General features: G+C 59.7%; 59 protein-coding genes and 1 pseudogene (2 of these 60 only partly in view). 32 read left to right on the top strand and 28 right to left on the bottom strand.

Annotation, left to right across the window (positions count from 1 at the left end; translation table 11 throughout):
- Positions 1–548, top strand: partial view of an ATP-binding protein gene (locus Q1A06_RS17700; protein WP_299566721.1) — the 3' portion only. It extends 1,459 nt beyond the left edge of the window; the window shows 548 of its 2,007 coding nt (coding positions 1,460–2,007); the start codon falls outside the window, past its left edge; its stop codon occupies positions 546–548.
- Positions 549–557: 9 nt separating this feature from the next.
- Here the strand turns inward: Q1A06_RS17700 and Q1A06_RS17695 are convergent, their stop codons facing one another.
- From Q1A06_RS17695 to Q1A06_RS17680, 4 genes are all read right to left on the bottom strand, one after another.
- Entirely contained in the window at positions 558–830 is a 273-nt protein-coding gene (locus Q1A06_RS17695) for a WGR domain-containing protein (protein ID WP_299566747.1), read from the bottom strand.
- A gap of 83 nt (positions 831–913) precedes the next feature.
- Positions 914–1,846, bottom strand: a complete 933-nt coding sequence (locus Q1A06_RS17690; protein ID WP_299566719.1) for a DUF2493 domain-containing protein — start codon at positions 1,844–1,846, stop codon at positions 914–916.
- A 365-nt stretch (positions 1,847–2,211) separates the two neighbouring features.
- A complete protein-coding gene (locus Q1A06_RS17685; RefSeq protein ID WP_299566717.1) occupies positions 2,212–3,243 on the bottom strand; it encodes a toprim domain-containing protein in 1,032 nt (343 codons plus the stop codon).
- Positions 3,244–3,246: 3 nt separating this feature from the next.
- On the bottom strand, positions 3,247–7,626 hold the full coding sequence (locus Q1A06_RS17680) for a strawberry notch family protein (protein WP_299566715.1): 4,380 nt from the start codon (positions 7,624–7,626) through the stop codon (positions 3,247–3,249).
- 176 nt (positions 7,627–7,802) lie between these two features.
- On the opposite strand from Q1A06_RS17680, the gene Q1A06_RS17675 reads away from it, so the two are divergent.
- Positions 7,803–8,096, top strand: coding sequence for a hypothetical protein (locus Q1A06_RS17675; protein WP_299566713.1), 294 nt, complete (start codon positions 7,803–7,805; stop codon positions 8,094–8,096).
- A 262-nt stretch (positions 8,097–8,358) separates the two neighbouring features.
- On the opposite strand, the gene Q1A06_RS17670 is transcribed toward Q1A06_RS17675, so the two are convergent.
- Positions 8,359–8,838 (bottom strand): hypothetical protein, encoded by a 480-nt coding sequence (locus tag Q1A06_RS17670; RefSeq protein ID WP_299566711.1) that lies wholly within the window; start codon positions 8,836–8,838, stop codon positions 8,359–8,361.
- Positions 8,839–9,169: 331 nt separating this feature from the next.
- On the opposite strand from Q1A06_RS17670, the gene Q1A06_RS17665 reads away from it, so the two are divergent.
- Positions 9,170–9,631: a hypothetical protein gene (locus Q1A06_RS17665; protein ID WP_299566709.1), complete on the top strand. Its 462-nt coding sequence runs from the start codon at positions 9,170–9,172 to the stop codon at positions 9,629–9,631.
- Entirely contained in the window at positions 9,628–10,233 is a 606-nt protein-coding gene (locus Q1A06_RS17660; protein ID WP_299566707.1) for a mobile mystery protein B, read from the top strand. Before Q1A06_RS17665 ends, Q1A06_RS17660 begins: the two co-directional genes overlap by 4 nt.
- A 3-nt stretch (positions 10,234–10,236) precedes the next feature.
- Here the strand turns inward: Q1A06_RS17660 and Q1A06_RS17655 are convergent, their stop codons facing one another.
- The 9 genes from Q1A06_RS17655 to Q1A06_RS17615 all read right to left on the bottom strand — a co-directional run bounded on the left by Q1A06_RS17655 (position 10,237) and on the right by Q1A06_RS17615 (position 16,351).
- A complete protein-coding gene (locus tag Q1A06_RS17655; protein WP_299566706.1) occupies positions 10,237–10,881 on the bottom strand; it encodes an antitoxin of toxin-antitoxin stability system in 645 nt (214 codons plus the stop codon).
- Positions 10,874–11,293 (bottom strand): hypothetical protein, encoded by a 420-nt coding sequence (locus Q1A06_RS17650; RefSeq protein WP_299566704.1) that lies wholly within the window; start codon positions 11,291–11,293, stop codon positions 10,874–10,876. The genes Q1A06_RS17655 and Q1A06_RS17650 overlap by 8 nt, the downstream gene beginning before the upstream one ends.
- A gap of 75 nt (positions 11,294–11,368) precedes the next feature.
- Positions 11,369–11,566, bottom strand: coding sequence for a hypothetical protein (locus Q1A06_RS17645; RefSeq protein ID WP_299566702.1), 198 nt, complete (start codon positions 11,564–11,566; stop codon positions 11,369–11,371).
- 1 nt (position 11,567) lies between these two features.
- Positions 11,568–11,945, bottom strand: a complete 378-nt coding sequence (locus Q1A06_RS17640) for a hypothetical protein (RefSeq protein ID WP_299566700.1) — start codon at positions 11,943–11,945, stop codon at positions 11,568–11,570.
- 10 nt (positions 11,946–11,955) lie between these two features.
- Positions 11,956–12,447 (bottom strand): DUF6878 family protein, encoded by a 492-nt coding sequence (locus Q1A06_RS17635; protein WP_299566698.1) that lies wholly within the window; start codon positions 12,445–12,447, stop codon positions 11,956–11,958.
- A gap of 67 nt (positions 12,448–12,514) precedes the next feature.
- Positions 12,515–13,069: a DNA repair protein RadC gene (locus Q1A06_RS17630; RefSeq protein WP_299566696.1), complete on the bottom strand. Its 555-nt coding sequence runs from the start codon at positions 13,067–13,069 to the stop codon at positions 12,515–12,517.
- 343 nt (positions 13,070–13,412) lie between these two features.
- On the bottom strand, positions 13,413–14,612 hold the full coding sequence (locus tag Q1A06_RS17625; protein WP_299566694.1) for a DUF932 domain-containing protein: 1,200 nt from the start codon (positions 14,610–14,612) through the stop codon (positions 13,413–13,415).
- 123 nt (positions 14,613–14,735) lie between these two features.
- On the bottom strand, positions 14,736–15,773 hold the full coding sequence (locus Q1A06_RS17620; protein ID WP_299566692.1) for a PD-(D/E)XK nuclease family protein: 1,038 nt from the start codon (positions 15,771–15,773) through the stop codon (positions 14,736–14,738).
- Positions 15,774–15,946: 173 nt separating this feature from the next.
- Positions 15,947–16,351 (bottom strand): single-stranded DNA-binding protein, encoded by a 405-nt coding sequence (locus Q1A06_RS17615; protein WP_092891860.1) that lies wholly within the window; start codon positions 16,349–16,351, stop codon positions 15,947–15,949.
- Between the two features lie 529 nt (positions 16,352–16,880).
- Here Q1A06_RS17615 and Q1A06_RS17610 point away from each other — a divergent pair.
- From Q1A06_RS17610 to Q1A06_RS17600, 3 genes and pseudogenes are all read left to right on the top strand, one after another.
- Positions 16,881–17,102, top strand: a pseudogene (locus tag Q1A06_RS17610) (H-NS histone family protein); the annotation flags it as partial.
- A 285-nt stretch (positions 17,103–17,387) separates the two neighbouring features.
- Complete coding sequence (locus Q1A06_RS17605; RefSeq protein ID WP_299566688.1) at positions 17,388–17,978, top strand: hypothetical protein; 591 nt, start codon at positions 17,388–17,390, stop codon at positions 17,976–17,978.
- Positions 17,978–19,048: an ImmA/IrrE family metallo-endopeptidase gene (locus tag Q1A06_RS17600; RefSeq protein WP_299566686.1), complete on the top strand. Its 1,071-nt coding sequence runs from the start codon at positions 17,978–17,980 to the stop codon at positions 19,046–19,048. The genes Q1A06_RS17605 and Q1A06_RS17600 overlap by 1 nt, the downstream gene beginning before the upstream one ends.
- Before the next feature lie 445 nt (positions 19,049–19,493).
- Here Q1A06_RS17600 and Q1A06_RS17595 read toward each other — a convergent pair whose 3' ends face one another.
- From Q1A06_RS17595 to Q1A06_RS17565, 7 genes are all read right to left on the bottom strand, one after another.
- Positions 19,494–19,658 (bottom strand): hypothetical protein, encoded by a 165-nt coding sequence (locus tag Q1A06_RS17595; protein ID WP_165595903.1) that lies wholly within the window; start codon positions 19,656–19,658, stop codon positions 19,494–19,496.
- Positions 19,659–20,042: 384 nt separating this feature from the next.
- Complete coding sequence (locus Q1A06_RS17590; protein WP_299566680.1) at positions 20,043–20,516, bottom strand: hypothetical protein; 474 nt, start codon at positions 20,514–20,516, stop codon at positions 20,043–20,045.
- 99 nt (positions 20,517–20,615) lie between these two features.
- Positions 20,616–22,793: a ParB/RepB/Spo0J family partition protein gene (locus tag Q1A06_RS17585; RefSeq protein WP_299566678.1), complete on the bottom strand. Its 2,178-nt coding sequence runs from the start codon at positions 22,791–22,793 to the stop codon at positions 20,616–20,618.
- Positions 22,794–22,906: 113 nt separating this feature from the next.
- Complete coding sequence (locus tag Q1A06_RS17580; protein ID WP_299566676.1) at positions 22,907–24,040, bottom strand: helix-turn-helix domain-containing protein; 1,134 nt, start codon at positions 24,038–24,040, stop codon at positions 22,907–22,909.
- Positions 24,041–24,243: 203 nt separating this feature from the next.
- Positions 24,244–25,167 carry a plasmid partitioning protein RepB gene (gene repB, locus Q1A06_RS17575; RefSeq protein WP_299566674.1) on the bottom strand — a complete coding sequence of 308 codons (924 nt, stop codon included), beginning with the start codon at positions 25,165–25,167 and terminating at the stop codon, positions 24,244–24,246.
- Positions 25,157–26,302, bottom strand: a complete 1,146-nt coding sequence (repA, locus tag Q1A06_RS17570; protein WP_161489483.1) for a plasmid partitioning protein RepA — start codon at positions 26,300–26,302, stop codon at positions 25,157–25,159. Before repA ends, repB begins: the two co-directional genes overlap by 11 nt.
- Positions 26,303–26,595: 293 nt before the next feature.
- A complete protein-coding gene (locus tag Q1A06_RS17565) occupies positions 26,596–27,480 on the bottom strand; it encodes a recombinase family protein (RefSeq protein ID WP_299566672.1) in 885 nt (294 codons plus the stop codon).
- Between the two features lie 224 nt (positions 27,481–27,704).
- Between Q1A06_RS17565 and Q1A06_RS17560 the strand changes: the two genes are divergently transcribed.
- Positions 27,705–28,772 (top strand): hypothetical protein, encoded by a 1,068-nt coding sequence (locus Q1A06_RS17560; protein WP_299566670.1) that lies wholly within the window; start codon positions 27,705–27,707, stop codon positions 28,770–28,772.
- A gap of 169 nt (positions 28,773–28,941) precedes the next feature.
- Here Q1A06_RS17560 and Q1A06_RS17555 read toward each other — a convergent pair whose 3' ends face one another.
- Positions 28,942–30,261 carry an MFS transporter gene (locus Q1A06_RS17555; RefSeq protein ID WP_299566669.1) on the bottom strand — a complete coding sequence of 440 codons (1,320 nt, stop codon included), beginning with the start codon at positions 30,259–30,261 and terminating at the stop codon, positions 28,942–28,944.
- A gap of 8 nt (positions 30,262–30,269) precedes the next feature.
- The gene (locus Q1A06_RS17550; RefSeq protein WP_299566667.1) at positions 30,270–30,530 is read right to left on the bottom strand and encodes a metal-sensing transcriptional repressor; all 261 of its coding nucleotides are present in this window, start codon (positions 30,528–30,530) and stop codon (positions 30,270–30,272) included.
- Between the two features lie 503 nt (positions 30,531–31,033).
- Here Q1A06_RS17550 and Q1A06_RS17545 point away from each other — a divergent pair.
- From Q1A06_RS17545 to Q1A06_RS17480, 14 genes are all read left to right on the top strand, one after another.
- The gene (locus Q1A06_RS17545) at positions 31,034–31,762 is read left to right on the top strand and encodes a HupE/UreJ family protein (protein WP_299566665.1); all 729 of its coding nucleotides are present in this window, start codon (positions 31,034–31,036) and stop codon (positions 31,760–31,762) included.
- A gap of 17 nt (positions 31,763–31,779) precedes the next feature.
- The gene (locus Q1A06_RS17540; RefSeq protein WP_299566663.1) at positions 31,780–32,403 is read left to right on the top strand and encodes a transmembrane anchor protein; all 624 of its coding nucleotides are present in this window, start codon (positions 31,780–31,782) and stop codon (positions 32,401–32,403) included.
- A gap of 261 nt (positions 32,404–32,664) precedes the next feature.
- The gene (locus tag Q1A06_RS17535; RefSeq protein WP_299566661.1) at positions 32,665–33,018 is read left to right on the top strand and encodes a hypothetical protein; all 354 of its coding nucleotides are present in this window, start codon (positions 32,665–32,667) and stop codon (positions 33,016–33,018) included.
- Positions 33,019–33,108: 90 nt separating this feature from the next.
- The gene (locus tag Q1A06_RS17530; protein WP_299566659.1) at positions 33,109–34,548 is read left to right on the top strand and encodes a multicopper oxidase family protein; all 1,440 of its coding nucleotides are present in this window, start codon (positions 33,109–33,111) and stop codon (positions 34,546–34,548) included.
- Between the two features lie 40 nt (positions 34,549–34,588).
- On the top strand, positions 34,589–35,044 hold the full coding sequence (locus Q1A06_RS17525) for a DUF411 domain-containing protein (RefSeq protein WP_299566657.1): 456 nt from the start codon (positions 34,589–34,591) through the stop codon (positions 35,042–35,044).
- A gap of 66 nt (positions 35,045–35,110) precedes the next feature.
- A complete protein-coding gene (locus tag Q1A06_RS17520) occupies positions 35,111–35,245 on the top strand; it encodes a hypothetical protein (RefSeq protein WP_281200965.1) in 135 nt (44 codons plus the stop codon).
- A 178-nt stretch (positions 35,246–35,423) separates the two neighbouring features.
- The gene (locus Q1A06_RS17515) at positions 35,424–35,825 is read left to right on the top strand and encodes a cytochrome c (RefSeq protein WP_299566745.1); all 402 of its coding nucleotides are present in this window, start codon (positions 35,424–35,426) and stop codon (positions 35,823–35,825) included.
- An 86-nt stretch (positions 35,826–35,911) separates the two neighbouring features.
- Positions 35,912–36,418, top strand: a complete 507-nt coding sequence (locus Q1A06_RS17510; protein ID WP_299566743.1) for a DsbE family thiol:disulfide interchange protein — start codon at positions 35,912–35,914, stop codon at positions 36,416–36,418.
- On the top strand, positions 36,415–36,927 hold the full coding sequence (locus tag Q1A06_RS17505; protein ID WP_299566655.1) for a TlpA disulfide reductase family protein: 513 nt from the start codon (positions 36,415–36,417) through the stop codon (positions 36,925–36,927). Before Q1A06_RS17510 ends, Q1A06_RS17505 begins: the two co-directional genes overlap by 4 nt.
- 82 nt (positions 36,928–37,009) lie before the next feature.
- Positions 37,010–37,291, top strand: a complete 282-nt coding sequence (locus Q1A06_RS17500; RefSeq protein WP_299566653.1) for a hypothetical protein — start codon at positions 37,010–37,012, stop codon at positions 37,289–37,291.
- Positions 37,292–37,331: 40 nt separating this feature from the next.
- Complete coding sequence (locus Q1A06_RS17495) at positions 37,332–37,604, top strand: hypothetical protein (RefSeq protein WP_299566651.1); 273 nt, start codon at positions 37,332–37,334, stop codon at positions 37,602–37,604.
- A gap of 61 nt (positions 37,605–37,665) precedes the next feature.
- Complete coding sequence (locus Q1A06_RS17490) at positions 37,666–38,361, top strand: SCO family protein (protein ID WP_299566649.1); 696 nt, start codon at positions 37,666–37,668, stop codon at positions 38,359–38,361.
- Positions 38,358–38,849 carry a hypothetical protein gene (locus Q1A06_RS17485; protein WP_299566647.1) on the top strand — a complete coding sequence of 164 codons (492 nt, stop codon included), beginning with the start codon at positions 38,358–38,360 and terminating at the stop codon, positions 38,847–38,849. Before Q1A06_RS17490 ends, Q1A06_RS17485 begins: the two co-directional genes overlap by 4 nt.
- On the top strand, positions 38,846–39,586 hold the full coding sequence (locus Q1A06_RS17480) for a cytochrome c biogenesis protein CcdA (RefSeq protein ID WP_299566741.1): 741 nt from the start codon (positions 38,846–38,848) through the stop codon (positions 39,584–39,586). The genes Q1A06_RS17485 and Q1A06_RS17480 overlap by 4 nt, the downstream gene beginning before the upstream one ends.
- Positions 39,587–39,689: 103 nt before the next feature.
- Here the strand turns inward: Q1A06_RS17480 and Q1A06_RS17475 are convergent, their stop codons facing one another.
- The 4 genes from Q1A06_RS17475 to Q1A06_RS17460 all read right to left on the bottom strand — a co-directional run bounded on the left by Q1A06_RS17475 (position 39,690) and on the right by Q1A06_RS17460 (position 44,398).
- Positions 39,690–40,454, bottom strand: a complete 765-nt coding sequence (locus Q1A06_RS17475) for a glutaredoxin (protein WP_299566739.1) — start codon at positions 40,452–40,454, stop codon at positions 39,690–39,692.
- A 23-nt stretch (positions 40,455–40,477) separates the two neighbouring features.
- On the bottom strand, positions 40,478–41,347 hold the full coding sequence (locus tag Q1A06_RS17470) for a DUF305 domain-containing protein (RefSeq protein ID WP_299566645.1): 870 nt from the start codon (positions 41,345–41,347) through the stop codon (positions 40,478–40,480).
- A gap of 110 nt (positions 41,348–41,457) precedes the next feature.
- Entirely contained in the window at positions 41,458–41,877 is a 420-nt protein-coding gene (gene cueR / locus Q1A06_RS17465) for a Cu(I)-responsive transcriptional regulator (protein ID WP_299566643.1), read from the bottom strand.
- 13 nt (positions 41,878–41,890) lie between these two features.
- Positions 41,891–44,398, bottom strand: a complete 2,508-nt coding sequence (locus tag Q1A06_RS17460) for a heavy metal translocating P-type ATPase (protein ID WP_299566641.1) — start codon at positions 44,396–44,398, stop codon at positions 41,891–41,893.
- 137 nt (positions 44,399–44,535) lie between these two features.
- On the opposite strand from Q1A06_RS17460, the gene Q1A06_RS17455 reads away from it, so the two are divergent.
- The 10 genes from Q1A06_RS17455 to Q1A06_RS17410 all read left to right on the top strand — a co-directional run bounded on the left by Q1A06_RS17455 (position 44,536) and on the right by Q1A06_RS17410 (position 52,968).
- Positions 44,536–44,745 (top strand): heavy-metal-associated domain-containing protein, encoded by a 210-nt coding sequence (locus tag Q1A06_RS17455; protein ID WP_299566639.1) that lies wholly within the window; start codon positions 44,536–44,538, stop codon positions 44,743–44,745.
- A 177-nt stretch (positions 44,746–44,922) separates the two neighbouring features.
- Positions 44,923–45,336 (top strand): hypothetical protein, encoded by a 414-nt coding sequence (locus tag Q1A06_RS17450; RefSeq protein ID WP_299566637.1) that lies wholly within the window; start codon positions 44,923–44,925, stop codon positions 45,334–45,336.
- A gap of 73 nt (positions 45,337–45,409) precedes the next feature.
- Positions 45,410–45,631, top strand: a complete 222-nt coding sequence (locus Q1A06_RS17445; protein ID WP_299566635.1) for a hypothetical protein — start codon at positions 45,410–45,412, stop codon at positions 45,629–45,631.
- On the top strand, positions 45,631–47,094 hold the full coding sequence (locus tag Q1A06_RS17440; protein WP_299566633.1) for a TolC family protein: 1,464 nt from the start codon (positions 45,631–45,633) through the stop codon (positions 47,092–47,094). Before Q1A06_RS17445 ends, Q1A06_RS17440 begins: the two co-directional genes overlap by 1 nt.
- A gap of 11 nt (positions 47,095–47,105) precedes the next feature.
- Positions 47,106–48,464: a copper oxidase gene (locus Q1A06_RS17435; protein WP_299566632.1), complete on the top strand. Its 1,359-nt coding sequence runs from the start codon at positions 47,106–47,108 to the stop codon at positions 48,462–48,464.
- A 46-nt stretch (positions 48,465–48,510) separates the two neighbouring features.
- Positions 48,511–49,227 (top strand): copper-binding protein, encoded by a 717-nt coding sequence (locus tag Q1A06_RS17430; RefSeq protein WP_299566630.1) that lies wholly within the window; start codon positions 48,511–48,513, stop codon positions 49,225–49,227.
- 101 nt (positions 49,228–49,328) lie between these two features.
- A complete protein-coding gene (locus Q1A06_RS17425) occupies positions 49,329–49,862 on the top strand; it encodes a plastocyanin/azurin family copper-binding protein (protein WP_299566628.1) in 534 nt (177 codons plus the stop codon).
- A gap of 8 nt (positions 49,863–49,870) precedes the next feature.
- A complete protein-coding gene (locus tag Q1A06_RS17420) occupies positions 49,871–51,175 on the top strand; it encodes an ABC transporter transmembrane domain-containing protein (protein WP_299566625.1) in 1,305 nt (434 codons plus the stop codon).
- Positions 51,172–51,630, top strand: coding sequence for a cytochrome c (locus Q1A06_RS17415; protein WP_299566623.1), 459 nt, complete (start codon positions 51,172–51,174; stop codon positions 51,628–51,630). Before Q1A06_RS17420 ends, Q1A06_RS17415 begins: the two co-directional genes overlap by 4 nt.
- Before the next feature lie 138 nt (positions 51,631–51,768).
- Positions 51,769–52,968, top strand: coding sequence for a sialidase family protein (locus Q1A06_RS17410; protein ID WP_299566622.1), 1,200 nt, complete (start codon positions 51,769–51,771; stop codon positions 52,966–52,968).
- A gap of 50 nt (positions 52,969–53,018) precedes the next feature.
- On the opposite strand, the gene Q1A06_RS17405 is transcribed toward Q1A06_RS17410, so the two are convergent.
- On the bottom strand, positions 53,019–56,151 hold the 3' portion of the coding sequence (locus Q1A06_RS17405; protein ID WP_299566620.1) for a CusA/CzcA family heavy metal efflux RND transporter. The gene runs 17 nt beyond the window's last position; 3,133 of the gene's 3,150 nt are visible here — the last part of the coding sequence; its start codon lies beyond the right edge, outside the window; it ends in the stop codon at positions 53,019–53,021.

The following is a 56,151-nucleotide window of genomic DNA, read 5'->3' as shown; positions in this document are numbered from 1 at the left end:
ATTCAATTTCAACAGCACTCGAAGATCATAATCTGTGGATTATTGACGAGCGGTTGAACTTCACGAATTTTGTCAATTCTGACAAGCCTCTTGATGGTGGAACATCTGAGCGGCCTGACGTGCTTGTCTTTGACACGCCAGTTCTTTTCAGAGGGGATAACGTAGCAAGCAATCCCATATCCGTATTCGAATTTAAGAAGCCGGGTCGCGATGATTTTGTGAACCCTTCGTCTAAGGAGGACCCGGTACAACAGATCATCCGATATGTGAACAGCGTGCGAGAGGGGCGGTACAGAACTCCAAAGGGACGGCCTATTCAAGTTGCTGATAACACGCCTTTTTATGGGTACGTGATGTGCGAGACGACCGAGAAGGTCAAGAAATGGCTCGAAAAAGAAAAGCAGTTCACGCCGATGCCTGACGGCATGGGTTGGTTCCAATGGTTTGGAAATATCAGGTTGTACATGGAGGTTTTGAGCTGGGACAAAGTGCTCCGCGATGCCGAAATGCGGAACCGGGTATTTTTCCACAAGCTGGGCATTGATTGAAGGCTAATCTCAACTGTTCAAATGCGTTTCGTACCCGCGCCGTCGCTTCACCGCCGCGAGCCTCATCAGCGCGGTCACCGCGCGCCCCTCATCCGGATGCTGCTCGACCATCATCTGTCCACGGAATCCGATACGCCCCCACTCACGCACAAGCGTGGCGCCACCGAACAGGTCCGGCTGCACGCTCAGGCGATAGAAACGCCGCATATTGAGAGCGGGATCGACCCGACGCATCTGCAGGTCGGTCGGGAACACCTCAAGTTGAGCGACGGTATCGAACATATCGTGATCCAGCAGGCTTTCTTCCATGATATCAGGTGGAAGCACGCCGTTCCACCTTGATTTCCCGTGACGGGAAAGGGGGCTCACGCCCCCTTCTCGAACTTCATGACCGGGATACCCAGCTTCTTGGCCTTGTCGGCGAGGTTTTCTTGGATCCCCGTGCCCGGGAAGACGAGGACACCCACGGGCAGCACATCCAACATTGCGTCGTTGCGCTTGAAGGGGGCTGCTTTGGCGTGCTTGGTCCAGTCAGGCTTGAACGCGACCTGCGTGACGCCCCGGGCTTCGGCCCATTTGGCGGCGATGAGCTCGGCGCCCTTGGGGCTTCCACCGTGAAGCAGGACCATGTCGGAATATTTGGTCTGGACCTGATCGAGCTTGCCCCAGATCAGGCGGTGATCGTTAAAATCAGTCCCGCCGGTGAGGGCGACCTTGGGGCCTGCGGGCAGCATCACCTCGGTTTCCGCGCGGCGCTTGGCAGCCAGGAAGTCACGGCTGTCTATCAGCGCTGCGGTCATGTGTTGACGGTTCACCATCGAGCCAGTGCGGGGCCGCCAGGCCGAGCCCGTGTGATGGACGAACTCCGTGGCGGCGTGATCGCGCATCATGTCCATGCAGTTGCGCCGTTCGATAAGCGTCAGGCCTTCGGCCGTCAGGCGCTCAAGCTCGACAGATTTCACCTCGGAGCCGTCCTGCTCCCGCTGGAGCCGGCGCTGCGCCTGTTCGTTGCCATCCAGCGACCGCTCGATACGAGCTGTGGCACGGTGGAAGAGGTTGACCTGGCCCCAGAGCACCTCTTCAAGGTCGGGTTCCATGCGAGTGTCTTCCAAGCTTGCGACGAGGGCATCGAAAATGTCAGCGACGGCAACTGCAAGGCGCTGCCCATCAGGCATCGGGCGCGGATCGGGCTCATCAAAAGGGCGGAAGCCATAAAGCTGCAACTCGTCGAGCGCATGGGCGGTCTGGGATGCGGTGTGGGCGGGTTCATAAGCATCGTCGTGGGTCTGGATCGTCATTTGTTTTTGCCTCCGGGCCTGTCTCGTCCGCGCGTCATCCCGCGCGGCCTTCATGGGCTGCGAAAGCTGTCACTGGGGACGCCCCTTCACCCCCTCTTCGGGGCCGGAACGCATGTGGAGGAGGGCGGCAGGCAAGCTATTTGCTTCGCGATGCAAAGCGGGGCTCGTCCCCGCGGCGGAAATAGCTTGCCTGCCGCCCTTGAGGGGGCGTCCCCTTTGACGGCCGCCTGCCCATCTCTTGAAGGCCGCTCGGGTGACGGGTGGATGAGATTTACCCGGGAAGAGGCAAAGCGACGGTCCAGAGCCACGACCAGAATGCAGGGACCCTGCCCCGCAGCCTTGAACCGCCCCTTGCGCGACGTTGCTCAGAGCTTAAGGCGATGCCGATCCTCAAGCTCGATCTGCTCTGCCAGATGCTGGCGCAGCGCCTCATTGCCGTTCGCCCGGAGATCATCGTTGAAATCCTCGAGCTGCGGTTCCAGCACCCGCACGGAAACACCTACCTCTGTGGCTCTGGCGCTCAACCTCTCCCCCGCGCGCTGCCCGGCCGGATCACGGTCAATGGCGATGTAGAGGCGCTGCAGCCCCTCCGGCAGCAGGACCGCCCCGAGGTGACCGGACGATAGCGCCGCCCAGACGGGAAGGCCGGGAGCCGCCTCGGACAGCGACAGCATGGTCTCGATGCCCTCGCCGACCACAAGGATGTCCTCATGTGGGCTCAGCTTGACGGCATTACCTAGAAGATGGCCCATAGCTCGCCGCTGCGTCTCGACCTCCGCCTTCCCCTGTCCGTCAGGTGACAGCCAGGTGCGATGCACACCCTGCAAGGCCCCTGCCCCATCGGTGACAGCCGCGATCAGCGCCGGTCTGGGGACGGGCTTGGTCTGGCCCTCATCCCGATGCCAGCACTTCGGGTGGAAGCGCAGGGCGCGGCTAGCGCCGCCTTGGGTGATGTTCCGGGAACGGAGATAGGTGTCGGCAAGCGTGCCTGCGACCGGCACCGACGCCGCGAACAGGCGTGCGGCGGCGGCTGGTGTGCCACCGGGGGCCTTGGCCTTCTTCGGCAAAGGCGTATCCGGGAAGACCGGCAGCGGACGGCCCAGATGCGCGCGGGCCTCGGCCAGAAGATCGGGAAAGCGTGAGATCCCTGTCCTCTCGCGGATGATGTCCAGGAGATCGCCATGCTCGCCTGTTGCGCCATCGGTGAACTTTCCAGCCGCGCCCGGCCCGGATGCCGGACCTGCCAGGCGCACGAAAAGCGACCGGCCGGGATTGTTCTGCAGATCGCCTACGATCCAGTAGGACCCTTCCCGCCGCCCGGCGGGAAGGTATGCACGACAAACGCTTTCGGCATTTGCTGCCAGATCGCGAACAAGGTCTTCAGTCTCAGAATACATGAATCAGCTCCCTTCGCGATTATGTAGTCCTGTGACAGAACAACGTGCAAGTAGACGATCAAGCACCGCGATGCCGGCCTGATCAACCGGACAGAAGAGGCGCAGTTTCCAGCTGATGATCTCTGAGAAGAAGCCATCGGCCTTGAGCCGGTCCTTGCCGGCCTCCGAGAAGCCCGACAGTTCGATCCGGTTCACCCCGATCACGCGGGACCGGTGGAGTTCCATCCCCTCAGCCAAGCGCACCACTGTCTTGCCTTCGAGAACGAGGGCATGGACCTGCGCGCTCGTAAGCTTTGGCGCATCAGTGGCGAGCGTTGTCGCGACCCAAGTCGGCGAGACACGACGACCGATGATCCGCTGGCCGTCATCGGTCTGGAGCCGATATACCCGGGTTTCATCTTGGGGAAGCTGTTTCCAGATCGGCAGCAGCAAACCCGCCACGATATGCAGCGTGGATTCCGTGAACTCAGGGACTTCGGCCAGTTCGGCGGTCCAGGCGGCGGTGAAGGCCGCGCGTTCGGCCTCGAGCCAATGCGTGTCGTCCATCAGCTTTGCAGGCACGGTGCTGGCTTCGGTTGGGCGGATCAGCCGCAGGCGAGGCTCAATCGTGCCGTCGTCCAACATCAAGCTGGTGGCGTGCACCTGCACTGCGGCGCGACCTGAGCGGCTGTTAACCAGAAGCCGCGCGTTAGGGTCTTCCAGCCAATCCAGCGCATCCGCGAGTGACGTCGGCATGTTGCGGCGCTTTTCCGCGATGCTCAGCAGCTGGGTTTCTGCCCCAGAACCGGGATGGGTGTAGATCACCCGGGCGTCGGTGACGCGGAAGCTCTCGGCGCGCAGGGTCTCGAGCCCGAGGTCATAGACCCCGGCGGCAATGGCACCTTCGATCCGCTGGTCGAGAAGCTCTTCGAAGGCTGCAAACAGCACGGCTTGCATGTCGATTGTCAGCGCCAGCAGGCGATTGAGGAAGGTTGTGATCGGCGGCAGATCGTCCTTCAATCCGGTGTCATCGGTCAGGCTGAGGCCGGTCGCATCTTCGAACGCTGCCAACGAGCAACCCGACACATCGCCGCGATAGATGCGGCGGTAGAGCTGACGCATCGCATCGCGGGCGTAAGGCGACTCGAGATTGTCCTCGGGCCGGAACAGCCCCTGCCCGCCGGTCTGGCGCTGGCCGCGCGTGATGGCGCCGAGCGTGTCGAGGCGCCGGGCGATAGTCGACAGGAATCGCTTCTCCGCCTTCACATCTGTAGCCACAGGCCGAAACAAGGGCGGTTGCGCCTGATTGGTGCGGTTGGTACGGCCAAGGCCTTGGATGGCGGCATCGGCCTTCCAGCCCGGCTCGAGGAGATAATGGACACGCAGGCGATGGTTCTTTGCCCCGAGATCAGCGTGATAGCTGCGACCCGTGCCGCCTGCTTCGGAGAAGATCAGGATACGCTTCTGGTCATCCATGAAGGCTGCAGACTCGGACAGATTGGCGGACCCGGCGCGGGACTCGACCACAAGCCGGGCCGCAGCCCCCTCGCCCTTGCGCACGATGCGACGCGAGCGGCCGGTGACTTCCGCCACAATATCAGTGCCGAAACGCTGAACGATCTGGTCAAGTGCCCCCGGCACGGGTGGCAGCGAGGCCAGCTTTTCGATCAGCGCATCGCGGCGATTGACGGCGTCGCGGCATTCCACGGGGTGGCCGTCCCGCATCACAGGGCGGGAAGAGAGGTTGCCTTCGCTGTCGGTGAAGGGCTCGAAGAGCTGCACCGGGAAGGAATGAGCGAGATAATCCAGGACGTATTCGCGCGGCGTGATGTCGACCCGGATGTCGTTCCACTCGTCGGTCGGGATCTCCGACAGGCGGCGTTCCATCAGTGCCTCACCGGTCGAAACAATCTGGATGACGGCAGAATGTCCTGCCGCCAGATCAGAGTCGATTGCGGAGATCAGGGTGGGGGTTTTCATCGAGGTGAGGAGGTGGCCGAAGAAACGCTGCTTGGCGCTCTCGAAGGCCGAGCGCGCTGCCGATTTCGCTTGCCGGTTCAGCGTACTGCTTTCGCCCGTTATGTTTGCGGCCTCCATGGCGGCGGTCAAGTTGTTGTGGATGATAGCGAAAGCCCCGGCATAATCGTTATAGATGCCGCACTGCTCGGGGGTGAGGGCATGGACCAGCATCTCGTATTCGACGCCGTCATAGGAGAGCGACCGGGCCGTATAGAGGCCGAGGGACCGCAGATCGCGGGCAAGCACTTCCATCGCGGCGACGCCACCGGCCTCAATCGCTTCGACAAATTCGGCGCGGGTTGCGAAGGGGAAATCTTCTCCACCCCAGAGGCCGAGGCGTTGCGCGTAGGCCAGATTGTGGACCGAAGTTGCCCCGGTGGCCGATACATAAACCACGCGGGCATTCGGCAACCTGTGCTGCAGGCGCAGACCCGCCCTGCCCTGCTGGGAGGCGGTGACATCGCCGCGATCCCCCTTCGACCCGGCGGCGTTGGCCATAGCATGGCTTTCGTCAAACAGGATCACGCCATCAAAATCAGCCCCCAGCCAGTCGACGATCTGATCGACGCGGGATTTCTTGGCCCCGCGTTCTTCCGTGCGCAGCGTGGCATAGGTGGTGAACAGGATGCCTTCCGAAAGGGGAATGCTACGGCCTTGGGCGAAGCGCGATAGCGGCGTGACAAGCAGGCGTTCTTGGCCAAGGGCCGACCAGTCGCGCTGCGCGTCTTCCAGAAGCTTGTCGCTTTTGGAAATCCACAGCGCTTTGCGCCGGCCCTGCGCCCAGTTGTCCAGAACAATTCCGGCCGACTGGCGGCCCTTGCCCGCACCGGTGCCGTCGCCGAGGAAGAAGCCACGGCGGAAGCGGATGGCGTCAGGGGCATCACCGGGCGCGGCAGATACCATATCGCCGGTCTCATCCACGCACCAAGACCCGGCGAGATGCGCGGAATGCGCCTCGCCCGCGTAGATCACGGTCTCAAGCTGCGCGTCGGACAGGAGGCCGTCGCGCAGGACGGCGGCCGGCAGCTTCGGGAGATAGCTGGGTTTCGGGGGCGCGACCGAAGCCATGGCCGCCGATTGCACCAGCTTGGTCGGATGCGGTTCCGCCCCGGGGATGTCGATGGCCTGCAAGCGGAAGGTTTCATAAATGGCATCCGACAGACGCGCGCTAGCATCGTCTTCAGTCGCAGCGCGCAGCGTGTAGGCCAGATCTTCAGCTTGGATTTGTGCGGCGACTCGCGCGGGTTGAGCCGCAGGGGTCGCACGCGATGGGCTGATGGCAGTGCGCGTGGTGCGGGCAGGATTTTCCGGGAAGAGGGAAGAAGGGCCCTGCCCTGCTGGTGCGACCTGATCCAGTTCGAGGCGGGGCGGGACATGGCTGGTGATCAGCGACATCAGGCTGGCGACATCAGGCGAAATCGGGCGCGCCAGATCGGCTGTGATGCCGCCCGGCTCACTGCCCCGGCATTTGTCGAAGACCGACAAGCGGGTTTCAAAGCTGGTGCCGTGCTTAGCGAAGGCCGCTCCCGACACAGCACCTGTGAACACCAGATGCGCGGTCTCGGTCAGGCGGGTGAAGGTCTCTGCCCAGGCGGGGGCGTCGGGCGCGAATCCCGCCCCTGTGATCGCAATCAGACGACCACCAGGGGCCAGCCGAGCAAGTGCCGATCGCAGATGCCGGGCCGTGGCTTCGGTCGTCCGGCCATCGACATTGGCCACAGCCGAGAACGGCGGGTTCATCAGGATGACGCTCGGGCGCAAGCCCGCGTCGAGATGATCGTCGATCTGCGCCGCGTCAAACTGCGTGACGGGGCGACCCGGAAACAGGCGACGCAGAAGATCGGCGCGGGTGTCGGCCAGTTCATTGAGCATCAAGCTGCCGCCTGCGATTTCCGCGAGGATCGCCAGAAGCCCGGTCCCGGCCGAAGGCTCGAGGACCAGATCGCGCGGTGTGATCTGTGCGGCAGCAAGTGCCGCCAGCCCCATGGGCAGGGGTGTGCTGAATTGCTGGAACCGCTCCATCTCCTCCGACCGCCGCGTATGCGTAGGCAAGAGGTCCGCCACCTTGGCAAGGATCGGCAGCAACGCGGCGGGCGAGCCAGCCCGAGCGAGCAGCGCGCGACCGAATTTCCGCAGAAACAGGACCAGCGCAGCCTCGCCCGCCTCATAGGCCAGCTTCCAGTCCCAGGCGCCCTCCGCATCGGAGCCGCCAAAGGCGCGCTCCATCTCGACGCGCAAGCGCAGCGCGTCGATCTGGAAGCCCTGCGCCAAATCAGGCTGCAGCGCTTCGGCCACGCTCAAGATAGCAGCGACCGTATCAGGGGACGGGATGGGGACAACAGGCGCAAGCGCGCGCTCGGACGCAAAAGGGGCGAGATGGGTCATCGGGAAACTCCGGAATGAGGGACAGGGTCAGGCCAGGACACCCTCTTTAGGGCACCTTCAGGCCTGACCCTCCCCGGCCCTCCTCTTCCTCTCAAAACCCATGATTTCCGAAGGCGGCTTGCTTTTGTTCCTGTTATGTTCTATAATCAAAGCCAAGCTATGAAGGTGGATCCCCGATGGAAAGCATCACTTACGCCCTGCCCGCGACGCCAAAGCAGATTGCCTATGCGCGATCGCTGGCCCTGCGCAACCAGACGCTTCTGCCTTGGGAGGTTCAACAAGATCGGCGCTCCTTGAGCGCCTGGATCGACGCACAAGCCAAGATGAACCCTGGCGCGCAGGACAGCCGCCCGACATCAAAGCAGGTCGCCTTCGCGGAACGCCTCGCCCGCATCAAACGCCGCGCCGTGCCGGATGAGTGTTTCCGCGATAAGGGGCTGATGTCGAAGTGGATAGACGGGAACAAGTGATCCCGGAACAGCGAAACCGCGTTCCTTCAGAAGTCGATCCAGATTGTCTCGGTGCGCTTGCCTGCCGTGCCATCCTTCCGAAACCGCGTTCCTTCAACGGTGAAGAATGACCGCTTATCGGTGATCTTCATGCTTGTCCGACAGACCTGTATGCGTGTGATCTGGCCCTTGTGCGAGTAAACCAGGATGTCACCTAAGGCGATGCCGAGAATGGAGCAGCACAAATCGGCTCGTTCAGCCTCGATCTCTTCACCCCAACGCTCTATCTCGTCAGACAGTCGGTCCCATGGCTCAACGCGACATCGACATCTCCAGTCTTGACCCAGGCGAGGTAGCGGTTCTGGATGAGGAGCAGCAGCTGTGTGGCGATTTCGGGAGGCAAGTCCCTGATCTGGTTGGACACGACCTTTTTGGTACCAAGGTCGCCCCCCTTTGCCACGAACTCCAGAAGCGCCTGATCGACGAACTTTCGCTGAGTTGGCGACAGGCCGACGGCTCCCGGACGCGGTCGCACGAGGACTTTCCGGCGCTCCTCGATTTCATCGCGAAATGCACGAAGCGGAGGACGTGGTGTCGCTTGGCCTGCTTCTACGCGCGCCCAGTATCCTCGGGGAGGCTTCGGCACTTGAAGGCGCGCGCAAAGCTTGGCAACGGCAACGTCCGAGATGCCCATGTCACGCGCGACCTCCACGGTCGGGTTCTCCCCAATGAGCGCAAAAAGCTCCTCGCGCGATATGTCCATGCCAAGTATCCAGCACCCACAGGCTCTTGTTCCAATAGAGCTTTTAAAATTCACAGGCCATGACTTCGCCCTGCCCACGGCAAGGCGCCGGACAATGCGGATGACGACGTCGACAGGAACACGTGAGAGGGCCGATCAGCGCGGACAGTGCTGGGAACATGTCATGGAGCAAGCTTGCGGCCACACCACAGATTGGCAGAACCACTGCGTCTGCCAATCTGTGATAATGCGAACCAAGAATTTATGCGCAACTATGATATTGCTTAAGTAGACACTTTGCCATACGATTGCATTGCAATACACATGCGAATGCAAACTCCTAGGTTGGCAAATGTCCGTCTCCCGCGCGAAGCAACGTCAGGCCCAAGACCGGATCAACCAGGCTGCCAGCTTGGCAAAGTCGCTTGCAAAGCCGTTCGGCGGCTGGATCGCCACGTTTCAGGAAGCGATCGGGATGAACGCGCCCGCCCTTGCCGAACGTCTCGATGTGTCGCGCAACACGATTTACGCATCGATCAAGAATGAGCAGGCGGGAACGATCTCGCTGAACCAGCTCGACAAGATCGCCGAAGCCATGGGCGGACGTGTCGTCTATGCCATCGTCCCACGCGAGGGCCCGGTTGAGGAGATCGTCCTGACGCAAGCGCGCGCAAAAGCCCGCCGCATCATTCAGCGCACGCGCGCGCACATGGCGCTCGAAGAGCAAAGCGAGGGGCTGCGCAGCGAGGCCGAGATGGTCGAGGAACTGGCGGCCGACATCATCCGCGAAGGCCGCCGGGATTTCTGGCAATGACGCTGGAGTTTCATGAACCCGCTGGAGCGACGCCCCTGACACCGGACGAATTGCTTGGCCTCAAGGCCAAGCACATCGCGACCCGCGGCGAGTTGAACGAGCTCGAAGGCGAGAACATCATCGCCGGTCTGACTTGGCTCGACCGACGATCCAAGTCGTTCGATCTGCTGACCGATGCTGCCGTCCGCGACATCCACAAGCGCCTCTTCGGCGAGGTCTGGGATTGGGCGGGCGTCTATCGCTTGACCGAGAAGAACATCGGCGTGCCGGTCTGGCACATTTCGACCGAGCTACGCACCTGCCTCGATGACGCTCGCTACTGGAGTGACCACAAGAGCTTTGATCGGCTGGAAGCAACTGCGCGCCTTCATCATCGCTTGGTCTGGATCCATCCCTTCGCAAACGGGAACGGACGTTGGGCCCGAATCGTGGCAGACGCCTACTTGGCGAAGATCGATCCGGATATCTTCCTCGACTGGTCCGGCGGCGGAACGCTGAACGCCGACAGTGCACACCGCTCGGCTTATATCGAGGCGCTGAGATCGGCCGATCAGCACGACTTTGATCCCCTGGTGACGCTCGTCAGGTCAATCGCCCGATAGTCCTCACCCGAACCGCCGCCCTTCTTCGGTGAAGCTGTATTCGTTCACGATGATGCCGTCCTCGATGGCCTCGTCCGAGGTGAGGTGTTCGTATTCGGCCTCAAGCTGGCGGTAGAGCCAGCAGGCCAGATCGCGCAGCGCCTCAGTCACGGCTTCCTCTGCGTCCTCGGTTGGCGGCTGCCAGGTCGGGCTGTCGCGCGTGACGTCGATCGACATGGTGTATTCGTGGCAGTAGCGGCCACGGTGGCTGACCTCGGCGGCGAGCTGGTAGAAGTTGCGCCGCTGGATCGCCTGCAGCCGGTCAGCGATACCGTGTAAGGTTGTGTCTTGGGGCGCATAGTCCTGGATGCGCGCGGTAGCGCCCTTGGCGTGACTGAGGTATGCTTCAAAACAGGCGCCATCCCCCTGGCTCCAGAACCCTGAAAACCAGATGCAGGGCTTTTGCCGCGTGCCGCCGCCCATTGGGCGGACGGGCGTGGTCTTCAGGCGGATGCCAAGGATTTCGCAGACCCGCGCGAAATCCTCATAGACCGCATCCCACCAGTCGTCGTGGAGGCCAAGTTCGCGATACCAACTGCGGGCCTTGTCCTTGGCCGCGTCGGAAAGCTCGGGGAACTGGTAGACGGTTGTGCAGATGATCTCAGGCATCGACGTCCTCCCCGTTCAGCGCGGCGGCAAGCCACTCGTTGGTGTTGGTCCAACCAATCGTGGTGCGCTTGCCGAGGTCGATGACATGCGCGCCGCCGCCAAAAGCTCCAAGCCGGGCACGAGAGCAGGTGTTGGCATATTCAAACCCCCAGAGGCCGGAGAGATCGAAATCTTCCGCAAGGCACAGCACGAAGTGGATGACGGCTTCGACATCGCCGTTCTCGTCATCATGGATCCAAAGGGTGCTGCCCTCGGGCGCGTCCTGATGCACGAGGGTGAAACCCGCGACCTCTAGGTCGTCTGCGTCCTGATCCGCAACGCGCAGTTCCTGGAACAGCGCAAGCGCGCGGGCAGCCTTGTCGGCACTGCCAACGTCGATCAGGCATGAGAAATGAGTGAAGTAATCCGCCATTGGGACCTCCTGAGATTGAGAAACCCGGCCAAGGGGCCGGGCGCTGGATTGAGATAAGGGGATGAGGCAAAGCGATCAGCCGGATGGCGGATCGCCTGCGGCCTGACGCGCGGCGTGTGCGCAGAGCATCTGCCGGTAGAAGCGTTTGCGCGCCGTACGGAAGCTACGTACGGCGCGCGTGTCGGGGTGCAGCGCCCGGACCGCCGCGCGCAGAACTGTCTGGGGCGAGGCCGTCGGCGACAGATCTAGGCGCAAGTATGCTGGATCAGTCATGTCAGCCGACCTCGACCACGGGCGAGCCGAGATGTGGATCGACCAGCGCCTCAATACGCGCGCTCCGGCCCATCCAGGGCTCAGGGCGGATCGCCTTCACCCACTCGGCAAAGCTCGGGATGAAGCCGAGGTCTTCCTTCACATGCTGCTCGCCGACCCAGCGGGTCGGGATGATGCGCCCGGTCGAGAGTGTGAGGGTCTGCCCAAAAATCGTCGCGGCCATGAAGATGCCCTCCGCATGGTGGCGCAGCGCCCGGTGACGGAAATCGGCGGTGATTTCCTTGCTCTGGTCGAACCAGGCATGCACGGCGAGGTAATCCTCGACCGTGCCGCCCCATTTCTTCACCGAGGACAGCGCGTGGTGATAAGGATGTGCCATCGCCACCCCCTCAGAAATTGTGGGTGGTGAGTTCGGACGACGTGAAACGTTCGTTGAACTCGAGGTGGATGCAGCGGGCGGAAGCGTCGAAGCAGAACTCGCCGTAGGCGCCGTCGTTGTTCTCCCAGCCGCCATGCGTGTCGGAGAGGAAGTCGTAGGCGAGTTGTTCGACGACATCCTCCAGCGAGAGCTGCCGCATCTCTACCTCGGGGTCATCCCAGGTCAGCGCGGCATAGGGGATTTCGGTAGCGGGGAAATCGACAGCCGTATCGCCCGCCCAAGCGCCGATGCTTTCGATCTGACCGCTGTCTCCGGCGCCGTCGAAGGTCACGGTGACATGGGTGATGCCGGCGGCCGTGAGGCCATCGAAGAGGCGATCCTTGTTGCCGGGGCGCAAGGCTTCGATCCGGGCGGTGCGTTCGGCATGTGCGGCAAGGATCGCCCCGAAATCGACGGTGGAAGGCCGCAGCGTTGCGGCCAGAGTGGGTTCAGTCTGGGTCATGGATATCTCCGTTCGGTAAGGACAGGTCAGACCCCCCGGGTGGCGCACTCTTCTGCCCCCCGAAGGCTCAAACCTCTCCCAGACCTCCTCTGTCTCTCGGCCGTAACGCCGCGAGTTGCAGCGCGCGGGCGGCAAAGGCGCGCCAGAGCGGATCGACAAGGCGGGCATCCAGAAGATCGGCACGGTAACGCAGCCGCTGCGCCAGTTCAGGCTCGTGCCAGTCAGTGGCGCGAACAGCCTGGGCGCGAAGTTGAACCGCCCCGGTCACGACGGCCCGCGCCTCAAGAGCATTGGCGACAGGGTGGCACCAAGCCACAGCGCCATGGCTCGCGGCCCCGGCAAGAACCAGACGCTGGTCGCAATCAAGGATCACCAGAAGCTGCGGCGCTGCATCGGGGCCGTTATCCGCTGCATGCTCAAGCGCCCCCTGCATGGCCTCGGCCAGCGTCGTGAAACGCTCAACGACCACGGGGGCAGCGGTACCCGACATCAGGGCCGCGGGCGTCCGGTTCATCCGCGTCAGCGCGAAAGGCAGGCTGGGATCAGGGGTAACGGTCAGGGCACCTGGAACAGGACCCATCGGGCGTGTGCTCGGCTGAATCGGCAGGGGAAGGTCAAACATGGCAGTATCTCCAACGGCGCGGGAAGCCGCTCTCCCCGCTTCATCCGTCAAAGACCAAACCGCCGCCCTCTTCCTCGAAGGGGCGGCGGCGATAGATTTGGCCAGAGCGTCAGAGTTTGCCGAGACCACGCAGGCTCAGCTCTGTCCCGGCACCCACGATGATAGCGACCAAGGATGTCACGGGCTTCGAGGATGACGGTTTCTTCCTGGGGGGTCATGGGGGTCTCGCTGAATTGCACGCACCGAAGCCCCTGCCCTCTCGGGGCAAAGCCAACGGCGTGCATGTTGAGAAAAAGGTGCAGCGACCGCCTCGGGATCAGGCGATCGCTGCATGGGCGCTTTGTCAGCCGACCCGGTCGAGGAGCTTCTTGGCACGCCCTTCCATGTCGAGCCGGGCGTCCTGCTGGCTCTTATCGCGCGCAAGCCGCGTGATACCCTGCACGAAGTCGAAAATGCTTTCCGGCGGGCGGCCCTCCTCCATCAGCACTTTCTCGATGATCTTGCCAGACTCGGCCTTTGAGAACCCCCGCTTGCGCAGGAAATCCGCGCGATCCTCGTCGCTGCGCGCCACGACCTGCTGCCGCGCGGCCTTGATGCCGTTCACGAACCCCTGCGGCGAGGAATTGGCAAACCGCGTCAGCGCCGGGGCCGCCTCATGGGCAAAGCGCGAGGCGGCGTATTTCGAATGCCGAATCCGGATCTCCTGAAAATCCTCGACGCCCCAGAGGTTGCGGTTCTGGCAAACCGCCCGCAGGTAAAAACTCGCCATGCCGAGGGTCTTCGCCCCAACCTCGGAATTCCAGCAGTAAAAGCCCCGGAAGTAGATATCGGGGGAGCCATCGGGCAACTTGCCCGCCTCGATCGGATTGCGATCATCGACCAGGAACAGGAAGACATCGCGGTCCGACGCATACAGCGTGGTCGTGTCGCGGCTGATTTCGACATCGGGGTTGTAGACCCCGGTCGACCAGTCGAGCACGCCCGGCACCTTCCAGCGCGTGTCGCCGGTGCCATTGCCCGCGATGCGCTGCACCGCTTCGACCAGCTCGAAATCGTGGATGCGGCCATAGTCGGGTCCGGTCACGGCGCGCAGTTCGGTGCGGCCATCTTCCGTCTCGAAGGTTTTGACTTGCTCAGCGCGGTGGTTGGTCAGACCATACTGCAGGTTGATCCCCGCCAGCGGCGCGGGCAACTGCCGCAGATAGGACGCCGGAGCGCCAACAATGCTGGCAAGCTGACCAAACGCCCAATGCGTTGGCGCAACAGGCTCTTGCGCTTTCGGCAGCATCAGATGCAACCGTTCGGGGTTGTCGCGCGCCGCCTCGACCCGGATGTCCGCAGTCTGCACCACCCGGCTCCGGCTGCGCTCGGAGCGACCCTTCACATTGGCCCAGAGATCGTCGAGCGAGAGATACCGCTCGTCATCAGGCCGGTTGAACCATTCGGACGACACCCGCCCGTTCCGCTCACCCCGGCTCACGTCCACTTTCCAGCCACCAGCACGCGTCGGCGCGACCGGATCCAAAACTTCTACAACACTCATCGGATATCTCCTGCAACGGTCGCCGGGAGCCACTCTCCCAGCCTTCAACCCGTCACCGGAAACCCGGCACTCCTCGGACTCTAAAAATGCGGATACCCACCATCAGTCTGAGAGCAAGGCCAATCAGGGGAGCTTTTTGTCGGGTACCAGTGCAGCCCAGCCACGCACAGCGTCTTGGTGTGAGATTAACCATTCGCGCAAGGAACGGGTTGCGACAATCCCTGTGCGCACAGACTCAATCTGCTCATCAAAGGGCGTGAAATGGTCCAACGCCGGAGTTGGCACGACCAGCATGAGACCGGCGCGCCCTGAGTTACGCTTGTTTACCGTTGGGATAGCACGGATGCCCGTTCCGGCCAAATCTGCCGAGATTTGGGCAGCAAGTTCATTAAAATGATCGCCCCACGTGTAGAAGTTGATATTGGCATTTGCCTCGCGAAGCTGATGGACGATCCGCATCTGCGGCAAGAATGTCCATTTCGGTAGGGTTTCTGGAGCGAAGATCATGGTCACACTGTCGGCGGCGCTTTCGCGCAGCATCGAGGGTCCAGGGACGAGCTCAGGTGCGGTTTCGCGCAACAGCGCGACATAACGTTCCGTAAATTGCCGCTTGGCTGGATGGACAACCTGAGTATAGCCGCGCCGCTGTTTTTCGATAGCCTGCCGCATCATGCTAGCGCGATGCGCAAGCCGACCACCCAATTCGCCTGTCTCACGAGCGGCGCGGGTTTCAAAAAACTTGGCGAGACTTTCGTAGCTGATTGCATGGTCGAAACCCGCGGCGAAGACCGCATTTGCAGCGCGATATTCCTGCGGACAAACAAGGATCGTGCGTACCAGATGATAACCAGCCGCCTGTTCGACAGCTTCAGCACGATAGGATTCGGCCTGACGTGGCTGTTCAGATGTGTCGAGTTTGTTCTCGATCAACAACAGGACATCCCCGGCATTCGTCTGCACCCGAACCGAAATATCGATCTCGCGTCGACTGTGGATGCGGCGCACGGAGTGCATGACCGACGCGTGCTCAACTACCAATTCACTTAGGCTGATAGATCTTAGTATGGCCAAAATGAACAAAGGTGAGGCAGCAAATTCCTCGACTAGCAGTAGGTCTATATCACGCTCAGTGGCGTGGGTCAGGACAAGCATTTCGTTCATACACAGCACCTCAGTCAGCAAGTTGTGCAACAACGACATGCGAATGTGGCATTGCTCGGGCGGGACGGTGACCAGTCTACTATTCGGTCCACTTCGTGACTAAAATGAAGGCAGGTCGCGTAAGCCGAACCCGGCGGGTAACCCCGCCGGGCTCGAGGGGGAGACCCCGTTCCTCAGAACGGGATCTCGTCGTCGCGGTCGACCAGCTCGGGGTTTTCGTTCTCGGTCGACTTCGGGCGGCTCAGGAAGTCGACCTTCTCGGCGATGATCTCGCAGCCGTAGCGGTCGTTCCCCATGCTGTCGATCCACTTGCTGTAGTGGATACGGCCGTGGACGAGGACCTTCATGCCCTTTTCGCAATGCTCCGCGACAGTCTTGCCGAGACCGTTGAAGCAGGTGATGCGGTGCCATTCGGTATCCATGACCCGGTAGCCGTTGTCGTCGCGCAGCACGCGACCTTCCGAGAGGCGGGGGCGCGAGGTAGCGAGGCTGAAGTTGGTGATGTTGGTGCCGCCCTGAGTGGTGCGGGTTTCGGGTTTCTGACCGATGTTGCCGGCGAGGATGACGATGTTCTGCATGATAAGCTCCTGTGTTTCCTGTCTTCGGGACCGTCCCTTCGACAAAACCCTGAAAAAGCCCGTCGGGTGACGCGTGCACGGTGGACAGCATGGACGCCGGAAACCCCCAAAGGACCGGGGTGGAGCGGGCAGGACGCCACAGGCGGCCAACTCGGCCCGGGCTGACGCGGGGTTGCCCGCAGGAGGCCGAACGGGATTAGGGGATTGTCAGTCGAAGGGATGGAACAGAAGTCAGAGTGGCGCGGGGAGCCCATGCCAGACCCTGTCATCTTGCCAATCGGGACTGCCTGAACCGAAGCCCAGCACCCACACAGGCGGCAGAGAAAATGGATCAACCAAACCCTTGTCTCCTGCCACCTGTATACGGGAGTTGCGGGCCCATGCCGCGGCGGGCTATCGATACCGGAACATTCAGTACACAAGGCATAATACGGCTGATTACGATCTCGAGGCGCTGTCGCTTAGCGAGCTGAACAAAATGCAGAAGGACGTCGCCAAGGCGATCTCCACCTAACAGGATCGACAAAAGGCGGAAGCCCGCGCCAAGGTAGAAGCTGTGGTCAGAGAAATGGGCTACTGCCTGGCGGAACTGGTCGGGAAAGATAGCAAACCCAAGCGCGCCCCAGTCGCACCAAAGTACCAGCAATCTGACAACCCGGCCATCACCTGGTCCGGTCGTGGGCGTAAACCGCAGTGGTCCGTGGACGCGATGGCTGCTGGCACAACCGTCGGTGATCCGGAAATCAGCTGAAAGATCACCAACCCTGCGGCCAGAGAGCCCGAGGCTGCGCTTTGCCTGATCCGGTCATTCGGGCCTAGCGCCCGCGCAGAACAGTAGCGGCCTCATCTGGGCGCTCGGTGTGACTGACCTGCCCCTTCGAGCGCCCATCAGAGATGGCGAAAAGCGGTCATTGATGTAGATAAGAAGTGGGTCCTACCTCATGAGGACCACCCTCAGAATTGAATTGTGAATAATTTGTCGTTGCTTTTGTAAATTGCATGCCGTATCTTAACGACAAAATCATAGGGGCCGAGCATGCCGATTCCAAATCAGGCTGTCGTCAAGCCGATCATTGACGAAATCCGCGACTCGATTGTCGCCATAATCCACGAATCTTGGGATGATTGGATGGCCAGCGATTTCGTTGGCGTGTGGCGTTGCAAACGTAGCCGTGCGAATTTCGTTTGGGAACAGATCATCGGCAAAGCGCATACCGAACTCACGGACCTTGATGGTGTTCACATCATCGAGGGCACCGAAACACTTAAATTCATGATGCAGGATCAAGTTCTTTTCCGGTTCAAAAAGGCGGACGATGCAGGACGCACTGCAAACGTTGCCACGCAGATGGCACTCGCCTTTCACAATCACGAGCAAGATCTGCTTGGCTTGCCGGAAGTTCAGCGCGTCGAGGTCGTCTACAAACTGAATAAGTTGGAAACAGCTGTGAGCGACATTTGTGTGGTTGCTCGTGATGGCAACCGTGTTGCTTGGGAGTATAGTTTGCTGGATGCCGCTGATGTGGTAATTCCCCTGCCGATGCCCGAGCCGGAACCAGCGCGTCCCGCCGCGAAGATTGTCAAACTTAAAGGCGCATCCGACGAGCGCAAACAGCGCGATAAGTGATGCATACCAGTTTCAATCAAGACCTGCTGCGTATAGCGCGGCAGGCTCGCGGATGGAGTCAATCCGAGTTATCTCGCCGTTCGGGAGTATCGCAAGCGAACCTCTCTAAACTTGAAAACGGACTTATTGGGCCAACTGAGGACGTGCTTGGAACCGTAAGTGCTACTCTCGGCTTCCCCCAAAGCTTCTTCTTCCAGAACGACCGTGTCATCGGCTTGCCGATGAGTGTCCAATACCGGAAGCGTGCAAGTGTTGGTCAGAAAGCTATTGAGCAACTCGAAGCGGAGTTGAATATCAGAATTCTTCACATCAGGCGGTTATTGGATGCAGCCGACCTTGAGCCAGAGTTGGCGTTGCCCCGTTTGGACGTCGACGAATACGACGGCGACCCTTCGAGAATTGCCGAACTCGTGCGGCGTACTTGGCTGGCACCCAGCGGTCCAATCCGAGACTTGGTTGGATGGGTGGAGCGGGCCGGTTGCATTGTTGTGCATTGCGACTTTGCTGCTTTGAAAGTCGATGGCTTCACAGTCCAGATAGCAGATATGCCCCCGTGCATATTCCTGAACCGTAACCAACCGGCTGACCGGCAGCGGTTTAGCCTTGCGCATGAACTTGGTCATGTCGTCATGCACCGCGTCCCATCACCAGAAATGGAAGATGAGGCGAACGAATTTGCTGCTGCGCTGCTGATGCCTGCTCGCGATATTCGCTCGCACCTCTCGGGTCGCCCTCTCACCATTCAAAGGCTCGCGGGTTTAAAGCCAATTTGGCATGTTTCGATGGCTGCGCTTCTCGTGCGAGCAACGACAATAGGCGCTATCACCGCAAACCAGAGTCAGTACCTATGGCGGCAAATAAGTTCCATGGGGTATCGCCGTACTGAGCCACCAGAACTTGATTTCAAACCGGAGGAGCCAACTGTTCTGCCGGAAATAATCAGGCTTCACCTTGATGAACTCGGCTACGATGTATCTGATCTTGCAGAAGTGTTGCGCTCGACAGAGGACGATGTAAAAACGCTCCACCCGCTTCCGGCATCAAACGGACACCTTCGAGTGGTAAAGTAGCCGCTTCAAGTTCATGTAAGGTTTGGACATGCCACGGTTTCGCGCCGCCCCAAGTGCCCATTGAGCTCACCTTTTCATAGAAAGCGACGGGCTTGTCCAGGCCAGTGTTGAGTTGCGGCGACATCGGCGGGGGAATTGTATGCAGGAAGGATCAGTTGCATATGTCCGCGAAAAGTGAGTTCAAACCTCCAGGCTTTGAGCGCAAACGGCAGATGTTAGCAGTGCGGGCTGCGGGTGCTGCGTCAAGCGGCCGTGGTCAACGTCCGCATTGGGCAGGACACGTCGATATTCTCGGCGTTGTGGCAGTTGCGTTGCGACTGGCATCTCTGCAGCTTCAGGCCGTTTGGCGCTGCATCATCGACCGTCCGCAGTTCCTCGCCGACGCGCAGACGCGGCAAGAGGCGCGTCTGCGCCTCCGTATGAGCTTGGCGAGGTAACCGTGGGCCTAAGCCCACGGGTCGATCTCAACCAGCACCTGAACCTCGTCGCCGTCGATTTCATCGGCGGGGACGGCGCCGAAGGATCCATCCCCTGCCTGGAAGACGACGATCGAGACCATGAGCGTGGCGGCGAGGGAGGCGGCGAAGGCGTGTGCATCTTTGCGGGACATCTGTTTGGCTCCTGTCTTGGAGGCGGGGGACCATCCCCCGCGCGACAGGACCCCGAAGGCCCGAAGACTGGCTGACATCACCGGGTGCGTTCGGCTTGCCCGAATCCATCCGGCGGCACGGGCTTGCCCGTAGTCCGACCCCTCGTGGGTTGATTTTGAGCCCAGGATTCGGGCCAAGGAAGGGAATGGCGAGCGGGGGATGGTGCCCTGACGACTGGAGCCGGTTGTCCCGCTGATGCTTTTGCCGCCAGCCTCTCGGCCAAACTCTTGATTGAAGACTTTGTTGCTTGGGGATGGCTCCTTTGGCGCCCCGCGACTTCGCGGGACAAGGTTGTGATGGATGAGAGGCCCGCGCTTTGGCGGGCCCCTCGGTTTCAGTTGGGCTCAGGCGGCCAGGTCCGCGCCCCCTGCCCTGTCGTTGCTTTCATCGCCGACCATTTCAAGCCGCGCGTTGCGGTACCCTGCCTTGGCGATCCAGAGCTCGGCTGCGGTAACGGATTCCGCCAGATGCAGCAGCTCGGTGTTGCCGCCGAAGTCGAGGAGCACGCGCACCTGCCCGGGCTTCGGTTCCTCGGCCAGCTCGAAGACGAGGGGGCTGTCAGCAGAATGGCTGCGCATGATGGTCACGAGGATCACACCTTCAGAGGCGAAGTTGCCCTCATGCAGCGTGAAGGAGGCCGGTGCCGTCCATGTCCGATAAGGCCGGGCTGGTTCCTTTTTCACAAGACGGCCCACGCCGTTCGAGCGCTCCCAAGCTGCCAGCTTCTTCGTGAAGCGCGCCGGCGGCTTGGGGCTGCCGTCTGTGTAACGAATGAGCGCCCCGAGGGGTGCAGTGTCGATGATGGTTGTTGCAGACATGATTCCTCCTTCCGAATGCGAGCAATCGCATTCATCACTTTGATATTGTTCGGTTATTGGATGATTTTGGGGCGGAATACCCGCCCCTGCTGGATCACGTTATTCGGCGGCCAGCATCGACGTGCCATCAGCAGGCAGGTCATCTGTCAGGAATGCAGGAAGGTCAGTGTCACTGACGCTTTCAGCCGCTTCGGCATCCGCCCCCTGCTCTTTGGCATGGTCCTCATCGTCCAGCGCCACGAGATCGTCACGGCGCAGGACCTCGGGCAACCAGCCGCTGCCTTTCAGCAAGCGCTCGGCTTCACTGGCCATCTCGCTTTTCTTCAGGTGATCGAGAAGCTGGGCAGTCCCCTCCCCTTTCGCCTCGCGCACGGCCTCGAGGATGCGGACCTTAGGCACGCGGTTGAGATATGTGTCGACCGTCGGCTCCCAGCCCGCCTCGACCATATCGAGACCTGTCGCGCGCGCCACGAGATCGGAATGTGCCATGCGACGTGTCAGACCGCTGGCCGAGATGCCTGCCCCATAAGGATTCACCTTCTCATGCAGCGCGTTGACGCCGAAGCTGAGGCAATGCGCTAGCAAGGCCAGACGGCTACCCTGGTGGAGGACCGTCAGATAGTCCCAGAGCGCTGCATCGTCGCCAAGCGGCAGATCGGCTTCCCATTCCGCGTGACGCTCATCGACCAGCTTGGCCACAACGCTGTCTTTTAGATCGGGAGCCTGCGCCGACATGTAGACGTGACGCACTGAGGCTTCGAGACAGCTGCCCGAAGCAGAGGAGGTGCGGAAGGTATCCGTCACCAGCTTCAGAAGCAGCAGCGTCAGTGCGACATCCGGCGAGCGCCCGATCGCTTCACGCAGTGCCAGCGTCCGGTGGGCCGTCAACTCCATGACCAACCGCTCAGGCAGTGGCTTCAGCGCTCCGCCATCCTCATCCTCCAGCAAGTCAGCTCCGATCGGCTGGCCACCCGACATGATGACTGTTCCGCCATGAGCGGCAATGCCATGGCCATCGGTGAGATCACGATAATCCCCCTGCCCCGCCACCGCAGGATCAGTACCATCCTGGACCGCGGTCTCCTCAACGGGCTCATCCTCTGGACGCACATACCCGCGATAGACTGCCAGCGCACCGTAGCGGTCGAGCGTGACGAACGCCCCTGCCCGCCCGATCTCTGTCGGATCAAAGATCAACGGCCGGGTCTCGATCCTTTCCATCTCCGTTTCCAACACGCCAAGCCGTGTGTCGATCTCGTCAGGCAATTCATCCTGACCCGCGTACTCCTCCTCCATCGCCCGATACTCGGCGAGCAGCCTGGCACGGGCCGCGCCTTCCTCATCCGTCATCGGTGCTGGATCGCCGGACAGGGACCGCAGCCCGTGGCTGTAGCCGTAGGGCAGGTCAAGTGCGACCTCGATCCATTTCCAGCCCTCAACCGCAACCGTCTCAGCCTCCGCCTGGAGTTTTTCGCTCACCAGCCGATCGAGCAGGGCAGGGTCCTCAAACCAACCGCCGTCATCGCCTTGAAAGAGATCATGCAGCATCATGCCGCCCGCCGCTTCATAGGCCTCAACACCCACAAAGACCGCGCGTCGGTCGGACGCCCGGACCGATGTCTCGGTCAGCATGCGCCGGATTTGGAATGGCTCCTTGTTCCAGGATGAATGGATCACATCCCAGACCTGAACCTGACGCGCGTGATCGGGGTTCACGGTGAATGCCATGAGCTGCTCCAGCGTCATGCCATCCTCGGCATAGATCTCAAGCAGGGCAGGGGCGACGGAAGCGAGTTTCAGGCGTTGCTTCACGATCTGCGGCGTCACGAAGAAGGCCGCGGCAATCTCTGCATCGCTCTGACCCTTGTCCCGCAGCGCCACAAACGCGCGGAACTGGTCGAGCGGGTGCAGGGCCACTCGCTGCATGTTTTCTGCAAGGGAATCGTCCTCGGCAAGGATGTCGGACCTCGCGTCTCGCACGACGCAGGGAATGGGCGTCGTCTTCGCCAAACGCTTCTGCTTCACGAGCAAGGACAAGGCTTGGAAGCGACGGCCACCGGCAGGGATTTCGAACTTGCCGGTCTCGCTGCCATCATCACCCAACACGGGCCGCACGCTCAGGCTTTGCAAGAGCCCGCGGCGGGCGATGTCTTCGGCCAGCTCCTCGACGGACACGCCAGCCTTGATACGCCTCACGTTGGACTGGCTCAGCACGAGCTTGTCGAAAGGGATATCCCATGACGGGGACAGGGTGATTTTCTGGACTGCTTTCGTCATCAGATCTTCTCCACGACGGGCGCCGGAAGCCACTCTCCCGATCTCACTTCCCGTCACCCTCAAACCAACACTCCTTTCCCTCTCACGGTCGATCTTGACCGCGGTCAAGAAGCTCATGTTGGAGCAAGTTGTGTGCGTAAGATCCTTCCAAAATAGGCATCAGGGTGTTTGATCGTGTCTGCTCTAGCTATGAGGTAGTCGAAAACGAGAAGCAGTGTTCCAGCGCCAGCTTTCTGGATGCCATGTCTCAGCTCGTCTTGGCTTATTCTAAGCAATCGACCGATGTCGTATAGAATGCGGGTAAGGGCTTCTCCTGTGCGCGGCGGTTCTGGGAAAAATCCCGCTACATGGGTGAAGTCTTCCCATGCCATCCTTGCTGGGTCTCGGTTCATCGTCGGTTTGGTTTGCGCGGTTTGTTTACTGCTATGGTCCGTTGCGGGAGCAATCTTTCTAATATCTTTTTTTATTGACTCTATGTGCCGGACATTTTGTCCGTTTGTGGCGGGCAGATCGTTGGAATCTGGTGAATGCGGTCGGTGTTTGACAGCTTGTAAATTATCTTCGGCACCAGTTTCTGTAGCGGCGTGGTGTTCACCGTAGCTTGCGTCGGTATCGGCTCCGAGTGCTCTAAGTTCCGAGATAACGCTCAGGACTGCATCAACGGTTAATGTTGCTCGACGCAGGACATTTCTGATCATGTTGAGGGTAGAGAGCTTTGCTTCATCGAAGCGTGTCTGTTGAAGTAGCGATGCACGTAGGGCCAGCGCCTCAGCCTTCAGTGAGCGCATGCGCTCGCGTTCTTCGGTGAGCCGCAAGGCTTGTGTCGCGAGCGAGCCGTACCTCTGGATCAAGGGCTTCAGGTCGATACCGAAGGCATCTCTGATAACGCCTCCATACCGCAGCGGAAAGCGTTTGCCATTTGCTGAGTTCTTGCGTTCGATCAGTTCAGCAGCTGAGAGGCGTTTCAGGCTGCGTCGAAGTGTTCGCTCATCGAGCCCATTGGCGCGCTCTGACAGAGAAGCGTTCGATGGGAACACGACAGTGAGCGTAAGTCGCTGGCTGTCGTGAATCTCACGTTCTTTGCGGGGTAGGAAGCTAATGAGCGCGGTCAGAACGGCAAGGTCATTGGTTGTGAGGCCGAGCTCCTTCCTTAGAACGCGAACCGGGCCCAGAAGCTCATAGGGGTTAGGGCAGGGCAGAGATGTCCGTTCCGCCAGGGCGGTTGTTGTTTCAGTTGCATGTTTCATGATGTTTCGGAAGAAAAAGCTTCCCCGTTCACCGCGAGCGGTGTTGAAATCGATTCGTTTTGGGAGTATCAATCAGGTGTCGAGACTGATTGAGGCCCTTCGGAAGCATCGCTTTCGGGGGGTCTTTCTTTTTCTAGCCGGTCCTCCTTTCGTTTTCTGCTCGTTGCTTTTGATGTCTTGACCGCGGTCAAGACACGGGGTCGTCACTTTGGCCCGTCTTGGCCGCGGTCAAGTAGCTCTGTGACCAGCTTCCGGACTGCCTCCTCAACCCGCGGGGCAAGATCAGCGTCCACATCGATTGTGATGCGGTTGCCCTTGCGGCCGATCTTCACGCGCTCACTGGTATGTGTCTCCTGCGTCGACGGTTTGGTGGCCGTCAGCAAGGTAACCGCCGTTTCGAGACGGTTGGGGCCCGGTATGTTGCGAGGGATTTCGCTGGCGACTTCTCGGGCTTTCGCGACGTCTTTCTCGCACAGCCTGAAAAGCTTTTCCCAAACTCTTCGACCAACGCCGTGTGCAGGTCCGATAGCCTGGATCAGTTCCATCGGGATGCCTGTAGCGATACGGTTCATCCGCGAGACGAGCGATTCATCGATCTGAAGTGCCCGATACGCGATCGTCTGAGCGTTCTTGCGCGTCTCGTCGGTTTTCCCAAGTTCTCGAATGATTCCGGCGACAAACAGGGCCCTTTCGATGAACGATGGATCTTGGCGGGCATTATTTTCCACGCCTTGGGCAATGAGAGCTTCCTCGTCGGTCATCTCCATGACCGTGGCGCGCACTTTCTGACCAAGTTGGCGACAGGCGAGAAGCCGACGGCGACCATAGACGATCTCAAGCGCACCGTCCTGGGTTCGGCGAACCAGCACTGGAACCTTTTGACCGTGCTCGCGGATCGACGAGACAAGTTCATCCAGACCATCGCTTGGATCGATGCGGTCCATTACCGCGGACATCCGTATGGCGGCCGGGTCGATTAGTCGCGTGGCGTGTTTATCCTCTTCGAGCACGGATGCTTGTGCGCGAGCTACAGTCGGGCTCGTTCGCTTCACATCCAGATCCTCGTCCGAAGGCGGCGTTTTGCCCATCGCGTTCTTGAGTGAGTCCCCGAAGACCTTACGCGCCATGGCTACGCCCCCATGCTTTCAGGATTTCGCGTTCGACTTCGTCGGTCACGCGCGAGACGGACTCGATCGCGCGCTCGTAAGTTCTGCGGTTCACGTCGCGAGGTTCGACCTCGAAGATGCTCTGTTGTGTGTTCGCAGCATCACCCACGGCTGTTGATTTCAGGAACTCTGCAGACAGCACGGCATCCCCGAGGACTGTCCGAAGCAGAGACGAAATCTGCACCTGCGGACCATCCGTATTTTCGTAGCGGGTGATCAGTACTCGCACGAAGTTCAGTCCATGTTCCGGGGCGTGTGCCTCGACGACGCCCATCAGGTTGCTCGCCATGCCCAGAAAGCTCGCCAGCGACATGACATCGAGCATCGACGCGTTGAGCGGGATCAGGACCCCGGTCGATGCAAAGAGGGCAGAGATCACCGAAAAGTTCAGCTGCGGTGGGGTGTCAAATATCACCACATCATATCGGTTGAGGACGGGCTCAAGCGCTTCCCGTATGCGGCTATGGAACGTGGTGGCGCCGTGTCTGAAGCTCAGGGCGACCTCGAACTCATACTCCATGATGTCCATGGATGCCGGAATCAGATCCACGGTCGGGAAGTTCGTTTTGCGAATGATCTCTGCTGCGGGCAGTGGATCGTCGGATCGGATAAGATCGTATGAAGTCGGCATATCCGGATCCAGCTCGGGAGTAACCCCGAACAGGTTTGTTAGACTTGCTTGGCTGTCGAGGTCGATCAGTAACACCCGGTAGCCGCGCAGACCCAGTAGTTGCCCTACATGGGCAACAGATGACGTCTTGGCCGAACCACCTTTCAGGTTGAAGATCGTCAAGACCTGACAAGCCTCTCCCGGTCTTCTGTGCGGGTGTTCTTCTGGCTTGATCCTTCCAGTCTCGAGAAGTACGCGTTGTGCCTCGACCATCTCTTCTGCAGAGAAGCTACGGCGGTTTCCGCCCTCCAGGACACCTTCGGGAAAGCCTTCGAGGTTTGACACATGATGGCGGAAGGTGTTCTGATTAATGCGGAGCAGTTCCGCCGCTTCCCGCATGGCGAAGCGGCGGAGGCCCTTCTGAGCGTCCGGTGGGAAGGTTTCCTGCGCATGTTCACGCAACCGACTACCAAGCCGCTTGGACATGACTTCAAATCTCTGGGAGGCCCGTATCCCGTTCATCACTGCCCTCAAGTCTTTATTGTTTTGCAAAGCTTAACAGATATTGTGGATAAATCCAGACCAAACCGTTGAGCTGCCTGAGGGCGTTGAAGGCACCGATTTCTGTCGAAGGTAAACTGTTAAAAATCAGCGGTTTGGGCGACTGCGCTCTCACTCTACTTCAACACCTCGTTGCCAGCTACGAAGTGACCACAAGATGTATTGTGAGTGCGTACAGAAATCAGTCGGCAGAATCGGATGGGCGATTCTTGGGGATCTCAGTCGAGCAAGCCCAGCCTCTCGGCCCGCTCCAACAGCATTTTCACCGAAGACGGCTGCCATCTCGTTCGGCCACGAGGCGTGCGTTCGCGCATAGATTCCAGCCGTTCACAGATCGCTTGAAGCGTGATGTCGGGATCTGCGCCCTTGATGCCAGCAATAATGGCGGGCAGGCGGTCGTCGGTTTCGCGGCGCCCGGCGCGGGCCAGCACCTCGGTAGCCAGGAAGCCGTCGCGGACATAGGCCTTCACAGCGCGGAGCAGGCGGCTTTGGGTCCAGCGACGCGCCTCGGGCAAGGGCCCGTTGATGATGCGCACCACGTCTTCCCAGGCCAAGTCGGGGCGCAACCGTCGCACATGGGGCACCCAATCTTGTGCCGTCTCGTTCAGACGCTCCATGTAGCCGTCCTGTCGCGCCAACCGCACCTTACGAAAAGCAGCAGGGTCTTTGGCCCGCAGTCCGGGGTTCCCGCCGACCCGGCCCTTGGTACGGGCGCTCGCCAGCCCCGCCTTGGTACGTTCGCGGATCAGCGCCCGCTCGAACTCGGCCGCGGCGCCCAGAACCTGCAGCGTGAACTTGCCTTGCGGGGATGCGGTGTCGATCGGGTCTTGGATGGAGCGGAAGAACGCACCCTTGGCCTCCAGCCGCTCGATCACCTCCAGTAGATGCGACAGCGACCGCGCCAGCCGGTCGATTCGAACGACGACCAGCGTGTCGCCCTTGCCGATCCGTTCAAGCACCCGCGCCAGCACAGGCCGCGCGCGATTGCCGCCCGAGGCCTGTTCTTCATGTATCTCGGCGCATCCTGCTGATTTCAGGGCCTGCGACTGGGGCAGGGGGGTTTGGTCCTCGGTTGAAACGCGCGCGTAACCTATCAATGGCATCAAAACAGTCTTTTTGCAGTTTCATGTATCATCAATAAACGACCGTTTGTAAACAGATGCAAGAGCGCCTTCTGTGGTGCTGCTCATCAAAAACCCCTTGGTTTTCATATGCTGAGCGCGATCAGGGATATCTCGCAGGCCACCGCGCGCGCACCATATAAGGTGTGCAGGTGCACCCTGACAAAACACTTGGGTAAAACGCAAAACTGCCGTATTTTGCACATATGAAGCCTCAAGTATCTACACAATATGATAATTTTGAATATCCTCGAGTGGATACGGAAGGGCTTGAAGAGACGTCTGAGGACGACCTGTGGTTCCTACCCGGTCCGATGGAAGTGGAGCCAGATTATCTGCCGCCAGGACCGAGGGCAGAGCTTCGTGAAACCGCAGTCCTCGACGATTGGCGGAAGGCAGAGGCAAGCATTGCCGCCCATCTCGCCCGTATGGCTGGCCGGATTGGCGCGCTGGATGACCGTCTGCACCGTTCCCCTGAAGGCTGGCGGCACAGGCTCGCGCTGATGGAGGCGGCAGACCTCAGCTGGTTCGCAGGCGACCGGATTGGCCCGGATCGGCTGGCGCTCTGGATATCCATGCGCCTGTCCGGCGTTCACGACGACACCACGGCGCTTTCGCGGGTCGGATGGGCGGTGCGCCGCCTGACCGGCGGCCCTAGACCGGAAGTGGACCTGTCCGCCTTCCTCGATCGCCGCGACCCCGAGAACCTCGCCGTTGAAGCAGAACCGTTCGCGGATCGCGCGGGCGGTTGGCTCGATCTCATGGCGCAAGCCGCGGATCTTCACCCAATCACACGCGCGTGCATGGGCTTCCATCTCTGGAGTCTCGCGGGCCTCGGGCAGTACGGCGACCGGATGGAAGCGGCGGTCACAGCCGCACGGATTGCGGCCAGCGAGGGCAAGGGGCTGGTCTTTGCGCCTCTGGCCATGGGCGGGGCAGGGGGACTGCGCCCCGGTGGTCCACCCGGTGAACGTCTGGTGCGATGGCTCGACGGGATGCAAACGGCAAGTCTGACCGCAATGCGGCACCTCGACGATATCGAGGCATGGTCGGTGAGGGCGGAAACCGAAATGAGCACGCTCTCGGGCCGCACGCCCCCGGCCTTGTGCGCGGTACTTACCGAATGGCCGCTCGTGTCCGCTCCGATGGCCGAGGCCCTGACCGCCGCCAGTCGTGCGTCCGTCCAGCGCAACCTTGCTTGGATGGAAGCGCGCGGTCTGATCCGCGAGATGACCGGGCAGGGGCGGTATCGGATGTGGAGGGTCGCAACTTAAGCCGTGCTCTTTGTGGAGGCGACAGTTTATGTTAAAGTCAACGCTGCCGCTAACCAACCTGCACAGAATTCGCGCATCGAACCCACTTTGGCGAATGTTGCGGGAAGCACGAATGTCCGCATAGAAGAACACGAACCGCCTATGTCCAGTCTTCGTGCCTTGCTACGGCTTATAAATGGGTAGCCCAGCGAGGGTGGCTCTCGTCAATGATCAAGGCATGGCTGTGCCTGCGATGCCCTTGCAGATGCGGGTGATCCAGCGGCAGATTTTTATGGGTGTGCTCAAGCTCAACGGGATCGCCGGATGGCCAGAGTTTCAGCGCTGCGATCATTCCGAAGGCAGCGATGAGGGCAAGTCCGATCAGTGCAGGAACGAAGCCATAGACCGTCAGCAGCCAGCCCGACAGCGGATAGGTCACAAGCCAGCAGGCGTGCGACAGCGCGAACTGCGCCGCGAAGAGTGCCGGGCGGTCCCCGGCGTGGGCGGAGCGGCGCAGCAACCGGCCCGAAGGGGTGAGAACGGCGGAATACCCCAACCCCACCAGTACCCAGGCTGTCAGAAGGATGGACCAGCCGAGCCCGGCCATTAGAACTGCCACCCCCAGCCCCAGAAGTGTCGCCACCATCAGCAGCGCGCCGCCAAACATCACAGGACGATCGGGCAGCGAATCCAGCACGCGGGGCAAAAGCAGCGCGGCTGTCATGGAGCCCGCGCCGAATGCAAACATCGTCCAGGCCAGTGCACTCTCTGATAGGCCGAGCGATCCGCGGACCAAAACGACGGTATTGACCAGTACCATCGCGCCTGCCGCCGCTGCGGCGAGGTTCAACGCCAAGAGCCCGCGCAAGCGGGGCGTGGCCAGATAGATGCGGATCCCGCGCGTCGTGCGATCATAGACACCGCGCGGCTCGGATGGTCGGGGACTCGGCAGCAGGACCGAAACAACCAGAAGGGCCGATGCGGCAAAACCGACGACCGTGCCGAGGAAAAGCGAGTTGTAGGACATCACCGCCAACAGAAGCGCGGCCAGGGTCGGACTGATGATGTTTTCGAGATCATAGGCTAGCCGGGACAGCGACAGGGCGCGTGTATAGCGCGCCTCTTCGGGCAAGACGTCCGGGATCGTCGCCTGAAAGGTTGGCGTGAAGGCGGCGGAAGCCGATTGAAGCAGGAAGATCAGGACGTAGACCTGCCACACCTCTGTCACGAACGGCAGCGCCAACGCCACGCCCGCCCGCACCAAGTCAAGCGTTACCAGTAGCGCCCGGCGCGGCACCCGGTCAGCGAAGGCCCCGGCAATGGGGGCGATGCCGACATAGGCCACCATCTTGATGGTGAAGACTGCGCCGAGGACCAGCGCCGCCCCATCTCCCGCAAGATCGAAAGCGAGTAGGCCGAGTGCGACTGTGGCGAGTCCAGTACCCAGAAGGGCTACGACCTGCGCCATAAACAGGTGCCGATAAGTGCGGTCGGAGAGAATATCGAGCATGGTCGGCCTCAGAGATATCGGGCGATCGCCCGCAACTCGGCGCGATCAGTTTCGGAACTTTCAACGTCAATACAATGATCCATGTGATCATGGATCAGCGCACGCTTGGCGTTCGTCACGGCCTTTTCGACCGCTTGCATCTGCTGAGCAATTTCCAAGCAAGGTTTGCCCGCCTCGATCATTTCGATCACGGCGCGTAAATGGCCGTCAGCGCGTTTCAGCCGGGCAATCAAGGCGGGATGGGTTGCATGTACCGGGGAATTTGTCATATTGGTTTCTTATCCTCCCCCAGAGGATAGAACAAGATGGTGCCCCGATGCGCCACAAAAAAAGTCGAGCGGGCAGGCAGATCTGATGACACGGATACGGACAATTGGAAGGACTGCCTGCGCTACGTTTCTGTGCGCAGCCATTCTTGTCTGGTCAGTTGTGCCTGCAACTTCTCACACGCCCGCAATTCTAAACGTTCTTCAGGACCATGCGGAAATGATCGCCGAGCACGGGCATTCGCATGGTCTGGAAGAAGACCTGGCTTGGGCAGCGCATGGACATAGCCACGACAGTATGGATCACGATCACAGCCAAGCGGTTGTGCCCGGTCCTGACCTGTCGTCTCATCCCATGGAAGTTTACAAGACCGCATGGTGGCTGAGTGCCGCGACAGCGAATCCCCTGCTGATACACCAGATCGAACGACCTCCCCGAGTGTGATCGACCGCGCGCCAGTGGCGCATTCCAAGTGATCATCAAACACATATGCGGAGTTCAATCCATGAACACAGTCCATCGGGGCTGGACCGATCCAGGCATAGGCCGGATCGTGATCCTGTCCTTTATCACGATAACCTTGCTCGTTCTCAGCGCAGGCCATGCCTTAGCGCACAACGTTACGCCCGGCGACGCGGGTTACATCCAGGAAATCTGGGGGGTGAACATCATTCCCTTCATGTATCTCGGTGCCAAACACATGGTGACCGGATACGACCATATCCTGTTCCTTCTCGGCGTCGTCTTCTTTCTTTACAAGATGAAGGACGTGGGCATCTATGTCAGCATCTTTGCTGTCGGACATTCGACCACGATGCTGGCAGGCGTTTGGTTCGGATGGGGCATCAACGCCTATATCGTTGATGCAATCATCGGTCTGTCCGTTGCCTATAAGGCGCTCGACAATCTGGGGGCCTACCAGCGCTGGTTTGGTTTTCAACCGAATACCAAGGCCGCGACGCTGATCTTCGGCTTTTTCCACGGCACGGGCCTAGCCACCAAGATCCTTGAATACGAGATCGCTTCGGACGGGCTACTGGCCAACCTCCTGGCGTTCAACGTCGGCGTCGAGCTGGGCCAGCTAATGGCGCTCGCCGTGATCCTCATCGTCATGGGCTACTGGCGGAAATCCCCGAACTTCTTTGCCCAAGCCTACACCGCCAACGTCGTCATGATGTCCATGGGTTTCATTCTCATGGGCTTGCAAATCACCGGCTATTTCGTAGCCACCTAAGAAAATTGGAGACCCAAATGTTCAACGCAGAAAAACCGAGCCTCGATGAATTGCCAAGCTCAGCGCAGCTCATCCGTTCGACCGCCATCGCGGCGGCCAGCGCCGTCGCTATCCTTGTGACCGTCGTGCTACCCGCCGAATACAACATCGACCCGACCGGGATCGGCGGCGTTCTTGGGCTAAGCGAGATGGGTGAGATCAAGAGCCAGCTCGCAGAGGAGGCCGAGGCCGACAGGCTGTTGGAGCTTGAGCCAGAAGAGCAGTCGAGCCTGATGAACGATATCTTCGGGCTTTTTGTCGGCGCGGCACACGCACAGGAGGTCGAAGTCTGGCGCGACGAGACCACCTTCACTCTGGCCCCCGGTGACAGTGCCGAATGGAAGCTGGTGATGGAAGAAGGCCAAACGGTGGAATACCGGATGCTCGTCGAAGGTGGCCGGGTGAACTTTGACATGCATGGCCATGGTGGCGGCAACTCGATCACCTATCAGAAAGGCCGCGGCTCCACGGGGGACGAGGGCGAGATCATCGCCGCCTTCGACGGAGAGCACGGCTGGTTCTGGCGCAACCGCGACAGCTCCGATGCCACCGTCACCGTTCAGGTGCGCGGTGAATACGCCGAGTTCAAAGACGCAGGTTAACACTGGGGTGGCCATCCGTATGAACGAATTCGGGTGGCCGCCTTCCTCCGAGCATACATTGTACCGATGTACAACTCTCGTCTCGGAGATTGCTCTAAAACCATCCTCTGGCGCTCCTTGGCAAATGCGGTTGGCTCTCGCGTTGTTGACTCCAAGGCCTCGGCGTCGTGGCTTCGGCTTGACGCCTCGCTGACCAATGTCACGCTTATGTTATGGATTACTTCTTGACCTCCCCCTACTGGAAGCTTGCATACCAGCAACATGAGACAAGCTTTCCGGCTCATTTTGATTCTTGCATTGAGCTTCGGCGCCATGATCGCGCCGGGTGTGTCGGCAGTGAATGCGGCCGAAGTATCCATGGCTCAGATGGACGCGGCCGAAAGCACGGACGACCATTGCGGTGGATGCGATCCGACCGAATTTGCTGACGGGATGTCCTGCGTAGGGGAATGCCCTGTACCCTGCGGCGCGAGCACCACGGCTGGTATCTTAGTGTGGATGCAATCGGGTCCGACCGCGATGTCCTTAGGTAATTTCATCCCGGTCACCGAACCCGTGTTTCTTATCGGCGCCAATCCCTTGCTTGATCCATTTCCTCCCAAGCAGCCTGTCTGAACCTGATATCGGCCTCGCCTGTTGCGAGGCCTAACCGTTGTTTTGGCCGATGCTGGCTGAGTGCGACCCTTTCAGATCAAGGCAGTTGCGATGACCCTCAACAGACTGATTTCACGACGGCACGTGCTGCGCACAGGTGCCGCTTTCACAGCCCTATCCGCCCTGTCATCCGCCCGAACAGCGATGGCAGGTCCGACGGAGGACCTTTTCGTGCTCAACGCTGCGTCCGGACAAGCCGCTTTGCGTCCGGCACCCTACGGTCCGACCGACGTCTGGAGCTATAACGGATCGGTTCCCGGTCCCGAAATTAGGGTGCGCCAGGGTGACCGGATCCGTGTTCTGGCTCGGAATGGGCTGGATGAAGGGACTACGGTCCACTGGCATGGTATCCGCACACCCAATGCGATGGACGGCGTGCCGTTCCTGACACAAGACCCGATACCGGTCGGTGGCGAATACCTTTACGAGTTTGATGCGCTGGACGCAGGCACGTTCTGGTATCATCCTCATCAGCGCAGTTCGGAACAGGTCGGACGTGGGCTTTCCGGGCCGTTGATCGTGGAGGAGGCGGACCCGATCCGCGTGGACCGCGAACAAACCTGGATGCTCGATGACTGGCGTATGACCCGGGATGGACAGATTTCGGACGACTTCGGAAGTCAGCACGACGCCATGCACGGCGGTCGTATCGGAAATTCCGTGACCATCAACGGCCAGATCCCTGACCGCATCGCAGTGCGATCCGGAGAACGCATCCGCCTTCGGCTGGTCAATGCGGCCAATGCCCGGATATTCGGGCTGGATTTCGGTAGTCTTGCACCGGTCGTTGTCGCTTTGGACGGTCAGCCCGTGGCACCTCATGCACCAGACGCGAACATAGTCGTGGTCGGCCCGGCCATGCGTGTCGATCTGGTAATCGACATGACCGGCAAGCCCGGAGATCGCGTGACCGTCACCGATGCCTTCTACAATGGTTTGGAGTACCGTCTCGTCGATCTCGCCTACGAGCCGGATCGGTTACGGGACGCTGTCCCGGACTGGTCGATGGAGTTGCCACCCAACCCACTGGCCGAACCCGATATGCAAGCGGCCAAACGGCATCAGATTGTCTTCAATGGTGGCATGATGGGGCAGATGATGATGGGCGGCGACATGGGGTCGATGATGGGCCAGATGCGCGAAGGCAACATGTGGTTCATCAACGGCGAAGCAGCAACGGGTCATATGATGGACCCATTGCTGGTCCTGCCACAGGGCACGTCACATGTGCTCGAAATGAACAATCGTACCGGCTGGCATCACCCGATGCATCTTCATGGCCATTCGTTCCGTGTGATCGCACGTAACGGGCAACCGACACGGCATCGCGAATGGCAGGACACCGTCCTTATGGCACCCGAGGAACGTGTCGAGATCGCCTTCGTGGCGGACAATCCGGGAGACTGGATGTTCCACTGTCACATCCTGGAACACCAGGCGGCTGGCATGATGGGCGTCATACGCGTCGATCCCGGAACGACCAAAACCTGAAACAATCTCACGTATCGATAACCACGAAAGGAAAGAACGTATGAAAAAGATGATTGGACTTGCCAGTCTTGGCACCGCAGGTGCCGCCGCTGTGTTCGCCCTGAGCCTGAATGCCGCGCCTGCCGCAGCACAAGAGGCCACACTCTACAAGAACCCGCAATGCGGCTGCTGCGAGAGCTATGCGGACTACCTCCGAAAGAATGGCTTCACGGTCGAGGTGAAGCCGACCCATGATCTGGCGCAGATCAGCCGCGATGCAGGGATCCCGGACGACTTTCAGGGCTGCCATACGACCTTTCTGGGAGATTACGTCGTCAGCGGTCATGTGCCGATCGATGTCGTCAACAGGTTGCTTGAAGAGCGTCCCGAAATTGCCGGTGTGACGCTTCCCGGCATGCCGATGGGGTCGCCGGGTATGGGCGGCGCAAAACAGGAACCGTTCAAGATTTACTCCGTCGAAGAAGGTGTGAACCCGACCGTCTATGCGGTCGAATGATCAATTGCACGTTTTGGTGCGATCTCGTGCCAGAGCGGTTTCAAGGGAAAACAAAGGATGAATTGCATGATGATGGATGGTGGAATGATGGGTGGTGGCATGATGATCGCGATGGGACTCGTTTGGTTGTTGATCGTGGGGGTGCTGGTGCTCGCAGCGATCGCCTTGGTCAAATACATCCGCTCGGATGGCGGCAAATAGAAATGCACGGGCATGCGGAACGAAGGTACCAGCAGTGGAGGCAGCCCGCTGTCGATCGGATTGGTCTGGGCGCGTTGCGTCCAGCTTATCGTGGCATCGCTTTTGGCACACTTGATGTTCTGTATGCGGCTCGCAACAAGGAGATTGAATCGCAGTGAAAAATACCATTGGCCTTTCCATGTGCCTGTGCGCCGCAACGGTCATACCCGTATCGGCACAGACCGACTTGTTCCAAGGAGAGCGGCTCTATCAGGAGAATTGTGCCAGTTGCCATGGCGCAAACCTGGAGGGGCAGCCTGATTGGCGATCAAGATTGGCGAACGGCAGGTTGCCTGCCCCGCCGCATGACGCCTCAGGTCATACGTGGCACCATACGGACCGCGTGCTTGTAGACATCGTGAAGCGAGGAACTGCGGCGATTGTCGGTAATGGTTACGAAAGCGACATGCCCGGTTTCGACGGGGTGCTGACGGGCGAAGAGATCACCGCGATCATAGATTACATCAAGAGCACTTGGCCCGACCGTATCCGTGGTGCGCAGGAAAGCCGCACCGCCGCAGACGAACAGGCGCAACCGTGACGCAAAAGGTCGTTAGCAAAAACGGCTCCGTGTCCCGGTGCAAGATCTCCGGGTTCGTGCTGGTGCCGCTGCTGGCGTTTGCCCTCATGGTCCTGTTCGGGTGGGGGCTTTTCAGGGGCGGAGACGACTTGCCGTCGGCGCTTCTCGACAAACCTGTGCCGGAATTCGCGCTGCCCACGGTGCTCGGCCGCGAGGAAGGTCTTTCGACGCAGGATCTGATTGGCCATGTCTCGCTGGTGAACGTCTTCGCCTCCTGGTGCGTGCCCTGCCGTGCCGAACACCCGCTGTTCATGGAATTGGCAGCGACTGGCGAGGTCCCACTCTACGGGATCAACTACAAGGACCCACCCGAGCAGGCGCGCGCCTGGCTCGACGAGCTGGGCGATCCCTATGCGCGCATCGGGGCCGACATCGACGGACGCGCGGGCATCGAATGGGGCGTCTACGGCGTTCCCGAAACCTACATCATCGCGCGCGATGGCACCATCGCCCACCGCCATGTCGGCCCGATCACGCGGGCGATCTTGCAGGACACCCTGCTGCCGATCGTCCGTGGTCTGAAATCTCAATCCGCCAAGGAGACAACGCCATGAAACATTTTAGACCGGCCTTGCTCGCCTGGGCACTGTCCGTCAGCGCGGCTTTCGCCGGGCCGCAGGGGTTTGCGCTGCATGACACGCCGCAGCCGGTGATCAATGTGCGCTACCTGACCGAGGACGGCAGTCGCGGCGACATGGAGGATTTTCGCGGCAAGGTCATCCTCGTGAACGTTTGGGCAACCTGGTGCGTCCCCTGCCGCGAAGAGATGCCGACACTGGATGCGCTTCAGGCGGAACTTGGGAGCGACCGCTTCGAGGTTGTCGCCCTGTCCATCGACCGGGCCGGATCACCCGTCGTGCGGCGTTTCTACGATGAGATCGGTGTCACCAATCTCAGGATGTATGTCGACAAGACCATGCTGTCGATGACCGCGCTGCGCACTGTCGGCCTGCCGACAACGATCCTTATCGACGCGCAGGGCCGGGAGCTTGGGAGACTGGTCGGCCCGGCCGAATGGGATGATCCCGAGATGGTATCGTTCCTGCGGGGTTTTATCGAATGAGATCCAAAAATACCTGTCCGCCCACCCTTGACCTTCCAGTCACTGGAATAACCATTTCTCAATCATCGAAAGGATTTGCCGAATGACCGACATATCACCTTCCAACATTGCGGGTGCCGCCGACATCGAAAGCGCTGGCAACTGGCCCCGGTGGCTGACGCGCAGACGATTGCTGTTCGTCGGTGCGGCAACCTTGATCGGGGGCGGCATGGCCCTGAACTGGGGATGGCTCACCGCGATCGGGCTCGCGCCTGTTCTGGTCTCGCTGGCCCCATGCGCTGTGATGTGCGGCCTCGGTCTGTGCATGAAGAGCGGATCCGGAACGGGCTGCTCCAAATCGCCAGAGGGGGCGTCTCCCGACTGAGCTCTTTCGATAACCACACAATCAACCCAAGGAGAAAACCATGAGAAAAACTTTTACAACTTTCGTCGTTGCGACGGTCCTTGCCGCAAGTGCATTCGCCGTGAGCGCCCAGGAACAGGCGACGCCGGATACGGGCGAAATGATGCAGAATGATGGCGCCATGCAAGGCGGCATGATGGACGGAGACATGATGGGCATGATGAAAATGATGGCCGAAATGAAACCCATGATGGAAGCCTGCACCGAGATGATGGCGTCCATGACCGAGAAAATGGACGGTGGCATGATGCCGTCGGAAAAATCGGACGGCTAGATTTGCCAAAAATGCCTGTCGGTCCACGGATCGGCAGGCATTTAATGTGAGGATATAAAAATTGACAGCACTGACACGGCGCGCCGCCTTGGCGACTATCGCGGCCACCATCTCCTCCCCGGCCTTCGCCAATCATCCCGGGGAAAGCCTGGATGCGCGCATGTTCGAGATGGAGCCGTACTTCCAGGCTATCGATGCAGCGCAGGCTCCGGGTTTCGAGTTGCTGGATTCCGAGGGGAACCCCGTGCGCCTGTCGGATTTCAGCGACAAGGTGGTCATCCTGCATTTCATCTACGCCAATTGCCCGGACGTCTGCCCGCTCCAGGCGGAAAAGATCGCGGCGGTTCAGGCTTCGATCAACGATGGGCCGCTGAAGGATCTGGTGCAGTTCATCTCGATCACGACCGATCCGGTGAATGATACGCCGGACGTTCTGCGCGACTACGCGGGGCGGCATGGGCTCGATCCGAGCAACTGGGTCATTCTGACCAAACGTCCCGATCAGGCTGATGACGCGACGCGCCTTCTGGCACGGGACTATGGACTCGAGTTCACGATGACCGCCGACAGCGACATGATGATGCACGGAGCGGTCACCCATGTCGTGGATATCGGCGGGCGGTTCGCCGCAAAGTTCCATGGCATGGATTTTAAGAACGTGAACCTGATCCTCTATGTCAGTGAGTTGATCAACAACGCCCAGCATCGACGCCGTGAGCCCAGCTGGTGGGACCGGGTGACAGGGGTGTTTCAATGAGTGTCGTCGCGACTGGCGTCAGGCTGTCCTCGACAGACGGAATTTCCCTGACAGCTCTGCGTCGGTATTTTTCGGTGATCATTCCGGCCAATCTGATCTGGGAGTTCGCGCATATGCCACTCTACACGATCTGGAACGAGGGCACTTGGGGTGAGATCATCTTCGCAGCCGTCCATTGCACGGGTGGCGATATCCTGATCGCCATGAGCGCGCTAATGCTGGCCTTGATGCTGACGGGACGCGAATGGCCCCATGTCGCTGCGACGCGTCGTTCCATCACGGTCCTGACAGTCGTGTTCGGGCTGGGATACACGCTGTTCAGCGAATGGCTCAACATCGTGATCCGTGCAGCCTGGGCCTATTCGGACCTGATGCCGATCATTCCGATCCTCGACGCGGGCCTGTCGCCCGTGCTGCAATGGATCGTGATCCCGCTGGTCGCGTTCTGGTGGGCATCGCGGCCCTTCAGCGCGAATCGAAACGCATGATGGATATTTCCGGCATTGGCATCTTCGCGGCCTTTCTGGCGGGGGCCATTTCGTTTCTGTCGCCCTGCGTTCTGCCTCTGGTGCCGGGCTATGTCTCCTATATCGCGGGCCAGCCGGATCTGCGCACGGCACGGTCTGTCGATCTGCGGGCACGCGCCGGGGCACTGGGCCTAAGCGCCTGCTTCGTTCTGGGCTTTTCGACGGTCTTCGTCGCACTCGGAGCCGGGGCCAGCGCGCTCGGATCGCTACTTCTGACATGGCGCATTGAGCTGAACTTTCTGGGTGGCGCGATCATCATTCTGTTCGGGCTGGTCATGTTGGGTCTCTTCCGTTTGGAAGCATTTTCGCGGGATACCCGCTTCAATCTCGACATTCCCGGAGGCCGTCCGCTTGGGGCTTACGTGCTGGGATTGGCCTTCGCCTTCGGCTGGACCCCCTGCATCGGGCCGATCCTCGGCGCGATCCTGACGCTCAGCTCGACCTCCGGCGGCATGTCGGACGGCATTTGGCTGCTGTCGATCTATTCCGCCGGGCTGGGCGTGCCTTTCCTTCTTGCGGCGCTATTCACCGATGCCATCGCCGCGCGGGTCAAGCAGATCGGCACCGCCGGTCGCTGGCTCTACAAGGGTGCGGGCGTTGCCATGATCATCATGGGGGCCGCCATCATGACCGGGCAATTGTCACGGTTTGCCTATTGGATGCTGGGGACGTTTCCCTTTCTCGCGACGATCGGGTGACGCATCTCGAACCAGCTCTCGGTGTGATGGCTGCTGTGTGGGGATCACCTCCACCACTTGAGAAGGTGATACACGCCGCGCCATTGTAGAGGTCACGAGGCCGTCAGCCGATGAGGTAGACCCGGATCGGCATCCAGACCCCCATGACGATCATCATCAGGTTCTCGGTGAGCGAGACGAACCCTAGTGGCACGTTGCTATCGCCCCCGACGCAGGCGCATTTCAACTCGCGCTTGTCGATGTAGACCGCCTTGAAGACCGATACCGCACCTACGGTGCCGATAAACAAGGCCACGGGTGCCGAAAGCCAGGTGAGCGCGCCTGCGACCATAAGGATGCCGGCAAAGGCCTCTCCGAAGGGATAGATCTTGCCGTAGCGCACCCAGCGGCGCGCCAACAGGTCGTAGTTGAGGAACATCGTCGAAAAGCTTTCGACGTCCTGCAGTTTCTGCACGGCCAGAAAACACATCGAGATCGAGATGAACCATTCCAGCATGCGCAGGGTAAAGATGGACTCAAAGCTGTACCACGACAGGCCGAGCGCCATCAAGAATGCGACGGCGAAAATCGCGATCACCGGCTGATAGGACGTGTCCGAGCGTTCGCTTTCCGGTTTGTCGATGCCGAAGTGCACCCGCAGGTCGTCATATCCGCCGATCCGTTCGTCGCCGATCCAGGTTTGCGGCGTGGTCTCGACGCCATGCTTTTTCATGAAGGCGTCGGTTTCCTCGCGGGTGGTCAGCGGGTGATCCTCGACATTGAAACCCTGGCGTTCCAGCAGATCCTTGGATTTGAGGCCATAGGGGCACAGGTGGTCGGGCATCACCATCCGGTATAGTTTGGCGGTTTGAGATGTGTCTTTCGGCATAGTCATGTTCTCCGTTTTTAGGATCAGGCACCGCAGCCGTAGTAACCGCGATAGCCTGCCCGCAGTCCGGCATCGAGTTTGAGAACGAGGTTGGCGTCCTGCATTTTATTATTGTCTTCCAGCGCTGCAGCGCCGTCCGGCGCGCTCAGCGTCACAGCCATTCCTTCGGTGCTCAGGGTGGCGCTGCCGCCGGTTGAATCCAGACGCACCAGATCGCCGCTGATCTTTGCCAGTGCCGCCGTGGTGCCATCAATCTGCCCTGCTGCAAGCACCGGTTTGCTTGTTGTTGTATAGCTGAAGGTGCATGCGGCTCCATTGGGAAACAACTGCGCGATGTCCTCGCCGGTCAGAAATTCCAGATCGAGGATGGCGATTTCGGCGGATGACAGCGCCTCGTCCAGGGTGACAATCGGGGTCGAGCCGACCCGACCCTGATCGGTGGCGTCACCGTTCGCGTCGATGTCGTTCACCAGATAGCGCATCTCGGCGATTTCCTTGTCTTGGGCAAAGATGATTTCATCGGCCAGTTTGCGCACCCGCGGGTCTGAGATGTCAGCTCGACTGGACGTCATGATTGCAATGGAATGGTGCGGGATCATCGCACGCATGTAGCTTGTATCACCGACCGTCACTTGGCTGCGGACCAACCAGAGAGATCCCGTGAAGGCCACGGCGGCCCCGATGAAGATGGCGGCGTTGATCGCCTTGCTGGAATACATCGACAACATGAAGCCCAGCATGATGATCGCCATCGTGGCTCCCATCAGCACCGCCATGTAGGCGCGTGTTTCGGACCAGAAGATGTGGCTCCAGAGATAGGTGTTGAAATACATCAAAATGAACATCACCACCGTGGAAGTGGCGATCATTGCGAAAAAGCGTCCGTATTTCATTTGGGGCCTCCAGTCTCGAAAATTTGATAGCTTAGAAATGGAACCACTTTCCCGCGCTGGAATGTTCCACTACTTTTTAGCAAAAACTTGATCCGGCCAAAAAACCGGACCTAACCTGAGGCCTTTTTCCCCGGATCCGCTTTATTCTCCATCGCCAAGTCCGCTAGGATTGGGCAATCGGGTCGCTGGTCCCCCGCGCAAGCCTTTACCAGATGCGAAAGCGTCGCGCGCATCTCAGTCAGTTCCGCAATCTTGCCGTCGATCCGCTCAAGGTGCACTTCGGCGATCTCCTTAACCTCTGCGCTGGCGCGCTCGGTGTCGGCATAAAGCTTCAGTAGGCTCCGGCAGTCCTCGATGGTAAAACCCAAGGCGCGGGCGCGGCCAAGAAAGGCCAGTTTGTGAACATCACTTTGCCGAAAGCTGCGGTAGCCATTTGAACTGCGCAAGGGTGCGACGAGACCGATGTCTTCGTAGTAGCGGATAGTTTTGGCGGGAAGGCCCGAAAGGTCGGCCACGTCTCCGATGTTCATTTTATTCTCCTTTTCACTCGGCAGGGGCGGGGGACAGGGTGTTGTTCGAGGCGGAGGCCGTCGCTTCATCCATCGCGGGGCGAACCCGGCGCAGCCGCAGCGCATTTGTCAGTACGAAGACGGAGCTGAGTGCCATTGCGCCAGCAGCCAGCACCGGCGACAGGAGCAGGCCCGACACCGGGTAGAGCAGCCCCGCCGCCACCGGAATGAGGGCCACGTTGTAGCCGAAGGCCCAGAACAGGTTCTGGCGGATGTTGCGCATCGTGCGCCGCGACACTTCCAGCGCGTTCACCACGCCGCGCAGATCGCCGGACATCAGTACCACATCAGCGGATTCAATGGCCACGTCGGTACCGGTTCCGATGGCGATGCCGACATCCGCATGGGCGAGGGCCGGCGCATCGTTGATGCCGTCGCCGACAAACGCGATACGCATGCCGTCCCTGCGCAAGTCGTCCAGCGCCGCCACCTTGCCGTGGGGCAACACGCCCGCGATCACATGGTCGATTCCGATCTCGCGGGCGATAGCATTCGCCGTCTCGCGTTTGTCACCAGTGATCATCGCGACCTTCAGACCCAGATCGTGCAGCGCGCCGATCGCCGCCGCGCTCGACGGTTTCACCGGGTCGGCCACTGCGATCACGGCGGCCACGCGCCCGTCGATGGCCGCGAACAGCGCGGTCCGGCCCTTTTCGGCTAGGCGGCGTTCATCGCGGGCCAGTGGGCCGATGTCCAGCCCTTCGCGGATCATCAGGCGGTCGGCCCCGACAAGCACCTCGCGGCCCGCCACTTTTGCCCGCACGCCGTGGCCGGTGATGGATTCAAAATGCTTGGCGTCATGCCGCGCGACGCCTTCGACCTTTGCCGCGCGCACGATTGCCTCTGCAATCGGGTGTTCTGATTGTGCTTCGACAGCGGCAACAAGCGCCAGCACCTCGGTGCGGTCAAAGCTGTCCACAAGCACGAGATCGGTCAGTTCCGGGCGGCCCTGGGTCACCGTTCCGGTCTTGTCCAGCGCCACAACATCAACGCTGGATAGCTGCTGCAACGCGTCGCCCTTGCGAAAGAGCACGCCCATCTCGGCGGCACGTCCCGTGCCGACCATGATCGAGGTCGGCGTTGCTAGCCCCATTGCGCAGGGACACGCGATGATCAGCACCGACACGCCGGCTACCAGCGCATAGGACAGCGCCGGTGAAGGACCGACCAGCAGCCAGACGATCACCGTCAAGAGTGCCATGGCCATCACCGCGGGCACGAACCAGAGCGTGATCCGGTCCACCAGCCCTTGGATCGGCAGTTTGGCGCCCTGAGCCTCTTCGACCATGCGGATGATTTGGGCCAGGGTGGTGTCCGCGCCGACGCGGGTGGCGCGGAACTGAAACGCGCCGCTGCCGTTGACGGTGCCCCCGGTCACCGAATCTCCGACTGCCTTTGCCACTGGGACCGGTTCGCCGGTGATCATGCTTTCATCGATACGGGCGCTGCCGTCGGTCACGTCACCGTCGACAGCAATCCGTTCGCCCGGACGCACGATCACAATGTCGCCAGCGACGATGCGGTCGATGGCCACATCCTGCGGCTCCCCGTCCACCAGCACCCGGGCCGTCTTTGCCTGAAGGCCCATCAGTTTCTGGATCGCAGCTCCGGTCCGGCCCTTGGCACGGGCCTCCAGCCAGCGACCCAAAAGGATTAACACCACGATGACCGCCGCCGCCTCGAAATAGACCGCGCGCGATCCCGCAGGCAGCAGCGTCGGTGCGAAAAGTGCCACAAGTGAATAGATGTAGGCCGCCGATGTGCCAACCGCGACAAGGCTGTTCATGTCCGGCGCGCCTTTCAGGAGTGCCGGAAAGCCTTTGATGTAGAAGCTGCGGCCGGGTCCGAACAGCACCACAGAGGTGAGCACGAACTGAATCATCCAGCTGGACTGGTGGCCGATCGTGTCGCCAATCAGACCGTGCATGCCTGGAATCAGATGCGCACCCATTTCCATCAGAAACACCGGCAGGGCGAATGCCGCCGCCAGCATCGTCTTTCGGGCCAGCATCCGAGCCTCGCCCTCCTTGCGGGTGGTGCGGTCTTCTGCCGTCGTGTCCTCTACAGGCTCTGCCGGATACCCCGCATCCGCCGCCGCCTTGAGCAGATCGGCCAGATTTACCGCGCCTTCAGCATAGGTCACGGTTGCGGTTTCCGAGGCCAAATTGACATTCACGTCCGTTACACCCGGCAGCGCTGTTAGTGCCTTATCCACCCGACCGACGCACGAGGCACAGGACATGGATGTGACGTTCAGACGTACACTTCGAGTCCGCGCAGGGTAGCCGATTTCCTGAAGAGTCGTGACGATATCGGCGATGCGAGCAAGTGTGTCGACCTGTGCCTGAACGGTCTCATTGGCAAGATTGACGCGGACATCGCTGACCCCCGGCAGAGCCATGAGGCCACGTTCCACGCGCCCGACGCAGGAAGCGCAGGACATGTTTTGCAGGGCAAGCCGAAGGCTTTGCGGGTCCGACATGAGAATCTCCTTGTTTTGATGTTAACTAGATGGTGCCTCCAGTAACTGGAAGGTCAACAGGTATGCAGAAAAAGTTTTGACCCATTGACCTTCCCGCGTAGGAACGTCCTACATCAACGTCGGTAAAGGAGATTGCGATGATCAGATTCAGCGTGCCAAACATGAGTTGCGGCCATTGTTCCGCTTCCATCCAAAAGGCCATCACGGCTGCCGACCCAGCCGCGACGGTTTCGTGCGATCTGACTGCACGTATCGTCGATGTTGACAGCAGCTTGAATGAAGGCGCATTGGCCGCAGCGATCACCGATGCGGGCTATAGCTCTGAGAAACTGGCTGAAGTTCAGTAGCACAAGACGCGTCGGAAACGCTTCTCTGAGCGCGGCGAGGCATTGGATTTGAATATGTTTCTGATATGTACCAGTTTTCACGGCAACGGCAGTATCTCGCCTGTTACACAAAAAAGCGACAAACCTTCCTGCGCAGTACGGATTGACTGAATTGCTTCGGTATCCGATATCTTGGGCATGAGCTTTCGAGTTTTCATATCATGCTGGATGAAAGCGTTTACGTGCTTTGCGTTTGCGTTAGCATTGGTGTTTTCACCACCATCTGCCGCTCATGCAGCGTCTGGTATGCATGACGGGCATCAAGCCAAGTCTGTTGGTGTCGCTGAAGCGCATGAATCTGGAAGTGATGCGCATCACGCGCAACCAAACCACAAGGTCGTAAGCGATATCGTCATTGCAGTGCCCGGCGAAGATGGCGAAAAGCAGCAGCCCGATGAATGTTGCAACGGCATCTGTATTTCTGCCGTATTCCTCGAAGATACCAAGGTCAGAGCAGAGCCGGTTGGTACAAGGGAATATGTCATTCTGGACGGTCAGACGCATTCCGTCGAAACATCAGGGCTTCTGCGGCCCCCTCGATTACTGATCTGAAACGGCGCCCCAATCGGGTGTGAGCCTTGCGCAGACCCTGCGTGAGACAGCGTTCATCAATCAGGTTACCTTCATGAAAATCCATCTAATTATGGGGGCTTCGGCCCTCGCGCTTGGCGCATGTGCCTATGAGCCTACCCCCTTGCCCTCCGTTGCGACACAACAGGCTGTCGTCAACGCGACTGTTTCGTCTCCGATCAGCTATCAAGATCCATTGGCCGGCTACACCTATCGTGGTCCGACCGGCCCCCGTGATTGGCGTTCCGTCAATCAAGAGCAGACGGAGGGCAACTGATGCGGGTATCGAAATTTCCATTGATATTTGGCTTCCCGTTAATTTTGGGTGCCTGCGCTACCGCTGTACCGGGCATCTACACGGAACCGAAAGCCGGCTTCGCCAACATTTCCAACCAGGTCACACCGGCCATCGGCAAACGGACGGCCTTTGCCGAAACGCAGGCTGAGAACGAGGCTTTGAAAAAGCAGGTGCATGCGATGGTGCACCGCAAGACCATATCGGCGGACACCGCCGTTCAGGTCGCCCTTCTGAACAATAAGGGGCTGCAAGCTTCCTACGCAAACGTCGGCCTGTCCGCTGCCGAGGCCTGGCAGCAATCGACCCCGGAAAATCCGATCGTCGCGATCGGTGTCTTGGGTATCGGTGCACCCGAGCTCGGTGCCTACAGGGCGATCGAGGGCCTTATCCGGTCGAACATACTCGATGCGACCACTCGCAAACAACGTATGGCCATTGCTGACGCAACCTTCCGGCAAGCTCAGCTTAGCGCCGTGGACGACACACTCGCACTGGCCAATCAGACGCGAAAGGCATGGGTCGATGCCGTAGCCGCCTTCGAGGCTGTGAGCTATCTGAGCCGTGCGAAAGCGACCTCTGACGCCGGCTCGGAACTGGCGATGAGGTTGGGCGAGACCGGCGCACTTAACAAAGCTGGGCAGGCCCGCGAACAAGCGTTCAATGCCGAACTCGCCGGACAGCTTGCTCAGGCACGCTTGAATGCTACTCGGTCCAAAGAGCAGCTGACGAGGCTCATGGGGCTGTGGGGCACCGAAGTCGATTATTATGTGCCCGATGCCCTTCCTGCGCTGCCGCGTTCCGTCGGCCGTGTGACTGACATCGAGGCGAAGGCGCTCCGAAACAGGGTTGATCTGCGTGTTGCAAAACTCGGCTTGGAAGCGCAGGCCAAGGCGTTCGGTCTGACTGATCAGACCCGTATCGTCAGTGATCTCGAATTCATCGCTGGATTCGAGGCGGAGCGGGAAATTGAGGACGGAGAAACGAAGACAGTAACCACCCCTCAGGTGGAAGTAGAGTTCGCAATCCCGATCTACGACACCGGCAAGGCCCGGATGCGCAAGGCGGAGTTGTCTTACCTACAAGCGGCCAACGTGCTTGCGGAGAAGGCCGTCAATGTGCGGTCCGAAGCGCGAGGTGCTGAAGCCTCTTATCATGCTGCATACAAGATCGCCCGGCATTATCGCGACATTCTGGTACCGCTACGCACGACCGTCGAAGAAGAGGGGCTGCTGTCTTATAACGGCATGATCACCAACACATTCGAGCTGCTGACAGACGTGCGCGAGAAACTTGGCGCATCACTGGAAGCGGCAAATGCGAAACGCGAATTTTACATGGCACAAGCTGACCTGACCGCTGCGATCTATGGCGGTGAAGGCGGCGGTGGTGGTGCTGGTGGAGAGGGCGCAACACTTGCCGCCGGTGGCGGCGCAGGACACTGAAAGGAAATGACATGTTAAACAGACGTCAATTACTCGGAGCCGGCGCTGCAGGTGCAACGCTGGTTAGTTCAAAAGCCTGGGGTCAAACCCTGAATATGGGGTTGCCGGAAGCCGCGCAGATGGACAGTGCGGCAACGGCTATCACGGCGCGTCCCAATTCCGGGCCGGACTACACGCCTGTCGTCACGTTGAATGGGTGGACCCTGCCGCACCGGATGAACAACGGGGTGAAGGAATTTCATCTCGTGGCCGAACCGGTAGAACGCGAACTTGCCGACGGCATGATCGCGCATTTGTGGGGCTATAACGGCCAGTCAACGGGTCCAACGATCGAAGCGGTCGAAGGCGACCGGGTCCGGATCTACGTCACCAATAAATTACCCGAAGGCACGACGGTCCACTGGCACGGGCTCATTCTCCCCTCGGGCATGGATGGGGTCTCCGGATTGAGCCATCCCAGCATTCCGCCGGGGAAAACGTTCATCTACGAATTCGATTTGGTGAAGTCCGGTACGTTCATGTACCACCCCCACGGCGATGAAATGGCCCAGATGGCGATGGGGATGATGGGCATGTTCGTGGTCCACCCCAAGGATCCCACATTCATGCCTGTGGATCGTGATTTCCTGATCATGCTGAATGCCTTCGACATCGATCCCGGCACATATGTACCGCGCATCATGACCATGACGGATTTCAACCTGTGGACCTGGAACAGCAGGATCTTTCCCGACATCGACCCACTGGTGGTCAACAAGGGCGACAAGGTGCGTGTGCGGGTTGGGAACCTCACGATGACAAACCACCCGATCCACATGCATGGCTATGACTTCAAGGTCACCTGCACGGACGGCGGCTGGGTACCACCCGAGGCACAGTGGCCGGAGGTCAGCATCGACATCCCCGTGGGCGCAATGCGCGCCTATGAATTTGTCGCCGATCACCTGGGCGATTGGGCAATCCATTGCCACAAGTCTCACCACACCATGAATGCTATGGGCCACGACGTGCCGACGTTCATCGGGGTGAACAAGAAGCCACTGACCCAGAAAATACGTCAGTTCCAGCCGGAATACATGCCCATGGGCATGTCCGGTATGGGGGACATGGCAAAGATGGAAATGCCGCTGCCTGACAATACCATCCCGATGATGACGGGCTGGGGTCCTTACGGACCGATAGAGATGGGTGGCATGTTTTCGGTCGTAAAGGTGCGGGACGGCATCGACGCGGACGATTACTCCGATCCCGGCTGGTACGAGAACCCTCCGGGCGAGATGGCCTACGAATGGACAGGCGAGTTGCCCGAATTTGCCTCCAACAACAGCCCCAAGACCATTCTCACACCGAAACCAACCTCGAAGGGCTGAGAGGCCCTTCGTTTCAACCAACCAAACCAACCTACAGGACAAAGAAATGAAAAATATACTTCTGACGACAACCTTCGCATTGGCGCTTTCGGCACCAGCATTTGCCGCAGGCGCACATGATGGCGGGCACGGTGAGGCCAAGCCAGCCGCAATGATGATCGGCATGCCAGGTGATGCTGCCAAGGTGGACCGCACAATTGATGTCACTTTGCTCGAAAACGATGAAGGCCAGATGCTGATCGAGAGTGAGCCGATGACGATCAAGGAGGGCGAAACCATCCGCTTCAACATCACCAACAAGGGTGAGCTGGAGCATGAATTCGTCCTCGACACGGTCGAACGCAACGCCGAGCATAAGATCGAAATGGCCAAGATGGACATGGAACACGACGACCCGAACCGTATCCGCCTCGATGCAGGCGCTTCGGGCGAAGTTGTCTGGACATTCGCGAATGCCGGTACTTTCGAAGCCGCTTGCTTGATCCCCGGCCACTACGAATCGGGCATGCACCGTGAGGTCGCCGTCGGTGAGCAGATGGCTCAGGCTGACGTGGAATACACGAGCGGGACCATCAAGAAAATCGACGCCAAGGCCGGCAAGGTCACAATCGTCCACGGCCCTCTGGTCAACCTCGATATGCCCGCGATGACCATGGTGTTCCGCGCGGATGAGGCGATGGTGGCCAAGATGGCGGAAGGTCAGGACATCGAGTTTGTTGCCGACCGGGTGAAGGGCAAGCTCACCGTCACGCAGATGAAGTGAAGAACGGTGGGGCCGGGGAGAGCTCCGGCCCCTTCGCCTGCGGCCTGGCCCAGGCAAGCAAGAATATCCCAAAAAAACAAGCGCTGCGGAGGTAGCCGAGCATGATCAATTTCCTAAGAATATCCACCATCGCTGTTGCGCTCTTCTTTCCGGCTTTTTCAGTGGACGCTTCCAGTGGCAGAGGCCAGCAGCCTCATGCACGGACCTTCGAAGTGCCTGGCCATGATCCGATCGGGAAACCCAGTGATGGCTCCTCAATCGACAGAATGATCGAAGTGTTCATAAGGGAGACAGAAAGCGGTTACATGCTTTTCGAGCCGGACGCGATCCAGATCGAAAGGGGATCGGTTGTCCGGTTTGCGATCAGCAATGCTGGCGCATTGGATCATGAGTTCTTTCTCGGCTCCTTTGATGAGGTCGCTGAACACCAGCAGTGGATGCGCGAACATCCCGATATGCAACATGACAGCGCCAACTCAGTCTCAATCCCAAGTGGACAAAATGCCGAGTTAACTTGGGAGTTCTCCGATATGACCAACCTGGAGTTCGTATGCTTGATCCCCGGCCACCGGGAGGCGGGCATGTGGGGCGTCATCATCGTGCACGATCACCTTGCGCCGAAATCCAAGGGTTAGACTTTTCAATGTCACTCTTGGACAGGTATCACCTGCTTGTACACGACGTAGCTGCCGCCTTTGGGTACGACTACAACGATGCCACTCCAGACTGGGTGCATCCGTTCATTCATCTCATACTGGTCTTGGCCCCCGCGCTGCTGATCAGTGTCGGCTCATATCTTGCTATTCGCGGCATTCTGAAGCTTTGGAAGCGTCGTCACACCCCTACGATTTACCCTGAACCCATACGGGGGCTTGAAGGGAGTCTTTTAAGCACCGTCTTGCGCTACTCCAGAAGGCAGCAGGCATTGATGATTGTGCTCAGCCTCATCGCGATGCCAATTCTCTATCTGACTCTCGAACTGCCAAAGCAGATCGTAAACAACGCTTTGGACTCGGATCGTTTTCCCGTTGCCTTATTGGGACGAGACGTCGATCAGGTCGTTTTTCTGTTGTTTCTTTGCGGTCTCTACCTTCTCGCGATCATCCTCAATGGGCTTAACAAATACGGACTTAATGTCTTCAAAGGGTATGTCGCTGAGCGCTTCCTGAGGCGCTTCCGCCTGCTGGTCTATCGGCAATGGCGCGGCGACCCAGACTGCCGAAACCAGAGCGAAATTGTTCCAATCCTCGCACAGGAAGTTGAGCCCATAGGGGGTTTCGCGGCAGATGTCCTTACGCTGCCAATCCTTCAAGGCGGTACGCTTTTGACGATCCTGTTTTTCATGTTCGTTCAGGACCCTGTGTTGGGTGCCGCCGCACTGAGCGTGCTGCCAATCCAGCTCGTGCTGCTGCCCAAGCTACAGCGGCGTGTCAACGTCCTTTCACGCACAAGGATCAAGGAGGTCCGACAGCTCGGCAGACAGCTCAGCGACCAATTGCGCGAACGCCAAGCCAGTCCAGCCGGGCTGCTTCCCGCTAGTGCAAGTTTCCGCGAACTTGAGCACGTCCGCAGGAAGATTTTCCGTCTGAAGTTCTTCATCAAGGCGCTCAACAATTTTCTTACCTCGCTGACACCATTTCTGTTTTATTCATTGGGTGGGTACTTTGTCATCGAAGGTCGGATCACACTCGGCGCGCTGGTGGCTGTCCTTGCCGCGCACAAGGACTTCTCCGCCCCGCTGAAAGAGCTTTTCAACTACTATCAGACGTTGGAAGACACGCGGATCCGGTACCAGGAGATCACTGCCTTTTTCAACAAATCGATCCAGAAATCCGCAATGGCTCAGGCAAACAACACCGTGCCGAACGAGGGCGGCCAATTCGAGCAACACCCTCTGAGATACCTGGCTTCGTCTGTAAAAGGGCAGGGGGCCATCGCAACATCATGAAGGAGTTTGATGGTATGAAGTGGACAGCGATATTTTTTGTTCTGGTCGCGGTTGCTGCAGCAGGATGGTACATCATGCAACCGACCTACTCTCAAACAGATACCCAGACAAATGAGGGCTTTGTGCTTCCCGCAGGTGCACTTGCTTTTGTAAAGCTACCAGCCAGTCTCACAGAGCAGGAGAAAATAGGCGCAAGCGCATATGATGCGGTCTGTGCCGCTTGCCACGGCCTTAACGCGCAGGGCCAAGATGGCGTCGCTCCTCCGCTTGTTCACAAGATTTATGAACCCAGCCACCACGGCGACATGGCGTTCGTCCTTGCAGCACAGAATGGAGTTCGGGCGCACCACTGGAAATTTGGCAACATGCCAGCGGTTGAAGGCGTGACGCGATCAGATATCCTTGCTATCGTGGCTTACATTCGAGCTTTGCAGCGAGCCAACGGAATAAACTAGGCAGTTTCGACGGACAAAAGAAGGGCAGTTGGGTCACGGCCAATTAGCATTCGGTTCGCTACAGAAAAGCAATGACTGGTAGGAAAAATTCTGTTCATGAGTAAATGTCTTGCTGCATCGACTTTGATCCTTGGTGCAATGTTCGTTTCGCCCACCGCATCATACGCGGAGGAAACCGGACTATTCAGATTGACCGACCGCGGATCACCGGTTGGCATCAATGCTCGCGAACCGTCACTCGCACCTTTGCCGGATGGCAGGGTTTTACTGAGTTGGACAGAAGAAAAAGGAGCCGAAGCGGAAGTTCGCATGGCCATCCTTGATCGCAATGAGTGGTCTGATGCTCGGACAATTCATAAATCGTCAAAGACTTACATCAACTGGGCCGACTTCCCTTCGGTAGTGGCGCTTGCTGGCGGTGGTCTGGCGGCACAATGGCTAGAGCTGAATGGACCGGGCGATTACCAATACGACGTCAATATCGCTTTTTCCAAAGATGAAGGCAGAAGCTGGACGGACCCGCTTGTTCCTCACGATGACAGATCTCAACGCGAGCATGGTTTTGTTTCGTTAGTTCCCGACCAGTTCGGCGGATTGACGGCTTTGTGGCTGGATGGCCGCGAGTATGACAGCCAGACAGAAGGCGAGAGCTTCGAGAATGCGATGCAGTTGCGCGCGCGGCAGATCAACTCCGACGGGACGATGAGTGCAGAAAGCTTGTTGGATGTGCGCACCTGTACGTGTTGTCAGACGTCCGCAGCGCGGACAGGCTCGGGCGACATAGTGGCCGTCTATCGTGACCGAACCGCAGATGAAATCCGCGACATATCGGTTCTGCGCCAGACCAACGGGGAATGGACGCAGCCCGCCCCGATTCATAACGACGGATGGGAGATCGCCGGATGTCCCGTCAATGGCCCGGCCATTGATACGATGGACGACAAGGTTTCCGTTATCTGGTTTACTGCAGCCGAGAACGAGCCGAAGGTTCATATTGCCTTCTCGGACGATGGCGGTGCGCAGTTCGACGAACCGCTCCGCATTGACCTCGGCGCAGCCGCGGGTCGGGTGGATATTCTGCAACTTGCAGATGGCAGCGCGTTGGCGCTCTGGATTGAATATGTGGGAGGCGGTGAAGCGATCGTCATGTGCCACGTAACGCCAGATGTCGGATGTGTCACGCTTCAGGCGCTCCACATCAATCGAGGCGGCGGATCGGTCGGTTTTCCGAGGATGGTGCGTGGGGCAACCGGGGCGTTTGTAGCTTGGACGCAACCGACCAGCGGCGCGGACGGCAATACCACAATCCGCGTCGTTGAAGTCGCTGTGACGTCATAGATTTGAAGCATTCATTTCGATATCCCAATGCTTCCTTGATGCCGTTGCCCTTATTCTGCGACTTGCCCAAGTGCCCAACCAGGCACCGTACCGGCGTTCTTTAGGCTCCAACCTTTGATGATGGCATAAACTGCCGGAATGACGATCAGGGTCAACAAAGTTGACGACACCATCCCGCCGATCATTGGGACGGCGATGCGCTGCATGATCTCGGACCCTGTCCCATGCGCCCAAAGGATTGGCATCAGGCCGGCCATGATTGCGACAACTGTCATCATCTTGGGGCGAACGCGGTCTACTGCACCCACCATGATCGCAGCGTAGAGCTCGTCGCGGGTCAGGTCCCGGCCGTCCGCGCGGTCACGCGCTTCGTTCAATGCCTGATCGAGATAGATCAACATGATCACCCCAGTTTCAGCCGCCACCCCGGCCAGTGCGATAAACCCGACGGCCACTGCAACCGACATATTGAAGCCCATGAACCACATGAGCCAAATGCCACCGACCAGAGCGAAGGGTAGCGACAGCATCACGATCAAGGTTTCCGTCAGGCGGCGGAAGTTGAGGTAAAGAAGCAAAAAGATCAGCGCCAGCGTCAGCGGCACAACAGTGGCCAGCCGCTGTTTTGCACGTTCAAGGTATTCGAACTGCCCGCTCCAGCCCAATGAATAGCCGGGTGGCAGGGTGACGGAGGCCGCGACCGCCGCCTGAGCTTCGGCCACGTAGCCGCCCAGATCGCGGCCGACGATGTCGACGAAGATATAGACTGCAAGCTGTCCGTTTTCGGTGCGGATCGACGTGGCTCCGCGGGTGCGTTCAATCGTGGCCACGTCCCCCAGCGGAATGGTGCCGCCGCCCGGCAGTGCCACCTGGACCTCGCGCCCGATGGCCTCCGGATCGGACCTCAGTGTCGCTGGATAGCGCACGGCGACGTCGTAGCGCTCGCGGCCCTCGACGGTCTGCGTGATCGACTTGGCCCCCAGTGCCATGCCGATCACCTCCTGCACATCCTGAACCGACAGTCCGTAGCGGCCAAGCGCCGTACGGTCCGGCGTAATGTCGAGGTAATAACCGCCGATCACCCGTTCGGCATAGGCACTGGTCGTTCCCGGCACCGTGCGCACGACGACTTCTACTTCACGGGCAACCTTTTCCATCTCGGTCAGGCTGGTTCCATAAACTTTGATCCCGACAGGCGTGCGTATGCCGGTGGACAGCATGTCGATGCGGGCCCGGATCGGCATGGTCCAGGCGTTCGACACACCGGGAAATTGCAGGGCTGCGTCCATTTCCTGCCGCAGGCTTTCGGTGGTGACACCGGGTCGCCATTCGTTTTCCGGGCGGAGCTGGATGATCGTCTCGAACATCTCGGTCGGCGCGGGATCAGTGGCCGTCAGCGCGCGGCCTGCCTTGCCGAATACCGAGAGCACCTCGGGGAAAGTCTTGATGATGCGGTCCTGGGTCTGCATCAGTTCGGCAGCTTTTGTGATGGATAACCCCGGCAGGGTGGTCGGCATATACATCAGGGTCCCTTCATTCAGCACTGGCATGAATTCAGACCCGAGTTGGCGCGCCGGCCAGACGGTGACCACCAATGCGACGAGCGCCACGATGATCGTCAGGCTTTTGGCTTTCAGAACACCCCGAATGATCGGCCGGTAAACCGCGATCAAGGCCCGGTTGACCGGATTTCTGTGTTCCGGGATGATCCGCCCGCGCACAAACACCACCATCAGCGCAGGCACCAGTGTCACCGACAGGAACGCCGCTGCCGCCATCGAGAAGGTCTTGGTGTAGGCGAGCGGGCCGAACATGCGTCCCTCCTGTCCTTCCAGTGAAAAGATCGGCAGGAACGAGACGGTGATGATCAGAAGGCTGAAGAACAACGCCGGTCCGACCTCACTTGCGGCATCGATCAGCACCTCAATGCGGGGCTTGTCAGGGGCGGCCCGTTCGAGGTGCTTGTGCGCATTTTCGATCATCACAATGGCCGCGTCTATCATAGCACCGATGGCGATGGCGATTCCACCGAGGCTCATGATGTTGGCCCCGATCCCGAGGAATTTCATTGCCGTAAAGGCCATTAGCAATCCGACAGGCAGCATGATGATCGCTACGAGGGCAGACCGGACGTGCAACAGAAAAATGATCGTGACCCCCGCCACAACGAGGCTTTCTTCCAGCAGCGTTGTTTTCAGCGTCTCGATCGCCGACAGGATCAGGTCTGACCTGTCATAGACCGGCACGATTTCCACCCCGTCCGGCAGGCTTTGAGCCACCACGTCCAGTTCCGCCTTGGCGTTTTCGATCACATCCAGCGCATTTGCACCGACCCGTTGCAGCACGATGCCGCTTGCCACCTCGCCCTCACCGTTCAGCTCGGCAATGCCACGGCGTTCATTGGGGACGATTTCGACCCGCGCTACATCGCGCAAGCTGATCGGGACGCCGCCGATACTACGCAGGGTGATGTTGCCGATATCCTCGGTTCCCGACAGATAGCCACGTCCGCGCACCATGAATTCGAACTCGGACAGCTCCACCGTGCGCCCGCCTGTGTCCATGTTGCTCTCAGAGATTGCTTTGCCGATATCGGACAGCGTGATCCCCTGCGCGCGCATCCGCACCGGATCCACCGTGACCGAATATTGCTTGACGAAGCCACCGACACTGGCAACCTCAGACACGCCCTCGGCACGGCTGGCCCCGAAACGCACCACCCAATCCTGCAAGGACCGCAATTCGGCAAGGCTCAGGTTCTCGCCGGTGATCGCATACTGATAGACCCAGCCAACCCCTGTGGCATCCGGACCAAGCGTGGGCGTCACCCCGTCGGGCAGGCGGGCGGCGGCGGCGTTGAGGTATTCCAGCACCCGGCTGCGGGCCCAGTATGGGTCTACGCCATCCTCGAAGATGATGTAGACAAAGGAAATGCCGAAGAACGAAAAGCCCCGCACCACGCGGGATCGCGGCACCGTAAGCATGGCCGAGGTCAGTGGATAAGTGACCTGATTCTCGACCACCTGCGGGGCCTGGCCCGGATAATCTGTCAGCACGATCACCTGCACATCCGACAGGTCGGGAATGGCGTCAATTGGCAGGGTCCGCAGGGACCAGACGCCGGCGGCGATGATCAAGGCCGTGGCAAAGAAAACCAGAACAAGGTTGCGGGCGGACCATTCG

Source organism: uncultured Sulfitobacter sp. (assembly GCF_947497275.1).
In the GTDB taxonomy this organism is placed as follows: Bacteria; Pseudomonadota; Alphaproteobacteria; order Rhodobacterales; family Rhodobacteraceae; genus Sulfitobacter.
Note: the sequence above shows the minus strand (reverse complement) of the source record. Positions and strands in the feature narration are given on the sequence as shown.

Coding starts and splice junctions, on each gene's coding strand:
- Q1A06_RS17695 (WP_299566747.1), bottom strand. CDS start 830: ATGTTCGATACCGTCGCTCAACTTGAGGTGTTCCCGACCGACCTGCAG.
- Q1A06_RS17690 (WP_299566719.1), bottom strand. CDS start 1,846: ATGACGATCCAGACCCACGACGATGCTTATGAACCCGCCCACACCGCA.
- Q1A06_RS17685 (WP_299566717.1), bottom strand. CDS start 3,243: ATGTATTCTGAGACTGAAGACCTTGTTCGCGATCTGGCAGCAAATGCC.
- Q1A06_RS17680 (WP_299566715.1), bottom strand. CDS start 7,626: ATGACCCATCTCGCCCCTTTTGCGTCCGAGCGCGCGCTTGCGCCTGTT.
- Q1A06_RS17675 (WP_299566713.1), top strand. CDS start 7,803: ATGGAAAGCATCACTTACGCCCTGCCCGCGACGCCAAAGCAGATTGCC.
- Q1A06_RS17670 (WP_299566711.1), bottom strand. CDS start 8,838: ATGGACATATCGCGCGAGGAGCTTTTTGCGCTCATTGGGGAGAACCCG.
- Q1A06_RS17665 (WP_299566709.1), top strand. CDS start 9,170: ATGTCCGTCTCCCGCGCGAAGCAACGTCAGGCCCAAGACCGGATCAAC.
- Q1A06_RS17660 (WP_299566707.1), top strand. CDS start 9,628: ATGACGCTGGAGTTTCATGAACCCGCTGGAGCGACGCCCCTGACACCG.
- Q1A06_RS17655 (WP_299566706.1), bottom strand. CDS start 10,881: ATGCCTGAGATCATCTGCACAACCGTCTACCAGTTCCCCGAGCTTTCC.
- Q1A06_RS17650 (WP_299566704.1), bottom strand. CDS start 11,293: ATGGCGGATTACTTCACTCATTTCTCATGCCTGATCGACGTTGGCAGT.
- Q1A06_RS17645 (WP_299566702.1), bottom strand. CDS start 11,566: ATGACTGATCCAGCATACTTGCGCCTAGATCTGTCGCCGACGGCCTCG.
- Q1A06_RS17640 (WP_299566700.1), bottom strand. CDS start 11,945: ATGGCACATCCTTATCACCACGCGCTGTCCTCGGTGAAGAAATGGGGC.
- Q1A06_RS17635 (WP_299566698.1), bottom strand. CDS start 12,447: ATGACCCAGACTGAACCCACTCTGGCCGCAACGCTGCGGCCTTCCACC.
- Q1A06_RS17630 (WP_299566696.1), bottom strand. CDS start 13,069: ATGTTTGACCTTCCCCTGCCGATTCAGCCGAGCACACGCCCGATGGGT.
- Q1A06_RS17625 (WP_299566694.1), bottom strand. CDS start 14,612: ATGAGTGTTGTAGAAGTTTTGGATCCGGTCGCGCCGACGCGTGCTGGT.
- Q1A06_RS17620 (WP_299566692.1), bottom strand. CDS start 15,773: ATGAACGAAATGCTTGTCCTGACCCACGCCACTGAGCGTGATATAGAC.
- Q1A06_RS17615 (WP_092891860.1), bottom strand. CDS start 16,351: ATGCAGAACATCGTCATCCTCGCCGGCAACATCGGTCAGAAACCCGAA.
- Q1A06_RS17605 (WP_299566688.1), top strand. CDS start 17,388: ATGCCGATTCCAAATCAGGCTGTCGTCAAGCCGATCATTGACGAAATC.
- Q1A06_RS17600 (WP_299566686.1), top strand. CDS start 17,978: ATGCATACCAGTTTCAATCAAGACCTGCTGCGTATAGCGCGGCAGGCT.
- Q1A06_RS17595 (WP_165595903.1), bottom strand. CDS start 19,658: ATGTCCCGCAAAGATGCACACGCCTTCGCCGCCTCCCTCGCCGCCACG.
- Q1A06_RS17590 (WP_299566680.1), bottom strand. CDS start 20,516: ATGTCTGCAACAACCATCATCGACACTGCACCCCTCGGGGCGCTCATT.
- Q1A06_RS17585 (WP_299566678.1), bottom strand. CDS start 22,793: ATGACGAAAGCAGTCCAGAAAATCACCCTGTCCCCGTCATGGGATATC.
- Q1A06_RS17580 (WP_299566676.1), bottom strand. CDS start 24,040: ATGAAACATGCAACTGAAACAACAACCGCCCTGGCGGAACGGACATCT.
- repB (WP_299566674.1), bottom strand. CDS start 25,167: ATGGCGCGTAAGGTCTTCGGGGACTCACTCAAGAACGCGATGGGCAAA.
- repA (WP_161489483.1), bottom strand. CDS start 26,302: ATGTCCAAGCGGCTTGGTAGTCGGTTGCGTGAACATGCGCAGGAAACC.
- Q1A06_RS17565 (WP_299566672.1), bottom strand. CDS start 27,480: ATGCCATTGATAGGTTACGCGCGCGTTTCAACCGAGGACCAAACCCCC.
- Q1A06_RS17560 (WP_299566670.1), top strand. CDS start 27,705: ATGAAGCCTCAAGTATCTACACAATATGATAATTTTGAATATCCTCGA.
- Q1A06_RS17555 (WP_299566669.1), bottom strand. CDS start 30,261: ATGCTCGATATTCTCTCCGACCGCACTTATCGGCACCTGTTTATGGCG.
- Q1A06_RS17550 (WP_299566667.1), bottom strand. CDS start 30,530: ATGACAAATTCCCCGGTACATGCAACCCATCCCGCCTTGATTGCCCGG.
- Q1A06_RS17545 (WP_299566665.1), top strand. CDS start 31,034: ATGAACACAGTCCATCGGGGCTGGACCGATCCAGGCATAGGCCGGATC.
- Q1A06_RS17540 (WP_299566663.1), top strand. CDS start 31,780: ATGTTCAACGCAGAAAAACCGAGCCTCGATGAATTGCCAAGCTCAGCG.
- Q1A06_RS17535 (WP_299566661.1), top strand. CDS start 32,665: ATGAGACAAGCTTTCCGGCTCATTTTGATTCTTGCATTGAGCTTCGGC.
- Q1A06_RS17530 (WP_299566659.1), top strand. CDS start 33,109: ATGACCCTCAACAGACTGATTTCACGACGGCACGTGCTGCGCACAGGT.
- Q1A06_RS17525 (WP_299566657.1), top strand. CDS start 34,589: ATGAAAAAGATGATTGGACTTGCCAGTCTTGGCACCGCAGGTGCCGCC.
- Q1A06_RS17520 (WP_281200965.1), top strand. CDS start 35,111: ATGATGATGGATGGTGGAATGATGGGTGGTGGCATGATGATCGCGATG.
- Q1A06_RS17515 (WP_299566745.1), top strand. CDS start 35,424: ATGTGCCTGTGCGCCGCAACGGTCATACCCGTATCGGCACAGACCGAC.
- Q1A06_RS17510 (WP_299566743.1), top strand. CDS start 35,912: ATGGTCCTGTTCGGGTGGGGGCTTTTCAGGGGCGGAGACGACTTGCCG.
- Q1A06_RS17505 (WP_299566655.1), top strand. CDS start 36,415: ATGAAACATTTTAGACCGGCCTTGCTCGCCTGGGCACTGTCCGTCAGC.
- Q1A06_RS17500 (WP_299566653.1), top strand. CDS start 37,010: ATGACCGACATATCACCTTCCAACATTGCGGGTGCCGCCGACATCGAA.
- Q1A06_RS17495 (WP_299566651.1), top strand. CDS start 37,332: ATGAGAAAAACTTTTACAACTTTCGTCGTTGCGACGGTCCTTGCCGCA.
- Q1A06_RS17485 (WP_299566647.1), top strand. CDS start 38,358: ATGAGTGTCGTCGCGACTGGCGTCAGGCTGTCCTCGACAGACGGAATT.
- Q1A06_RS17480 (WP_299566741.1), top strand. CDS start 38,846: ATGATGGATATTTCCGGCATTGGCATCTTCGCGGCCTTTCTGGCGGGG.
- Q1A06_RS17475 (WP_299566739.1), bottom strand. CDS start 40,454: ATGCCGAAAGACACATCTCAAACCGCCAAACTATACCGGATGGTGATG.
- Q1A06_RS17470 (WP_299566645.1), bottom strand. CDS start 41,347: ATGAAATACGGACGCTTTTTCGCAATGATCGCCACTTCCACGGTGGTG.
- cueR (WP_299566643.1), bottom strand. CDS start 41,877: ATGAACATCGGAGACGTGGCCGACCTTTCGGGCCTTCCCGCCAAAACT.
- Q1A06_RS17460 (WP_299566641.1), bottom strand. CDS start 44,398: ATGTCGGACCCGCAAAGCCTTCGGCTTGCCCTGCAAAACATGTCCTGC.
- Q1A06_RS17455 (WP_299566639.1), top strand. CDS start 44,536: ATGATCAGATTCAGCGTGCCAAACATGAGTTGCGGCCATTGTTCCGCT.
- Q1A06_RS17450 (WP_299566637.1), top strand. CDS start 44,923: ATGAGCTTTCGAGTTTTCATATCATGCTGGATGAAAGCGTTTACGTGC.
- Q1A06_RS17445 (WP_299566635.1), top strand. CDS start 45,410: ATGAAAATCCATCTAATTATGGGGGCTTCGGCCCTCGCGCTTGGCGCA.
- Q1A06_RS17440 (WP_299566633.1), top strand. CDS start 45,631: ATGCGGGTATCGAAATTTCCATTGATATTTGGCTTCCCGTTAATTTTG.
- Q1A06_RS17435 (WP_299566632.1), top strand. CDS start 47,106: ATGTTAAACAGACGTCAATTACTCGGAGCCGGCGCTGCAGGTGCAACG.
- Q1A06_RS17430 (WP_299566630.1), top strand. CDS start 48,511: ATGAAAAATATACTTCTGACGACAACCTTCGCATTGGCGCTTTCGGCA.
- Q1A06_RS17425 (WP_299566628.1), top strand. CDS start 49,329: ATGATCAATTTCCTAAGAATATCCACCATCGCTGTTGCGCTCTTCTTT.
- Q1A06_RS17420 (WP_299566625.1), top strand. CDS start 49,871: ATGTCACTCTTGGACAGGTATCACCTGCTTGTACACGACGTAGCTGCC.
- Q1A06_RS17415 (WP_299566623.1), top strand. CDS start 51,172: ATGAAGGAGTTTGATGGTATGAAGTGGACAGCGATATTTTTTGTTCTG.
- Q1A06_RS17410 (WP_299566622.1), top strand. CDS start 51,769: ATGTTCGTTTCGCCCACCGCATCATACGCGGAGGAAACCGGACTATTC.